This is a genomic window from Breznakibacter xylanolyticus, from assembly GCF_003254275.1.
GTDB classification, from domain to species: Bacteria; Bacteroidota; Bacteroidia; order Bacteroidales; family Marinilabiliaceae; genus Breznakibacter; species Breznakibacter xylanolyticus.
Genome location: NZ_QKZK01000008.1, coordinates 115,344 through 165,599 on the forward strand (window position 1 = coordinate 115,344; position 50,256 = coordinate 165,599).

Consider the following 50,256-nt stretch of genomic DNA (forward strand, 5'->3'; position numbering starts at 1 on the left):
CCTTTTCGGCTGTTGTGTAGTCCTTTTCGGCACCCGGGCGTTTGAGAATGAATAGGTCAAAGGCTATAAATGCAGCGCGTTCAAAGCGCAGTGCTTTGGAGCCGTCGGGCATGGTGTAGGCCAAATCGGTTCGTGTCCAATCAAGCACCGGCATAAAGTTGTAAGTCACCACGCGAATGTCGCAGGCGGCCAGGTTGCGCAGGCTCTGTTTGTAGTTGTCGATGTAGCGATTGAAATCGCCTGTCTGTGTTTTGATGTGTTCGTGTACTGGCACGCTCTCCACCACCGACCAGCGCAGACCAACAGATTCTATTTCCGCTTTGCGTTTTTGAATTTCCTCAATCGTCCATACTTCTCCGTTGGGAATATGGTGTAAGGCGGTGACAACACCTGTTGCACCTGCCTGGCGAATGTCCCAAAGCCCTACCGGATCGTTGGGCCCGTACCATCGCCATGTTTGTTCGCATAAATACATGATTCCTTTGTTTTGTAGTGTTTAATTAAAATGGTGTGTAAATGTATCAAACATTCCCTTTGGCTGCATCGGTCTGACGATTTCTTGCACGTATTTTGACCAATTCGTTGCCTTTTTCAGTTCTCTGAAAAAGTTTATGAAAGGGCATTTTTGTTGCACGCATTTTGGTCTAAAACACCTATTTTTAAGGGCACTCTGAGATGCGATTATCAACCTCTAAATATTAAAACGATGCTAAACAAAAAAGTTGAAAAGATTCTGGTCGAACAGATTGAGAAAGAAGCTTATTCATCAAACCTGTATCTGGCCATGGCTTCATGGGCCGAAAATCAGGGTTTGAAAGGTTCTTCTGACTGGCTTTATGCACAGGCCGATGAGGAGCGCATGCACATGCTTAAATTTGTGAAGTACGTGAATGAACGTGGCGGGAAAGCCGTTATTAGTGCCCTGCAGCAGCCTCCTGCTGATTTTAAATCCGTTAAAGCGCTTTTTGACGAAGTGCTTAAGCACGAACAGTACGTATCGGAAAGTATCAATAACATTGTGGCTGTTTGTTACGATGAGAAGGATTTTACCACTATGAATTGGATCCAGTGGTTTGTGACCGAGCAAATTGAAGAAGAGGCTTCGGTTCAGGAGATCATCGATAAACTCAATTTGTTGGGCGATGGTAATCTTTATCAGTTCGATCGCGACATCATGTCGTTGCGCAGTGCTCAAAACGCAGCCGCTGAATAAGTGAGCCGTTTCAGAATAATAACCAAGGGCCGTGGGGGTGATTCCACGGCCCTTGGTCGTTGATGATGGTCTGTCGGATTACAGAGTCCCTTCGTGTATCTCCTTCATGTATGCTTTGGGTGTCTTTCCAAATTCTCGCGCAAAACATTTGCTGAAATACTTGGGGTCGGAGTAGCCCACGTGGTAACTGACTTCCGAGACCGGTAGTTTTTCTTTTTGAAAGATGTATGCTGCTTTTTGCATTCGGTACGAGCGGATGTAATCGACCGGTGACATGCCTGTGAGGGCCTTTAGTTTGCGCAGTACGGTGGAGTGACCCATGTGCATACGGCTGACCAAACCGCTGACATCAAAGTTTGGATTGCCCAATTCTTCTTCCATGATGCGCGATAATTCGTCCATAAATCGACGGTCGAGGGGTGGAATGGTAATGTTGTCGGGGCATTGCAGCAAGGGTTTTCCCAATCGTTGTTGCCATTGTTGCCGTGAGCGAATCAGGGAGGCAACTTGTGCCATCACCACTTTGATGTTAAATGGTTTGGTCAGGTAACTGTCGGCTCCTTCGCTCAGTCCTTGTTCAATGTCGCTGTCGTCGCTCATGGCTGTCAGCATCAGCACCGGAATATGGCTGGTTTCGAAGGTGGTTTTGAGGTGGCGGCATATCTGGCGTCCATTCATCGACGGAAGCATCACGTCGGTGATTACCAGGTCGGGTTGGAGTTGTGTGGCTTGTGTGATGCCTTTTTTGCCGTCATCCTCCACGATAACGGTATAGTGCTGTGAGAGCATGCCTGCCAAGTAGCCCGAAAGTTCGCTGTCGTCTTCGATGAGTAGCACCAATGGTCGTTCGCGTTGCGACTCTTCTGTGGCGTTGTCGCTTGTGTCATTGGGGGATATTTCAGGTGTTGTTGGCACTGCGTGATGTGCCGACACCTCTGAAGCCTCCTTTGGGGAGGCGTTAACGGGCTTCTGGTAAGTTGCCCATAAGTGGCGAATGAGCATTGCAAATGCTGCTCCGGCTAAAAAGGAGAGGAGATGGCTGAACATGATGTTGGCGTTTGTGGCGAAGTTACCAAAATAATCTTCAATGAGGGCATTTAATAGGGGGATGCCGCTCGCCTGCATTGGAAGTTTTGCAAAAATAAAGTAGGTTTGTTGATTAAAATCATAAAGGTTTATGGCATGATTGAGTTTTCGCAGGTCTTTATCGACCAGTTGGTTATCCATCACATCGGGTGTAAGGCGCAGGGCGAGCCGGTGAAGTTTTCGCGCACGCCTTATCAGATGCAAAACGATGATGCTGTGGGCGAGTTGTTGATTAACTATTTTTTTCGCCCCTTTAAGAGTGAGGCTTTTTTTCATTTTGCTCACGACGAGGATGTGTCGCTCAACGAGGCTTATCGCCTGGCTTTGCAGTTGTTCGATGAACCTCTTTCGTTTCTGGAGGTTTCGGTCAAATTGGCCGAACGGCTTTATGAGGCATCCAATCATGCCATGATTCGGGGAGGCGAGTTTTACATGGTTCTCTTCCGAAACGTGGTGGTTGATGGTGAGGTGACCGACGGCCTGGGGATTTTTAAGTCCGAAACCAAAGAGACCTTCCTAAAGGTGTATCTCAAGGATCAGAACTTCGAGTTAGGCGCTCAGGAGGGGATCAATGTCAAACGACTCGATAAAGGGTGTATCATTTTCAATACCGAGCGGGAGCAAGGGCTCAAAGTCTGTTCCATCGATAATGTGAACAAGGGCAATGAAGCACGCTTTTGGCGCGACGATTTTCTGGGGCTCAAGCCGCGTGAGGATAACTATTACTACACCAATAATTACATGAAAATGTGCCGCGAGTTTATCGGCGAGGTTTTTAATGCCGAAAATCGCGTGCCAAAGGCCGACCAGATTGACATTCTCAATCGCTCCGTGGATTATTTTAATAAGAAGGACAACTTTTCTGAAGATGATTTTGCTCACGAAGTGATTCGACAACCCGAGGCCATTAGTGCATTTAACCAGTTTAAAGAGTTTTACGAAGCTGAGCAGGAGTGCCCTTTGCCCTCCGAATTCGATATTTCAAAAAGTGCCGTCAAGGGCGAGAAGAAGTTCTTTAAATCGATTCTTAAACTCGATAAAAATTTCCATGTCTACATTCATGGCAAAAAGAATTATATCGAGCGTGGTTTTGATAACGAGAAGGGTCTGAATTTTTACAAGCTCTTTTTTGAGCAGGAGAGTTAAAACATTTTAAAGGACATCTGTTTTGCAATTACCCGTTGATTTTATTGCCCGTATTCAGCATCAATTTCCTTCCGATGCGTCACAATTTTTAAAGGCACTTGACACTGAAGCCCCTGTTTCGGTGCGTGTCAATCCGGCCAAAGATGCCGCTGTTTTCACTGAGTCTTTATCGGTTCCGTGGTGTGAACATGGCTTGTATTTGCCTCAGCGTCCCATTTTTACGCTCGATCCATTGTTTCATGCCGGTTGTTATTATCCGCAGGAAGCATCGTCGATGTTTTTGTGGCATGTGTTGAATGCGTTGCCCGATTTGCCTGCCGATCCGGTGATGCTCGATTTGTGTGCTGCTCCGGGTGGGAAATCGACCCTCATGGCTTCGTTTTTAAATGGCAGGGGGGTCTTGGTGGCCAACGAGACTGTGCGCTTGCGTGCCAATATTTTGATGGAGAACATGATGAAGTGGGGCTATGGCAACATCTTAGTGTCTCAGTCCGCTCCTTCGGCGTTCTCGTCTGTTGAGGCGCTTTTTGATGTGGTGGTGGTGGATGCCCCTTGCAGTGGTGAAGGTCTTTTTAGAAAAGATTTGGATGCCCGAAGTGAGTGGTCACCCGAAAATGCGGCCATGTGCGCTACACGGCAGCAAAACATCCTGCAACATATTTGGGATGCCCTCAAACCCGGTGGTTATTTGGTTTATTCGACCTGTACCTTTAATCCTGCCGAGAATCAGGACAATATGAACTGGTTGCTGAAGCAATACGATGCCAGTCCGGTGTCCATCGCAGTTGACGACAGCTGGGGCGTTTCACCGATCCCGGTGGGTGATGGGCAAGGGTGGGCCTTTTACCCGCACCAGGCACGTGGCGAAGGTTTTTTCATTGCCGTGTTGCAGAAGGAAGGCAATATGCACGGAGCTGTGAAAAACAAACGTTCTGAAAAGATGGTCAAGGCAAAAGTGCCTCAAGGGATTCTCAAAGGACAGGATCAATATTTTATGTCGACCATCAACCAAACCATTTATGCGCTTACGCATGTGCCCCTGATGGTTTACAGTCGTTTGGCATCACAAGTGCGGTTCATTCATCAGGGAATTGGCTTGGGACAATTGGTGCGCAACGATTTGGTGCCACATGAGTCGTTGGCTTTGTCGTTGGATGTTGTCGATGACTATTCCCCAATTCATGAACTTTCAGTTGATGAAGCGCTGCATTTCTTGCGTGGTGGCACGCAGCTGTCTGTTTCTGATGTGACCGGATGGTGCCGGGTTGCTTATTACGGTGTTCCGTTGGGGTGGGTCAAGGCCGTTGGAAACAGGGTCAATAATTACTATCCCAAAGAGTGGCGAATCCGCATGGGCGGCTGACTTGCATTGGATTTTTTAATGAGACATCATGACTGAAATGTAAAAAAATGAAAAGTCTCGATTCTCTTGCTTGATTTTAATGAGTCTCACGACTTAATACATTCAACCCCCCACCCAATAATCCATCACTTCCGGATCGATGATTCAGCAGTTTGAAATTACCCTGCCTGCTTTCCCAAGGGGCTATCACTTGGTGACAAGTCAAATCACTTCGCAATTACCCCCCTTGCCCGATGTGGGGTTGGTCAATATTTTCATTCAACATACTTCGGCGGCGCTCACCATTAATGAAAATGCCGATCCGTCGGTTCGTCACGATTTTGAAACCATTCTCAACAACCTGGTGCCCGAAAATCGTCGTGAGTACACGCATACCTTCGAAGGGAACGATGATATGCCGGCGCACGTCAAAGCTTCGCTCATTGGCCCCGATATTACCATTCCCATTACCCGAGGTCGTCTGAATTTGGGTACCTGGCAGGGCATTTATCTTTGTGAATTCCGAAATCATGGCGGTGCCCGGCGGCTTGTGGTGACGGTGTATGCGTGAGAAGTGGTGGTGGTGGATGTTGATGATATAATAATCTTTCCCGGTGAGCATTAAAAAGCCCGCCGTCTTTTTTTCAAAAGGCGGCGGGCTTTTGAGTAAAAGGCGGCGGGCTTTTGAGTAAATCACCGCGGTGAAATAAAAATCGACCGCGGTGATTTGCCTTTTATTCCGGCATCGTTTTTTTAATGCATGTTGAAGAGATCAGTTTTTTGAGCAGATGTTTGTTATGAAATCATCTTTTTCGGCTCACCTCTGCGGCCACTTCTGCCCACTGTTCATAAAGTGGTGCTGTGCCATTGAGAACCCTGTCGGCACCTTCTTCCAATAAACGCGAATCGGGCAGAATACCCGTGTTGACAGCAATGGTGGCGATGCCTGCTGCCTTGGCTGAACGAACCCCCAGGGGGGCATTTTCAATCACGATAGCTTCATGGGCATCAATTCCTGCGCGTTCCAGCGCCATCAGGTAGGGCTGTGGATCCGGTTTCTCGCGTGTGACATCGTTACCGGTAATCATCTCTGAAGCATCAATCCCAAAATCATTCTTCACGCGGTTGAGCAGCGACGGTTGTTTCGATCCGGTGACGATCAATGTTCGGATCCCTGCTTCGCGTAGCTGAGCCATCAGGGGTTGAATGCCGGGCAACGGAGCTGGTGCCGGGCTTTGCGTCATCAGTTGTGTTTTGAGTGTCTGCACGGCATGAACCTCTTCGGGGGTGGCTTCGCGTTTTAGGTGGGTGCGATAGGTGAGTTCGATGGTGCCTTTGCTGGTGCGCCCTTCGTTTTCGTAAGCGGATGCCTCGGGGTAGTCGATGCCCACGGTGGCAAATGCTTTTTTCCAAGTGCTGGCATGGTTGGGCATCGAGTCGTACAAAACTCCGTCCATGTCAAAGAATACAGCTTTTAATGTCATTGCGCTTGTCGTTTCCGGTTGAATGGCAAAGTTATCCTTTTTAGCCGCTTGCCGTTTGATGGGCATGGCTTTCTTTTTTACCTTTGCAGTTCAAATTTTTTGAGGTCATAACACCACTTTTTTATGCAAATATCCATCGAACCGGCCATCCGGGTCAAACTACCCCATCTTTTGTTGTCCGGTTTTGCCTGCCGGGTCAATGTGGCTCCTTCTTCATCTGAGTTGAAGTCCGAAATTGACCGGCAGCTGTCGCTTCTGGCCGAAACGCATACACCCGAATCTATTCGCGAAATGGCGCCAGTGAAAGCCACCAAGGATACTTATCGCGCTTTGGGCAAGGATCCCAATCGTTACCGCCCGTCGGCCGAAGCTTTGCTGCGCCGTGTGGCCAATGGCCGGGCGCTTTATGATATTTGCAATGTGGTTGATATTTTAAACCTTATATCGGCCACTACCGGTTTTTCTATTGGTGGATACGATGTTGATAATATCATGGGTGCCATTACTCTGGGGGTGGGTGAGCCGGAAGAGCCTTACGTGGGCATTGGCCGTGGCGATCTCAATATCGAGTCGTTGCCCGTGTTTCGCGACAGCTTGAGTGCCTTTGGATCCCCCACCAGTGATTCGGTGCGCACCATGGTCTCTCCCCGAACCACCCGTTTCTTAATGGTTTTTGTGGCCTTTGAGGCTTCCGGCGACTTGGAGCAGGCTGTTGTGCGTGCCCGTCAACTCTTGATGCAGTATGCGGGGGCTGATGATTTTGAGTGTTTTACTGTTTCTTCTTCGTCACCTGTTAATGAATAAATCGATGGTTCAGATATGTGCCTTGGCATCGGGTAGCAATGGTAACTGTTATTATGTGGGCAACGAGCACGATGCCGTGCTTGTGGATGTAGGTGTTAGTCGACGGCAGGTGCTCGACCGTATGAAGAAGGTGGGGCTCTCGGAGCAGAAAATCCGTGCCATATTTATCACTCATGAACATTCTGACCATTCGCGTGGCGTAAAACTTCTGAGTCAGAAACTCAAGGTTCCTGTTTTTATGAGTCCCGGCACTTTTAATCGGTGTTATGACGCCAATCGTCCTGATGTCTACACGCCGTTTTCTCCCGGGCAAGAGGTGGGCGTGGCTTCGTTGCGCATCCATACTTTCCTCAAGTATCACGATGCTGCTGAGCCTTGCAGCTTTGTGGTGCAATCCGCTCAGGTGTGTGTGGGGGTGATGACCGATATTGGTGAACCCTGCGACAATGTGAAGCAACACGTGGCCATGTGCGATGCCATTTTTCTTGAATCAAACTATGATGAACGGATGCTTTGGGATGGTAATTACCCGCTGTTTCTTAAAAATAGGGTTTCCTCACGTCACGGTCATTTGTCTAATGCGCAGGCACTCGAATTGGTTGACACCCATGCCGGTCCTCGTTTGAAAATGGTGTATTTGTCGCATCTCTCCGAGGAAAACAATCATCCAACCCTGGCCATGAAATGTTTTGAACCGTTGCAGGAGCGCTATCGCATTGAGTTAACCAATCGTTATGCCCCTTCTTCGGTGGCTGTTTTAAATGCTTGACGACATCGATATTTCCAATACAATCTTTCATCGCTTTTTTAATTGATGCGACTGTGTTGTGATGGGGAGGAGGAATACAAAAAAAGCGTTTCATAAAAATGAAACGCATTTTTTGTATCGAATTGTTGTGTTATGATCTCGGGTGATACTGAACAATGGTATTTTTCAGGTATTCCTTATCGAGATGGGTATAAATTTCGGTGGTGATGATTGACTCATGACCCAGCATTTCTTGTACGGCACGCAAGTTGGCACCGCCATCAATCAGGTGAGTGGCAAATGAGTGGCGGAATGTGTGCGGGCTGATGTTTTTAGTCAGACCTACTTTCGCAACCAAGGTCTTGATAATGGTAAATATCATCACGCGTGAGAGTTTCTTTCCGCGACGGTTCAAGAATAAGATGTCTTCATCGGCCGGATCAATTTTTAATGTACGGCGATAGTCGCTCAAATACAGGTTGATTTCTTTGATGGCTTTGGTGCTGATGGGAACCAGACGTTCTTTGCTGCCTTTGCCTTCAATTTTTACAAAACCTGATTCGAAAAAGAGGTTTGAGATCTTCAGGTCGATGAGTTCTGATACGCGTAAACCACAGCTGTAGAGTGTCTCCAGGATGGCTTTGTTGCGTTGACCTTCCGATTTTTTAACGTCGATGGTGTTGATGATCGAGTCGATTTCTTCTACCGTCAATACTTCCGGAAGCTTGCGACCCACGCGTGGGGCTTCCAGCAATGCGGTGGGGTCTTTTTCTACTTTCTCTTCAATCAGAAGATATTTGTAGAACGATTTGATGCCGCTGATGATGCGAGCTTGTGTGCGAGGGCTGATTCCTCTGTCGGTAATCTCCTGCATCATGGTTTTCAGGTTGGCCAATACCACCTGATCAGGACCAATGTTCATGCCCTTCTCGCGCAGGTAAACAACCAGCTTCTGCAAATCTGTTACGTAGGCGTGGATCGAATTGTCCGACAGCCCTTTCTCTACCTTGAGGTAGGTTCTAAAGCCTTCAATTTCTTTTTCCCAAGTCATTTTGATATTATTTAAGTATTTAATTCCCGCTTACAAAGTTAAGTAAAAATAACTATTAAACTGTATTCGCTGCAAGGGATTTTTTTAAATTTTTTTATGATAACGCTTTTCTTTTGGTTTTTTTTGGTTTTTTTTTTACGTGAAACTCTCTATTTTTGCACCACGCAATAAAAGATGCGCCGGTTATGAAAATAGTGATTCTCAATGGCCCAAATTTGAATTTGTTGGGCGTGCGCGAAAGATCCATTTATGGTGATCAGTCTTTCTCCAATTATTTGATACAGCTACAAGATCAGTTTCCGCAGGTTGAATTCTCTTATTTTCAGTCGAATATCGAAGGTGAGCTGATTAATCAGATTCATGAAGTCGGTTTTTCGGCCGATGGCATTGTTTTTAATGCAGGCGCATACACTCATACTTCTTTGGCTTTGGCCGATGCCATTGCTGCTGTGAAAACTCCTGTGGTTGAAGTACACATTTCCAATGTATTTAAGCGCGAGGCCGTACGTCATCATTCATTTATCGCCCCTGTTTGTTGTGGATCTATTTCCGGTTTCGGCATGGAGTCATATCGGTTGGCGGTTCTGGCGTTGTTGAAAATGTCTGAAAAATAATATATTTCTGAAATTCTATCGTAAAACACTTAATTAATTGTCAATGAAAAAATTCACGAAGATAGTTGCGACTATTTCGGATCAACGTTGTGACGTTGAATTTATCAGAGAGCTTTACAAAGCCGGGATCAATGTGGTGCGTCTGAACACAGCTCACATGGATCGAGAAGGGATGATGCGTGTGGTGAATAACACCCGTGCTGTGTCTGAGAAAATTGCCATTCTCGTGGATACTAAAGGTCCTGAAATTCGGACTACCGTTTGTGACGCCAAATTGGAATTCAGTACCGGCGACATTCTGCAAATGAAAGGTGATATCAACACCAAATCTACCAAAGAGTGTATTTGCGTATCGTATGCCGATTTCGTGAAAGACCTCAATGTAGGTAACATGATTTTGATCGACGATGGTGAAGTTGAATTCAAAGTGATTGAGAAAAAAGCAGATCACCTGATTTGCGAAGCTCAAAACAATGGTACCGTTGGTAGCCGTAAGAGTGTGAACCTTCCCGGTGTGAGTGTGAGCTTGCCTTCAATCTCTAAAAAAGACGTTGATTGTATCGAATTCGCTATCGAAAACGATATTGACTTTATTGCTCACTCTTTTGTTCGTCACAAAGCTGACGTTAAAGAGGTTCAGGATATTTTGGATGCCAAAGGTTGTCCTGCAAAAATCATCGCAAAAATCGAAAATCAGGAAGGTGTTAACAACATCGACGAAATTCTGGATGTGGTTTATGGTGTAATGGTGGCTCGCGGTGACTTGGGTATTGAAGTGCCTCAGGAGCGCATTCCTTTGATTCAGCGTCAGCTTATTCGTAAGTGCGTTGAGCGTAAAAAGCCCGTTATTGTGGCTACTCAGATGTTGCACACCATGATTAAGAATCCTCGTCCGACTCGTGCCGAGGTGACCGATATCGCCAATGCCATCTATTATCGTACCGATGCCATCATGTTGAGTGGTGAAACGGCTTATGGTGATTATCCTGTTGAAGCAGTGAAAACCATGTCACGTATTGCTCGTGAAGTGGAGCCTGCTAAAGACAACCGTAACGATATTCCTGTACCTTTTGTGAAAGAGGTGACTGCTTATTTGGCTGAAACGGCTGTGAAAGCTGGTGTGGAATTGCCCATTAAAGCCATCATTACTGATAGCTTTACCGGTAAAACGGCTCGTTTCATTGCTGCTTTCCGTGGTCGTATCCCTGTGTATGCGCTTTGCTATTCTAAACGTGTGGGTCGCGAATTGAACCTCTCTTATGGTGTGTTCCCCCGTTTGACTGAAGAAGGTACTTCAAAGGCTGACCGTTTGAAGAAAACTGTAGAGAAATTGCAGAAGAAAGAAATTCTTCACGAAGACGATATGGTGGTTTACATCGGTGGAAGCTTCGGAATTGGTGGTGGAACCACATTCATGGAAATTATTCCCGTGGAAGGTTTGCTTAAGAAAATTGAAAGCTATCGCGATTAATTCGCCTTAGTTATCTGAATATAAGGGTGAGTCGGTTGTCGGCTCACCTTTTTTATGCAATCCAATGATCCTTGTGGGTTGGGGGTTCAGGTGTGAAATGATTGGTGCATGTAAAAAAAAAGGTCATCACAACAAAGTTGTAACGACCTTTTAAAAATTATCAGCGGTCCGGACGGGACTCGAACCCGCGACCCCATGCGTGACAGGCATGTATTCTAACCAACTGAACTACCGAACCTGATATTTTTCGATGTTGTTTTTATTGCATCAAGCGGTCCGGACGGGACTCGAACCCGCGACCCCCTGCGTGACAGGCAGGTATTCTAACCAACTGAACTACCGAACCTTGATGTTTCAAGGTTGAAACGTGATGCAATAAAATGTTTTTTTGCGGTCCGGACGGGACTCGAACCCGCGACCCCATGCGTGACAGGCATGTATTCTAACCAACTGAACTACCGAACCAGTTTACTGATCTTTTCGACCGCAAAGCTTTTCCTTAAAAGCGATGCAAAGATAATGCTTCTTTTTTTTCTTGCAATAGCAAAGGCGCATTTTTATTGCCTTTTTTGCGGATGTGATTGGTTGTGAGTTCTGTTTATTTTACCGGGTATCGCATTTGGGGGCGATACCCGGTATTGTTGCCGTATTATGATGGATTGTTGTTGCGGAAGATGAGCTGATCATGTTCCTCGTCTACCATAGTGGCCTGGTCGCGGGCGAGTGTGTCGGCCAGCAGCTGCTTCGACAGATCGTTAAGCACGTATTTCTGCATGGCTCGCTTGATTGGGCGAGCGCCAAACAGCGGGTCGAATCCGGCTGCCGCAATCCATTGAACCGCCCGTGGGGTGATTTCGATACGAATGCCGTTGCCCCGGAGCATCTTTTGGATGCCGGCGAACTGTAGTTGTACAATCATGCGTATCTCATCCTCGTGGAGGGGGGTGAACATGATTACTTCGTCAATCCGGTTCAGAAACTCCGGTCGGATGGTCTGTTTGAGCAGTTCAAACACTTCTTTGCGTGTTTTTTCGGCCACAGCATCCAGCGTGGCTGAGGTCACGTTTTCATAGTTTTGTTGTATCAGTTGCGACCCACTGTTGGAGGTCATGATGATGATGGTGTTTTTAAAATCCACTGTCCGTCCTTTGTTGTCGGTCAACCGTCCGTCGTCAAGCACCTGAAGCAGGATGTTGAAAACGTCAGGGTGTGCTTTCTCTATTTCATCGAGCAGCACGACCGAGTATGGTTTGCGACGCACTGCTTCTGTGAGTTGTCCTCCTTCGTCGTAACCCACATAACCGGGAGGTGCCCCAATGAGTCGTGATACTGAGTGGCGTTCCTGGTATTCCGACATGTCGATGCGGGTGAGGTGGTTTTCGTCGTCAAAGAGAAACTCAGCCAACGCCTTGGCCAATTCTGTTTTACCCACGCCGGTGGTTCCCAGGAAGATGAACGATCCAATGGGGCGTTTGGCGTCCTGCAATCCGGCTCGTGAGCGACGCACGGCATCGGAGATGGCGCGGATGGCTTCTTCCTGACCCACCACGCGCTTGTGCAGTTCGTCTTCGAGTGTCAGTAGTTTTTGTTTCTCGCTCTTCATCATCTTCGATACCGGGATGCCCGTCCATCGGCTCACCACTTCAGCGACATCTTCTGAGTCGACCTCTTCTTTAATCATCGGGTTGTCCGACTGCTGTTGTTGCAGCTGTTGCTTGCAATTGTCGATGGCACGTTCGGCTTCCTGGATGCGTCCGTAGCGTATCTCAGCTACTTTTTCGTAGTTCCCCTCTCGTTCGGCGCGTTCGGCTTCAAATTTGAGTGTTTCAATTTCCGATTTATGTTTCTGAATTTTGTCGATGAGGGTCTTTTCCGATTCCCAGCGAGCCCGCAGTTCAGAGCGTTGATCCTTCAGTTCGGCAATTTGTTGTCCCAGCAAGGTGAGTTTGGGTTGGTCGCCTTCCCGTTTGATGGCCTCCTTCTCAATTTCCAGCTGTTTGATGCGGCGTTCAATTTCGTCCAGCTCTTCGGGTACGGAGTTCATCTCGAGCCGTAACTTCGAGGCGGCCTCGTCGATCAGGTCAATGGCCTTGTCGGGCAAAAAGCGATCGCTGATGTAGCGTTGCGATAGTTCTACGGCCGCAATGATGGCTTCGTCCTTAATACGTACTTTGTGGTGGCTCTCGTAGCGATCTTTCAGTCCCCTCAGAATGGAAATGGTGCTGAGTGTGTCGGGTTCGTCCACCATCACAATTTGAAATCGGCGCTCGAGCGCTTTGTCCTTTTCAAAATATTTTTGGTACTCGTTGAGTGTGGTCGCCCCAATGGCGCGTAACTCGCCCCGTGCCAATGCGGGTTTTAGGATGTTGGCTGCATCCATGGCGCCTTCACTTTTGCCGGCACCCACCAGTGTGTGAATTTCGTCAATAAATAGAACGACTTCGCCTTCGGCGGCAATCACTTCGTTGACAACGGCTTTGAGACGCTCTTCAAATTCGCCTTTGTATTTGGCTCCGGCAATGAGCGCCCCCATATCCAGTGAAAAAATCTGTTTCGATTTGAGGTTTTCAGGAACGTCGCCCTTGACAATGCGGTGTGCCAATCCTTCGGCGATGGCTGTTTTTCCCACGCCCGGTTCGCCAATGAGGATGGGGTTGTTTTTGGTTCGACGGGAGAGGATTTGAAGGATGCGTCGAATTTCGTCGTCTCGCCCGATAACGGGGTCGAGTTTGCCCGACTGAGCCCGCTCGTTGAGGTTTACCGCATAGCGGCTCAGTGAGTTATAGCTGTCTTCGGCCGATGGTGAGGTGGCCTTATTGCCTTTGCGCAGTTCGGCGATGGCCTGGGTCAGTTCTTTCTCTCCCAAACCGGCGTCTTTGAGCAGGTTGCTCACCTGGTCTTTGACCTGCAGGAACGCACCCAAAAGGTATTCGATGCTGACGTACTGATCGCCTGCTTTTTGCGAGAGTTGTACGGCTTTTTGCAAGAGGTCATTGACTGTGCGCGATAAGTAATTTTCGCCACCGCTCACTTTTGGGTACGATGCGATGATGCCCTCGAGAGCCGGCTTAATGTCGCGAATGGACAACTTGCGAAACAGGAAGTTCATCACGTTGTCGTCGGCTTCGAGCATGCCTTTGAGCAGATGGCCGGCTTCGATGGCTTGTTGTTGATTTCCTTGGGCAATTTCAAAGGCTTTTTGAATGGCCTCCTGCGATTTGATGGTGAAATTATTCAGGTTCATATTTTAAAGTTTCAGTTATCTGCGTTAGTCCACTGATAATTGTTCGTTGTTCTCTGTTTTTTGTATTGGTTATCTTCAATTTGCTTGCCATTGATTGAATGATGACAATTTGACTTATTGGTTCTGTGAATGATGTCATTCTGGCGTTTTTTTATCTGTATTGGCTTAATGGCGGGCATATCACACAAGCCCATTGTCGGCAGCGAAGTCACTTTTTATTTTGTATGGCCTATTTTTTTTGTAAATTTAACCAATCATCTAAAGCACAATATTTATGAAAAAAATGGCGATGTTTTTGGGAATCACCATGATGCTGGCCTTTTTCCCGGTGTCGTTGAGTTCTCAGCAGGATGAATTGACCGCGCGATGCGCCGGTTGTTTTATGTCGCCTTATATCACCACCGGCCAGGCAATGAAGGCGTTTCTAACGGGCGATGAAGTGGCCGAATTTCACACCTCGCTTTACGCAGGTAATATCTATCGAATTGCGGCTTGTAGTCAAGAGGCGGGGAACATTATTTTTTCGGTCTATGATAAAAATCGTCGATTGCTCTTCGATAGTAAAAAAACGGTCAATGCCGAATATTGGGATTTTAAAGTCGAAGGGTCACTTGAGTGTATCATTGAAGCACGATTGAACGAGCAAAAGCTCCACTCCGGGGTAGTGTTGGTGATGATTGGGTTTAAAAGTCTGCTCAATTAATAAGCTTATTCATGATAATCATCTTATAATCCCTTACAAATATGAGTGAGGGAATTTTGAGGGCGTTGATGCAGCTGTTTGCTGTGGTGGTGTTTTCGTCGGGAGAATTGCTTTCGCGCCGTGCGATTGTCAAAGCGTTTTTGATGCGTCACCTCAATTCGCATCAAACGGATGAATATCTCGAACTCTTTGATGAGTTCTATCGTCAACACGAATCTCGTTTGAGTGACCGGGGGCGTTTCCATCGTCGTGTGTCGGTCAGTTCTGTCAAGACCTTGCGCATTGCCATGGCCATCAACGAGGAGTTGACTTATTTCCAAAAGATTATTCTCGTTATTCAGTTAATTGAGTTTCTCAATTCGGGCAGTGGTATTTCGGAGTTGGAGCATGGTTTTGTGCTCAACGTGTCGCAAACCCTCAATATTCGTGATGACGAGTTTCGATTGCTCTATGATTTTATCGTTTTGCCCCTCGAAAAGACGCCTCTTTGTGATCAGTTGCTCATTATTTCCGAAAACGAACAACGGGCTGCTCAGGGGCGATTTCTCATGTGGGACGACATTGAAGCTGAGGTGCATGTCTTGTATCTGGAGTCTCTGCCGTTATTGTTGATGCGTTGCAGTCGTGACGCCAACCTGACCCTCAACGGGCAGTTGGTGTCGGCCGACACGGTGCATGTGCTTCATCCGGGGAGTTCTATTCGCAGCCGTCGTTCCGACCCATTGTTTTATAGTGACATCATTAGCTGCTTTTTGTCGTGTGTCTCCGAGCAGCCGTTTACTTTCGAGGTTGATGATCTTAGTTATATTTTTCGGAAGGGGAATGTGGGGTTGCATCCCATGTCTTTTGCTACACGGTCGGGGCGTTTGGTGGGGGTTATTGGCGACAGTGGTGCCGGTAAAACCACCCTGATAAACCTGTTGTGCGGTATTTATAAGCCTTCCGGAGGATCGGTGTCTATCAATGGGATCGATATGCATCGCCACCCCGATAAGGTGAAGGGGTTGGTGGGACTTGTCTCGCAGGACGATTTGCTCATGGAGGATTTGACCGTTTACCAAAACCTCTATTATAATGCCCGTCTTTGTTTTGGTGATTGGAGTGAAGATCAGATACAAGACCGGGTGGTGACCTTATTGCGTTCGTTAGGACTCTATGAGGTGCGACAGATGAAGGTGGGAAGTCCGTTGTTCAAGAATATCAGTGGAGGGCAGCGTAAGCGCCTGAACATTGCGTTGGAGTTGATACGAGAGCCGGCCATTCTTTTCCTCGATGAGCCCACTTCGGGGCTCTCGTCGCGCGACTCGGAGAACGTCATTGACCTGCTTAAGGAACTCACCATTAAGGGAAAGCTCATTTTTGTGGTTATTCATCAGCCATCCTCTACTGTTTTTAAGCTTTTCGATCAGTTGCTTGTGCTCGATACCGGGGGATATCTGATATATAACGGTGAGCCGGTTGAGAGCATCACCTATTTTAAGGCCGGCGTTAATCACGCGGGACGTGATGCCAACGAATGTCCTGCTTGTGGGAATGTGAATGCCGAACAGATTCTGAACATTGTCAACACGCACGTGGTGGACGAGTATGGAAACCTCACTTCACGTCGACGCATCAACCCGGTTGAGTGGTATGAACGGCATCAATACACGCAGAGTTTGGCCGGCCGTGCTGTTCAGGTGGAGAAAGCAGAGTTGCCTGCGGTCAACTTCAAGGTACCCGGGCGCTTGCGGCAATTTTTTGTTTTTACCTCTCGCGATCTCTTGTCGAAGTTGCGTAACCCTTCTTATTGGTTCATCAACTTGTTACAGGCTCCCGTGCTGGCTGTTCTCCTGGCTTCATTGTTGCGTTATTACAATGTGGACGAAGCTTTTAATCGAGGGTATGTGTTTGCCGACAATCCCAATTTGGTGGTGTATTTGGTGATTGCTGTGATTATTTCGCTTTTTGCAGGTCTTACGCTCAGTGCCGAAGAGATTATTAGTGATCGTAAAATTCTTAATCGGGAATCTTTTCTGCAGTTAAGTTGGTTGAGTTACCTTTTTTCTAAGGTCGTGATTATTGGCACCATCTCAGCCATTCAAACGGCTCTGTTTGTTTGGATTGGCAATGGCATCATGCAAGTGCATCAGATGTTTTTTCCTTATTGGCTGGTGTTGTTCAGTGCTGCTGTGTTTGCCAATTTGTTGGGGTTGATCATTTCCGATTCGCTCTCCAAGACTGTCAATATTTACATCATTATACCTTTCCTGATCATTCCTCAGTTGATTCTGAGTGGCGTGTTTGTGGGGTACGATCGTTTCAATCCTCATTATGCATCGCCCGACGACATCCCCTGGTACGGTGAATTGGTGACGGCTCGTTGGGCTTTTGAGGCGTTGGCAGTGCATCAGTATAGTGCCAATGCTTACCAAAAGCCGTTTTTTGAACTAGAGCAACAGAAAAGCCGCGCCATGTACATGAAGGATTACTGGTCGCCGGCCATGTTTGCCAAAATTGAAGCTGCCAAAATTGCACATGGACAAGGTGATGATGCCAAGGTTCATCAGTTGCTCCATGTTTTTGCTTCCGAATTTGATCGACAGGCCGTCTTGGGGCATGAGCCCATGATGGTTCGATTGATGAAACCCCGGTACAACGATTCGATCGATCATTTTTTGCGTTCGACCATCGACACGTTACGGATTTATTATCGACAACAATACAATGATGCGGATCGCCAATTGGATTTGATGAGAAATCAGCAGATTGAAACCATGGGACGCGAGGAGTACTTGCTGTTGCGTGACCGTTGTTATAACGATGCCCTTGATCGTTTTATGCGCAATACCAATCAGATGCTGGCCGACAAAATTATTGAGTATCATGGTCGTTTCATTCAAAAGGTCGACCCTGTTTATCGCAAAAGTTCGCATCCCTATCTGTTGGCTCACTTTCTGGCATCGAGTAAAAACTTTGGCCGTTATCAAATTCCTACCTTATGGGCCAATGTGATGGTGATTTGGGCTTTCAACATCATTTTATTCGTCTTTCTTTATTTCCGATTGGTGTCGCGTTTGATGGAGATCTGGGCATTGTTGAAGCATCGCACCTGGAAAAAATTCGAGGAAGGGGACGAAGGCGGGGATGGCGGTTGATGGTGTCATTCCAAATTTGGCATAGCCCAAAAACCCCGATGTAATAAACGCATCACTTATCGACAATTTTTTATTAATTATCGAACAACCCAACGAAATGATTGCTTGTTGAGCCACAGAAATGCGTGTTTTACAACGGGGTTGTATGAGGTGGGGCAAGAGAGCGGTTTACTCTTCCATTTCAATCATTTTAAAAGGAATGTTAATGATTGATTGATAATCTTCCCCTGCTTCAAACATGTCTTCATCATCTTCTTCGTAATACCAGTTCACTTCCACCGGATTGCCTTTTTTATGAATCAGCTCCAGTTTTTTAAAGATGTCTAGAATGCATTTAGAAGAACTGGTGTTGAAATATTCCAACTGTATGTTCACGTTGGTTTCTTTCGTCGGACTACCGCTGTATTTTTCCAGCCAGTCGATCAAGGGCTTGTAAAATTCCACTGAGTTCTCGGGAATCGAGCGCCCTTTGATCTCTACCAGGCCTTTGTCGGAGTCAAAGCGAACAAATGGTGTTTTGGGAGTTCCTTCTCTAATAATTGTTTCCATACGGTCGATATGGTGTTTTAACTTATATAAATATCCAGTGAGTAAAAATAGTAATCCTCGTTGATTTGATGAAAAAAATAGTCCAGTTTATTTCCTGTTTTTTTCACAATGTCGAGCAATCCCATGCCACCGCCTCCTTTTTCCGAAAATTCGTTGTTGTTGAGAATGTCGCGATACAGCACTTTCACCTCGTAATCCGAGAGGGAATTGATTTGTTCGATACGGTCTTTGAGGAATCGTACTTTGTGACGGGTCACAAAGTTGCCAGTACTCACCCGAAAAAAGGGGCCATCTTTGCTCACCAGAAACACCGCAAAGTGAGTTCCGCTGGCTTGGGTTGACATCTCCTCGGGTACCCGGTCGACATGGTGATAGAGGTTTTGCATGGCTTCGATGGCCACCTGATACACCTTTTTTCGCAGGGGAAGCTTGATGGTGTCGTCGTTGAGCTGTGCCTCCAGCGTTTGCATACTCTCAGCAATACTCTCAGGGGTGATATCGCCCAGGTAATCGAGCAGAATATCGCCGTATTGTTTTTTTGTATGCCATTCGTGGAGGTCGAAGTTCATGTGTGGGAGTGGGTTATGGTTTCTAAAAGGTTACATGACTATTGTTTGCAGACTGTAAGTGTGTGGAGTTTATTTGTGGGGATTGATTGGTTTAGTCCTGATATTTGAATTTATGACCTCATTTTTTCAATTTCCGACTCCGGCAAACCGGTCAGCTCTGCGATGTCTTTGGATGACAATCCCTTTTTGAGGGCTCTGAGGGCTACGTCCATTTTTTCTTCGTTTTTACCTTCGTTTTTGCCTTCATCACGGGCTGTGTCCAGTGAGTTTCTTAAATCACGGTAATATTTTAAACTGTCCTCGTACGAACGTGCCTGCTCGGGTGTGAACCTGGCAATTTCGGCTGTTTCAAATAGTTTTTCAAAAATGTTTTCTCTCAGTTTATCCGGGATTCGTTCCAATTTATTGAGATTTTTTAATACAAACAACCATTTGTCGAATCTTGTTTCCAGTTCGTCTATTGTTTTGTTGAACTTTGGCATCTCCAGATAGATAAATGTCAGTTTGTTGTAAAAAACTTTCTGGGTTTCAATGTCTGAAAGTTTTACATCATAGCGAAATTTTGAGGGTTCATTTTTATCGGCGTCGAACACAAAATCAAGAATGGCAATGGTGTACACGGCCTTCTGTTCAAAGTCCCAATCTGCTCGTTTGGCTTGCTCGCGAATGGGAAAGGTCGAATAGTAAACGGTTCTGTCTTTGAAGAAATTTTGTTTTGATTTTTGAAGTTCCACGATGAATTTCTCGCCCCGTTGATTCTCGCAATACAAATCAAAAATGGCTTTGCGGTCAATGTCGCTCTCTCCAAGTCGTTCTGATTTGAGATAGGTCAAATCGGTAATTTCGCCTTGTTCCTCTTTGAGTAACTGATTGAGGAAATCCAATAACAAATCTTTGTTAGGTTCTTCACAAAACAGTTTCTTGAAACCGTAGTCGGTAAACGGATTGATATATTTTTCAGTAAAAACAGTCATTGGATTTTGATACAAAAACTATTATTTATCCCGAACTCGCATGTGTATGCGTTGCTTGCCCGCTTTTTTACAAATATAAATAATTGTTGATAGGATTGTTTGTTTTTTGATGATGGCTGGATGACTCTTATATTCCTCCGCCATCGCTGTACAGCATCTCTTTGGGTTTGAATTGCACGATTTTTGATCCCGGCGGCACATTATTGGTCACCCACACGTTGCCCCCAATGGTAGAGCCGGCCCCCACGGTGATGCGCCCCAGGATGGTGGCTTGCGCGTAGATGATCACATCATCCTGAACAATGGGGTGACGGGGAATCCCTTTGATGGGGTTGCCGTTTTCGTCCAGTGGGAAGCTCTTGGCTCCCAGGGTGACTCCCTGAAAGAGTTTGACGTTTTTGCCGATGATGGAGGTGGCTCCAATCACCACGCCCGTACCATGGTCGATGGTGAATGATTCGCCAATTTGTGCGTTGGGGTGAATGTCGATGCCGGTTTCGGAATGCGCCATTTCGGAAATCATCCGGGGGATCAGTGGAACTCCCAGCGTGAGCAGGGCATGAGCAATGCGGTAGTTGGTGATGGCACGGATGGCCGGGTAGCAAAATATTACCTCTCCACGGCTTTGGGCGGCAGGGTCGCCCAGGAAGGCGGCCTCCACATCGGTGGATAGTTTGCGGCGCAATTCGGGCAGGCACGCAACGAAGCGGGTGGCCATGTCGAAAGCCTGGTTTCGGATTTCCATCGACGGGATGCTCTCATCGCCCGAGCATGAAAAACACAAGCCGGCGTGTATTTGGTCGACAAGCAGGTGAAACACACGTTCGGTGTTGACACCCAGGTAGTAGTGGATGCTTTCGCAACGCACTTCGGAATGTCCGAAATAACCCGGAAAAATGATTTCGCGCAGCAAGTCAACAATCTCCTTCAATTGTTGCGTTGAGGGCATGGGTTGGTTGTGTAGGTGGCGGTGACAAACCGATTGATAGGAGCTTTCATTGGCCAGTTCGTCAATGGCTTTTTTCAGTTCTTTCGGATATTTGTACGAGGTCATGTGTGATTGATAATCAGAGTGTTTGTATTTCGGTGTTCAGGGAAAGTTGAACGCCCAGTTTTTTGACTTCCTGAATGGCGTTTTCGGTTCGTTGCAGACCGCTGCCGGCAATGATAACATATTTTTGGCCGTAATGTTCCAGTTCTTTTTTATAAGCCAAAAACAGCGATTCTCTGATTTTGCCGTTCTCGCGCACATCGTCGGCTTCCCAGGGCAGATCGGGGGCGCACAACAGGTACAAATCCATGGGGCGTTGGCGGATGGCTGCATCCAGCCAGTCGGGTTGACGCTGCCACACGTGGGTGAACCACACTTTGGTAATCATCAAAAAGGTGTCGAAAAACACGGCCGGATACACCGGATGGACGGCCACATTGCAGGCATCGTATTGCGACATCTGCTTGCGGGCAATTACTTCCACATCTTCGTAGGTGTAGTGACGTGGCAGGTTGGCCACATAGTCGCGCGCATATTCGGTGATAAAGCGGCCATGGAAATATTCAGCCAATTGCTTGGTCAGGGTCGATTTGCCGACCGATTCAGGTCCGGTGATGGCGATTTTTAGCATAGAGGAGTTTTTTGTGCCTTGAGGTTTTTATGCCACTGAACCAGGCCTATGACCGATCCAATGGTGTAAACGATATACAGAAACATTGTGTAATGTAATTCTTTTAATGAGAACATTATGGCCGATATAATGTTCACCACCAGCCAGATGTGCCATTGCTGGATGACCTTTTGCGACAACAACCAGGTGGCAACCACCGATGCTGCCACGGTAAATGCATCGGTGAATGGAAAGCTGGAGTCTTTGAGCCCGATGATGGCCGGCATTTTTAATAAAATTGTCAGCAGCAACGCGTAACAGCCTACGAGAATCAGCAGAGACGTCCTGATTTGTTGTCGGTTGATGTTTGTGATGGGCAGCGCCTGTGCGGTTGGTTTGTGGTTCCAGTGAATCCAGCCATAGATGCTGATGATGATGTAATAAATCATCAACCCACTGTCGGCATAAAAGCCTGCATGAAAGAAAACCCAGGCCAGGAGAGCCGACGAAACAATGCCAAAGAACCACATGATGACTTTGGCTTTAATTTCAAAATAGAGATAAATGAGCGACAGTACAATCCCCGTCAACTCTATGGGATCGGATTGCCGGAACCATTCGATGATTGTTTGCATGGAGTGGTGCTAGGATTCTTTTAGTTGGGTGTTATAATGGATTGGTTGTTTTGTTGATTGGCTGTTTTGAGGAGACGCGATGAATCGCGTCTCTGTCATTGGCCATCACTTATTTCCTTTCAACACTTCGTTATATTTGTTTTTCTCTTCCAGTATTTTGATGGCTTCATTGTAGGTGTCCATCAAGGGGTTCATGATTTGGAAATATTCGGCACTGCTCCATAAATCCCTGGCAAAAAGAGCCTTTATTTGTGAGGTGATGAGTGACTGCGATTTTTTAAAGTCGGCATCGTCATAGTCAATGCCCTCTTTTTTTGCATACTCAATCAGCTGATTGGTGAGGTTTTGACCTACGGTGAATTCTTTATTGAACACATCAAACGTGGGATATTGCTTTTCCAAATCGTTTCGCATCACATCCAAGGTGGTGATGACAAAGTGGTTGATGATGCCTTTGTTGAATAGTTGTCGGTAATACTGCGAGAATTGCGACGTGTCGGCCGGGATGAAAATGTCGGGCATGATGCCGCCACCACCATACACCTTGCGTTTACTCAGTTGGGTGTAGTGGATGTCCATGTTTTCGGTATGAATGCTGTCGCGATGTGTCAATTCACCCCGTTTGAGGCGGGCGGCGAGTTCATCCTGATAGGCTTGACGACCCTCTTCGTAGGGTTTTTGTATGCATCGTCCGGCCGGGGTGTAGTATTTGGCCACCGTCAGTCGAATGACGGCACCGTCGGGCAGGGTGAAGGGGCGTTGTACCAGCCCTTTACCAAAACTGCGACGTCCCATGATTACGCCGCGATCCCAGTCCTGAATGGCGCCGGCCACAATTTCGCTGGCCGAGGCCGAGCCTTCGTCGATGAGCACCACCACGCGTCCTTTCTCGAAGTTTCCTTTGGCGGTGGCGTTGTTGTCGCGTCGGGGATTGTTGAGCCCCTGGGTGTAGACAATGAGTTTGCGGTTGTCGAGAAGCTCGTCGGCCATGTCGATGGCCGCGTTGAGGTATCCGCCGCTGTTGCCCCTGAGGTCAATGATGAGGCTTTCGGCTTTTTGGCTCGCCAGCTGGTTGATGGCCTTGGTAAACTCTTCGGAAGTGGTGGCCGAAAAGCGGTTTACCTTGATGTAGCCAATGGTGGGGGTGGCCATGTACACGGCATCGATGCTGTAAAGGGGGATTTTGTCGCGGGTGACCACAAACAGCAGTAACTCGCTTTGTTCGCGTCGCTGAATGGTCATGTTTACCTTGGTGCCTTTGGGGCCGCGCAACTTCTTCATTACATCGCTGTTTTTGAGACCAATGCCAGCCACCAGTGTGTCGTTGATGGAGAGGATGCGGTCGCCGGCTTTGATGCCCACTTTTTCGCAGGGTCCCCCGGATATGGGGTTGACCACCACCAGCGTATCGTTGTGGATGTTGAACTCGATGCCCACCCCTTCGAAGCTGCCCACCAGGGGTTCGTTCATGGCTGCCACTTCTTTGGCTGAGATGTAAGTGGAGTGAGGGTCGAGGGTTTTGAGCATCCCTATCACGGCTTCTTCGCCCATCTTTTCCTGATCGATGCTGTCAACATAAAACGTGTTGACTAACTGCCAGGCCATTTGTATTTTCTGAACGTTTTTATCAAATACTTGTGCCTGTGAGGTCGAAAAACCCAAGGGGAGGAGCAGAAGGGAGAGTAGGGAGAGATATTGGATTTTTTTCATGTGTCTATGTTTAAGCAAGATGCTGGTTATTAGTTGTTTTCCTTTAGCCACTAATTGAACGAATTAAACGAATTGTGGGGCATCGTCATGTTCCTGTGTGTCGGCCGTGGCAAACATGGATGTTTCAACTGATTAAAAAAAGTATTAAGACATGAGTGTTAAGACACAAGACGATGAGTGTTTTTAAACCCCGAAGGTTTTTGAAACCTTCGGGGTTTAATGACCTTCGGGTTTTAGCAAATTTAAGCCTTTTGGGCATACCAGACCCAATTATTTTGGGGCTTTTGTCCTGTGGTAGGGTAGGAAATAAAAAACTCCGGAAACAAGCATTGTTGTATCCGGAGTTAAATGTGTGTATGTCAAAGGGTCATTCCCATTCGATGGTTGCCGGTGGCTTGGAGCTGATGTCGTACACCACGCGGTTCACGCCCCGCACTTTGTTGATGATTTCGTTGGAGATGTTGGCCAGGAATTCGTAGGGGAGATGTACCCAGTCGGCCGTCATGCCATCGGTAGAGGAGACCGCACGCAGTGCCACGGCATTTTCGTAGGTGCGTTCGTCGCCCATCACGCCCACGGTTTGCACGGGCAGCAGGATCACACCCGCCTGCCACACACTGTCGTAAAGGCCGGATGTTTTGAGGCCGTTGATGAAAATGTGATCCACCTCTTGTAACAGCGCCACGCGTTCGGGAGTGATCTCACCCAGGATGCGGATGGCCAGGCCTGGCCCCGGGAATGGGTGGCGATTGAGGATGGTCTCTTCGAGGTTGAGCGAGCGACCCACGCGGCGTACCTCGTCCTTGAACAGTAGGTTGAGGGGCTCCACCACTTTCAGGTGCATTTTTTCGGGCAGACCGCCCACATTGTGGTGCGACTTAATGGTCACCGATGGGCCATTGACCGATACCGACTCGATGATGTCGGGGTATATGGTGCCTTGAGCAAGCCATTTGACGTCTTGTATCTTGTGGGCTTCCACATCGAAAACTTCGATGAAGACGCGGCCGATGGTTTTGCGTTTCTCTTCGGGATCGGTTTTGCCTTTGAGCTCGCTCAGGAAGCGATCGCGGGCATCGACTCCGATGACGTTCAGACCCATGTGCTGGTATGAATCCAGGACGCCGGTAAACTCGTCTTTGCGTAACAGGCCGTTGTCAACAAAAATACAGGTGAGGTTTTTGCCAATGGCACGGTGCAACAACAGGGCAGCCACCGAGCTGTCCACCCCCCCCGAGAGGCCAAGCACCACTTTGTCGTTGCCTAGTTTCTCCTGGAGCGACTTCACGGTGGTGTCCACAAACGAGTCGGGTGTCCAATTTTGCTCGCATCCGCAAATGTTGCACACAAAGTTTTTCAATATCTGATGCCCTTCGGTGGAGTGATACACCTCGGGGTGGAACTGCAGACCGTAAGTCTGCTCGTTGGCTACCTGAAAGGCAGCCACCTTCACCTCGTCGGTGCTGGCGGTGATTTTGTAATTGTTGGGCAGTTTCACAATGGTGTCGCCGTGCGACATCCACACCTGGCTGTGCTGAGTCACATTTTGGAGCAGCGGGCAGCTGTTGTCGGCATAACGAAGGTTGGCACGGCCATACTCGCGTGAAGCCGAGGGTGCCACTTCGCCGCCAAAGTTGTGCGACAGGTGCTGAGCGCCGTAGCAGATGCCCAGCAGGGGCAATTTGCCCTTGATGTGGGTCAGGTCGGGGGTGGGCGCCCCTTCCTCCCGGACGCTCGAGGGACTGCCCGAAAGGATCACACCTTTGATTTCCGGGGTGAGTGCCGGGACTTTGTTGAAGGGATGAATTTCGCAGTAGACATTGATTTCGCGGATTCTGCGCGCGATGAGCTGCGTGTACTGCGACCCGAAATCGAGAATGATAATTTTTTCCTGCATCAGGGTATCGTGATAAAATGTGATGTTGTTATTTGGCCGCAAATATAGCATTAAATTTCACGCTCACTGTTACATGGTTTGAATAAACCCCAAGGAATTTCAATTGCTGAAAGGGAGGGTGTTGACCATTGAGGCACTCATGTTCGTACCAACGTCGTGCCATTTTCGCCCCTTCTTCGACTCCGGGTCGAAGCGGTATCGAAGGGGAGTCGAAGAACCCTCGAAGCAGTCCCGAAGAAGGGGCGAAGCAGACCCGAAGAAGCGCATTCAATGATCCCCAGCTGGGTTCTAAATCTGTTGGGTGATTTGGTATTGTTTTGACGGTGAGTTGATTAAGTGGGGTTCTTAATGACGGTAATATTACTGTCATTTACTATTCGGAGAACGCATGATAGATTTGCAACACCTCTTGAGCGCGCAGAGGTGGTTGGCGGCTGATTGACTGCAGCAATGAGTGAGCCAACCCGGAGTGAGTTAACCACGACACAGGTCGGTGTCGGTCTGTCGCGAAAGACAGGCAGCGGGAGGTGGTCGTGATGTTTTATCTAAAAAACAGAGTTATGAATGATTTGAGAATATTTATAGTGGCGTCGTCGGGAACCCTGTTGACGCAGATGGCTCAGGGCGAGATGCCGGTGATAGGGCCTGAACTGGACGCGTGGCTAACCAAGACGCTCATCAGCGTGGTGGGTGGCATTGTGTCGACCCTGGCCTATAAGCTGCTGAGCGATTGGATGGGCAAAGGCCGATTGTTCGGAAAACGAAGAATGTTAAACAGTAAAAAAAACTAAAAACTAAATTGTTATGGGAAAATTTTATAAGGGAATCCTGGGCGGATTCTCGGGAAAGGTTGGCACCGTGATTGGGAGCCGATGGAAAGGCTTGGAGTACATGCGCTCAAAGAGCGCTCCCCGCAGGGGCGGGTTTTCGTTGAAGCAGTTGGAACAGCAGGCGCGTTTTGGCCTGGCCGTGCGATTTCTGCAACCGTTGCAGCCGGCGCTGGCCATTGGTTATCGGGCCGCGGTGCGTCATTCCACCTTTATGAATAAGGCGGTGTCCGATTTGTTGCAGTATGCCATTGAGGGCGATTACCCCGACTATCAGGTGGCGCCGGCGTTGGTGCGCATTGCTCAGGGGCCGTTGCAGGCACCTTCGGGCTGCAACGTGGCCGTGCAGGGCGGCCGTGTGGTGGTGACCTGGACGGCACCCACCGGTCAATTGCGAGGCAGCGAGCACGATGGGGTGTTGTTGGTGGCCTTAACACCGGGGGGAGTGCCATGCTTTGATTTGCTGACCGCAACGCGCGGGCAGGGCACGGCTTCGGTGGAGTTGCCCACGGCTGACCCGGGAGCGCAGGTGTACGTCTATCTGGCTTTTGCATCGCAAAGCTGTGATGATGTCAGCAACAGTGTGGTGGCCGGCGTGATCACGCTTTGATGGATTTGTATGAAAGGGGCATTCGCATTTGCGGGTGCCTCTTTTTTGAAGTGGAGGCGTTGAAAAGTGTGAGTGTATAAGCAAGTGGCAAAGTGGCAAAGCAGGAAAGTGGCAAAGTGGCAAAGCAGGAAAGTGCAGGAGTGCAAAAGTGAAGTGGCAGAGTAGCAGAGTGGCAGAGTGGCAAAGCAGGAAAGTGATAAAGAGAGAGAGTGCGAAAGAGCAAAAGTGAGAAAGGGTGGACGGTGCCTGTCATTTAAATAAATGACGAAACATGCTTCAAGTTCTTTTTTGTTGGATTCGGGAGCTAATGATGTCGATTAGCGCCTCGGCGTTGCACATTTACTACTATATAACTCTTTTGAGTTATCTGATTTTTATTTGAACAAGGGGGAGCAACGCTTCATCAAGATGATTTAATACATCAAAATAAAACTCTGTGTCCCTGTGCCTACTATATAACTCTTTTACCGAGTGGCACTGAGGCTTCTTCTCCTCACTGGTTCTCATCTTATCTCACTGCAACTCAGCGTTAGTTCTTAGTTTGTTAAGTAGCGGACGATGATTAAATGCTGAGTTATCTGCTTTCATAATTAAACGCAATCTATTAATCATACCAACTCAGTGCCTTTCTTGGCATAGCCAAGCGACTGCGTCGATTAGCGCCTCAGCGTTTATTTTGACTCCGTGTTCATTGAAAACTCTGTCATAAAAACTGACTTTTTTAAACACATTGATCCCGGGTGGTTTTGGGTTGTTGGGATGGAATTCTTACCAGATGTCATGTGATGGGGTGTTGTGGGTGTTAAATAATTATTAATTTTATCAGACTGAAAAACCTAACCTTTTATGATTCATCAGTTGGCTGAGCTTATGATGCAGGTACAGAGCCGTTATGCCCGGGTGTGGGCAGGCGGGTGTTTGCCCTTGCAACTGCCTGCTGTTGGGAATGTGAACCATCTGTTTGATGCCGTGGAGAGAGCGGTGCGCGAGCGGGTGACCGTTGGTTTGGGCAACCCGGCCGATGAGCAGATTCAGCGGGTGTGGTTTTGTCAGCTCTATGCCATGCAGCGTTGTTGTTGCATTCATCAGTGGCCGGAGCCGTTGTCGGCAAAGGAGATGATTCGGGCGTGGTGGTTGCACGACTTACTGGTTTATTCACGTTGGCTGCTGCTGTTGCATCATGCCAATCATTACACCGAGGGGTGGTTTGATGATGCCGGACGCCCTTCGTTGTCGTGCCTGACTTTACGGTGCTGTGGTGAGGATGTTTCCATCCGATGTCAATTGCCCCGGGAACTGGCGCAGCACGTGGATGCTTTGTGTGAGTTGGCATACATCAACCCCTATGAAATGGTGGTGTGCCGGTTGGCTGAGACAGCCCGGAGCACGGGGCTGCCCGCGGCCACCGCAGCCTTGATTGTGGTGGTGGCTGATTCACTGTTGTACTTTGCTCCCGAAAGTCTGCATCAGGAGCGTCAACTGACCCATTTTTTGAGTGCCTTGCATCGGCAGTTGATGCGACGCTGCTGTGATGGGGCGGCCTTGCAACCGATGCAATGGCTCACGATGGTGTTGCGGTGCCAAGGTATGCCCGCCGAAGTGTTGGATGAGGCGCTGCAGGCGTATCTGGTCGGGTGGACTACCGATGTGGATCACTGCTTGTTGGCGCAAGAGATGGATGAGTGGGAAGCCATGGATGTCTCGAGGCTGCCCGATGGTGCAGCCGGTATGATTCAGACCGTGTTGCACCGGCTTGGCAAACTGTGCCGCATGCCCCACGAGCCGGAGTTGCCGCCTGAGCTGCGCATTCAGTGGGGAGGGACGGTGAAAGAGTTTGTGAGTTTGTTTCATCCGCTTATTGTGAAGAAACGCTTGCTGTTGAAAGGCAACAACGATTTGTTGCCGTTGGTGGGGGTGTTGGGGAAAATTTTTGCCATCGACAAGTCGCGCGGCGAAGGATTGCTGGCTGTGGAGTCCCTCATCAGCTATTTTAAACGGGCCAATGCAGGGGAGGAGTGAAGGGACTCGGAGAATCCCCTCCCCGAGACCGGTGCCCTGTGACTGGTGAACGATGCCCTGCTGGTGCGTAAGATAAACGCAATACCTATTATCAGGTATGGACGCATGAGAGCCTTGCTGTTATTCTCTCTTCAAACGACTTAACGGCTGAGAAAAACAATTATATCCATCAAAATCTGTGACGTGCATTGCTGGTACAAATTCCCGAAGATTATTGGTATTCAAGTGCGCGAAATTATGCCGGACTTAGTGCTGTGCTTGATGTGGAATTGCTTTCTTTACCTTGGAAAACGGTGAGGTAGTCAGGAGATTACAGGCGCGAGGACGGCGAAGTTGCAAACTTCGCCGAGCAAAGGCAATAAGGTGCTTGATGAAAAAATCCACTATGTCCACAAAAATCCAGTTGAGGAGGGGTTGGTGTTCTATCCCGAAGATTATGTGTATAGCAGTGCACGTGATTACAGAGGGGAAAAAGATATTTTACTGGATGTGGTAGTTGTTTAAGTGGCCACACTATACAATCGTGCGGCAGCGGGAGTCAGCGAAGGGTATTTACGTTAGGCAGTTTTTTTCTAATAATGTCCTTTAATCGAAAGGATCATAATCTTATCGGTATAAACTTCATAAACAATGCGGTGTTCTTGGTTAATGCGGCGAGACCAGCAACCAGCAAGGGCATATTTTAAAGGTTCTGGCTTGCCAATGCCTTCGTAAGGCGTTTCAGAAACAGACTCGATAAGTTCACGGATTTTTTTCAGTACGGCCACGTTGTTAGTCTTTTTCCAGAAAGCCAGATCTTCGCAAGCCTGTTGGGTGAATTCTATTTCCATATATCATCGAGGCCAATCTTAAACGTCTTGCCCTCGGCGGCTTGTTTGCGGCTGTTTTCAATTTTTGCAACAAACTTCGGGTCGTAAGGTGAATCTTTTGCAACTTCGAACTTTATCTTTAGTGCTTCAAAAAACGCTTTAATGACATTCATTTCATGGTCATTAGACGGATGGGCAATCAGGATATCTTGTGTTTTCATATCTCTTATAATTAAGGATATCTTGGTTTTTATTTTTAATCAGGATGTCGAAAGGGTGTATCCCGACACCCAAAAATACGAAAAATCGATGAAATTGTCCACCCCGTTCAGCGTAGCGTCCCGCTACGTCGTTACCCAAAGGCCTTTGGCCATCCCTGCTATCTGTAGAGTGTCTATGAGGTTTTGAGCTCGGCGTCATTTGTAATGACGTCGTCTTCATGTTTGTCGTTTTTAACGACAAAAAGCAGTACACGATCGTCTGTTTTGTTTAACTTATGGTGATAATCAATCGTATGTCCACAGGTTATCAAATCTCTGCTAGCCGTAGTTTGTAACAGTTAGTAAGCTCGGCGATATTTTTAATTACCCCTCGAACAGCAGTGCCGTGGCCACCCCCTCGCAAACCGGACAATATGGTTGTTCGGTGGTGGTGTCGGCTGCCGACAATCAAAAACACGGCTTCGATGCCGTGGGCAATGGCAAAGTCAAGCCCAACAACTATTTCCTGTCGTCGAAGGCCGGCGATGCCGTGCCCTGGAAGTCGTTGCCCGTGGGGGGCAACGACTATGTGATGGTATCGGTGACCGGCGATTGTTCGCCCGACAGCCTGCGGTACCTTCGCGAATCGGATATTCCGACCCCCTCGGCTCCAAATGGCAAAAAACAACAGTTGCTGCTCACCGGCACCGCCCCGGGCGACGAAGAAGTGCTCACCATTGCCCTCTCCACCAAGCAACTGCAAAAGGATAGCACCACCCGCCAGACCCTCACCGAAGCCGGCGCCCTGGGGTTGGTGACCTATGCCCCGCAGGTGCGCAACGTGGTGATAGTGCCCGTGAACGATGCCGTGGCTCCCTCAGGCAGCAGTGCCGTGAAAACGGTGCTCGACAAAGTGTTTGCCCCCGCCCTGGTGAGCTGGAATGTGACCGTGGAGCCGGCCATCACGGTGAGCGGCATCACCGCCGACGGCTTCTCGACCACCGGTCTGGCCATCGGGAGCCGCTACACGCCCCACATGAACCAGGTGATCAAAGCCTACAAGGCCACCCGCAAGATCTCCAAAAACACCCTGGTGCTCTTTTTTGTGACGGCGCCCCACAGCGACAAGCTGGGCTACATGCCCCTGACGGGCGACTATGGCTTCATCTTCAACCTGGGCAGCAACCTCGAGCTGCTGGCTCACGAGCTCAGCCACGGCGCCTTCAACCTCAAGCACACCTTTAGCGACGATGCCTACTGGCGCCAACGCGGCCCCGCCCCCCGCTTTGCCGAGCGCACCACCCAAAACCTCATGGACTACACCAACGGCACCGAGCTGTGGAAGTACCAATGGGATTTGATACATAACCCCGAGACGGTGTGGCTGGGGGCGCTGGAGGAGGAGGAGGGGGCGGCCTTTCGTGAAGAAGGCACCAAATTCCTCTGCATCAACGATGCCAATGCGCTTGCCAAACTTGCCAAATACCAAACCCTCTACCTCCCCGACGGCAAAAAGGCCGATCTGAAAGGCAAATACAACGCCTCCGGATTCTATTTGGCCGACGACGTGACCCAATCGGCACGGGGTGCCATTTATTCGTTGCGAATCAATGGGTATGACAACGTACAACTGTTCAACGATGCCAAAGAAACAAAGGCATTCGGTTACAGGGTTACCGACAGCACCGCGGTACGCTCGGTGACGGCCGATGCACTAAAAGCCGACGACGACGCCGTTGCCTATCGCGTGTTCATCGAAAAAGGCAATGGCAACAACGGTAAAATAACCGTCAAGAACGGTAACGAAACGGTGGAAACCATCGATTTTACCGGTGACTGCAACTGCAATTATCACGAGAAGGCCGAAGAGGTCTATTTCAAGACCAATTCCATCGCGCAGGTATATGTGGACTATTTCCAAAGCAGGAGTTTAAGAATAGACCAGGCAATCGACAAGGACAACGCACTTATCGACCAACTGGTCGATGCCATTAACAGGCAAAAATCTGCGGGACTGCAAGATGAGCTGCTAGGCAACGTGTTGGCCGACAAACTAAGGAGCTACGAAAAATTCAACGATCGAAAATTCTACGTGGCCGTGGTGCCGCAAAATACGCTGTGCCTCAACCAAAAGGCTTGGAACCGGTTGGCCGATGCGGTGTTCCTCAAAGCCAACTTGCCCGACAACGCCATCCTCATCACCCTGCCTTACGTGCAGTGCGCAGGTATTGGGCGCGACAAAGGCGAGTTCTTCTTTATGCCCGGCCTCACCTTTGGGGGCAACATCCGCATTGACCTGTCGGGATTGGCAAAAAGCTACCAGAACACACAAAACTCGGCAGCCTTCATTGCCGACAATACCAGTTCGCCCATGTGGACGTTCGTAAAAGATGTGTTCGCCAACACCGACAAGCAATACATTCGCCGTTACTATTACATCACCGCCAAGGGCGAAATTATAGGGCGGAGCGAAACTGCCGCGTCTCATGTCGGATTTCCGGGAACGGTCGATTTCAGGTTGATGGTCGATACAAGGTTCTTCGAATATGCCAAGTTGCTGACCGAGTCCGAACGCTATTTGGACAGTAAAAACCTGGCGAACAACGCCCACGTCATCGCAGCCTTTAACAAAAGGCGCTTGGAACTCAACATTGCCCTGTCCAACTTTTATATGGACCATGCCGAGCCGCAAGATTCTGTGGTCGTCCATGGCATGAACGAGTACACGGGCACGTCCGATGAGACCAACTGCGCCCGGTTTGCACTTTGGTACCGCGACCGCTTCTATTCCCCGGGCACTAAGCAGGGCTCGCCCGGCGACGACTGTTTTTATGCCGGGCGCAACATGGTGGTGTACAACGAAAACATTGCGAACATCGATGCCCTTGGGCTGATGCTTTCGCCCTTTGGCTTCGATTGGGTTGCCGATGCCATCGGCTGCGTGTATGCAGGTTACTACTGCGATTTTGGCAACAGTGCCATGTACGGTTTGGGAATTGCCGTCCCGGTTGTGTCCATCGTGTACGTCAAAGGTTCGGCCAAAGCGCTGCTCAGCGGTTTACGGCGCGGGCAATGCGAATTGGTTCAGGAAGGCTCCGGATACGCCATCCGCTGGATTTCCCGACAAGCCGATGGCCTCGACGACTTGTTGAGAAGGCTTAATTCTCCCGATTTGGAAGATGCCTTTAAGGCCGATTTTAATAACTTTACCGAGGCCACAAGGAAAACGTTCCTGGAGAAACCGGAGTTGGTAGAGAGTTGGAAACTACTACTTCATACAAATATTCCTGCTACAATTAGGACGAATCCTACTTATTTAAGTGCGGTTAGCAAGCAGCTTACCAACTATGGGAATGATGTAGTTTTCCAGTTTGAAAGAGTGCTGCCAAAGATTGAGGTGGTTGATCTACCTGTTTTTTTCAAGGCCTTAGATAATCCCAATAGCATTGACCATGTAAGGTCTTTGGTCGGAGACTTTGAAAATATTCCAGGGATATCATTGACAAATTACACACCTAATGGATTACCTAAATCTGCTATTGATCCACCAGATACTTGGGCTAACCCATTGTTAGATTTACCAGCTCAAGATGCCCCTAATTTTTCAAACGCCACAGCTAAAACTCTGACTCCTGGACAAAAGATTTATCGAGTAATTGGAGAAACCCCTGCCGGAGGCTATTGGACTTATGATCTACCAACAAGTAAAGCTGATATTTTTGGAGGTACAGCAGTACGTCCAGAGTGGAATAGTGCAACTAAGTATGTTGAATATACGATTCCAGATGGAGGTTTGAAGGTTTGGGATGGGCCTGCTGCAAGTCAGCGTCTTTTGAATGGGATTGATGATGTATCACTTCCAGGAGGGGCAATTCAAATATATGTTCCAGAGCCATATAGGCAGATAGGAAACGCTTTTGATAATCTAAATCCAGTTGATTTAAACTTCAAATGATGAATAAAAGTAAGGAAAAGCAGTATGAAGACATAGTGGAACAAAGTATAGGTGTTTTTTCCGAATTAGAGACCATAGTACTATCTATTAAGAATAATTTTATAGAAGAGCAGAGGCAAGACCCAAGACTTACGATAGAAATGGTGGATAAAAGTTTAGAATTACTTTCTTCCTATTTAGCAAGGTTCAGAGGATATCAGGATAGAAGTAAATCAGAATGGTCGCTTGAAAAAGACATTGATTACGTTAGCCAAACAATTCAATCATTTTTTCGAAAATTTGACAATCCGTTTTTGGGCTCAGAAAGATGGTATCAAAGAATCGTACAGCTTCAAGATCAACTATCAGAGCAAGCAAGAGAGCTTGATAGTTTGATTGAGGAGTGATTATCTAATTTAATTCTGCGAACCGTGTCTACCCTCTGCTGGCGCGGTTCTGCGAACCGTGTCCACACCATGGCAAGCACTGCTAGCGCGGATTTGCAATCACAGGTGGTCGAAAGATCGATAATGAGCAAGGTATGGTCATTTGTCCCACTACTGGCCCCTCTGCTGGCGCGGTTCTGCGAACTCCGCTAGCTCGGATTTGCAATCACGGGTGGTCGAAAGATGTTAATGAGCAAGGTATGGCCATTTGTCTCACTATTGGCGCGGTTTTGTGAACAGAGTCCTTTTCACATCTTGCTTGACTTGTTTTGTCTGCAAGGGATCACATTAACGTTTGTCATTTTAGCGACCTCCGGTTGGTAGTTACTACTCCCAATCATCGGTAGTGGTAACTACAAGCAGTAGGTACCGACTACTACTGATGGTATGTAGTTGGGTGTAATTTTAAAAACCGATTAATATAACTTGAAATACTTACCAAAATTTGGTAACTTTGGGCAAAATCGTTTAAAATGAAAAACACTTCAATTTCACTTGGGAATTATTTTGACCAGTTTGTACATACTCAAGTATCTGCAGGTCGATATAAAAATGTAAGCGAAGTCATTCGTGCAGGACTTCGACTTTTGGAGAATGAAGAAAGTAAAGTAATTGCATTGAAAAATGCAATTCAAGAAGGTTTAAACAGTCCAAGAGTAGAGAACTTTGACTTTGACGAAAACCTAAAAAAAATAAAAGCTGAAAAAAGGAAAAATGGCTAAAGTTATATTAAGACAGGAAGCCATTGACGATTTAAATGATATTTGGAATTATACTTTCGAACAATGGTCAGAGAATCAGGCAGACAGATATTATGCATTGCTGAAATTTTCCTGCAAAGAAATTGGAGAAAACCCTGAGCTTGGTCGAGAATATCTTGGAATAAGAAAGAATTTGCTCGGACTCAAAACAGGAAAGCACATAATATTTTACCTTTTGATCTCAGCAGACGAAATTGAAATTATTAGAATATTGCACGAAAGTATGGATTTAAATAATAGATTGACAGAATAAAAAAACTACACTGCTAGCACGGATTAGCAATCACTCCGCTAGCGCGGATTTGCAATCCGTGCTATTGTAAGTGTCATGTGTTTAGTATTTTAATGGAGTTGAAGGTAGTCCTTTAATCGGAGTTTACCTCCGTTCGTAGCTTCCCGCTACGTCGTTTCCTGTCGGCCTCTGGCCATCAAAAACACGGCTTCGATGCCGTGGGCAATGGCAAAATCAAGCCCAACAACTATTTCCTGTCGTTGAAGGCCGGCGATGCCGTGCCCTTCTCCCCATCGGCTCCCCCAGCTATTCGTAGAGTGTCTATGAGGTTTTGTGCTTGGCGTCATTTGTAATGACGTCGTCTTCAAGATTGTCGTTTTCAACGACAAAAAACAGTACACGATCGTCCGTTTTGTTTAACTTGTGGTAAAAATCAAGAGTATGTCCACCGGTTATCAAATCAAAGAGCAAGGCGAACTTTATTATCTGACTTTTCTTCTGTTAGTAATTTGTTTTTAAAGGTCAGAAGGAACTCGCCAATAATCACACTTGCGTTAGTCGAAGCGTTCAATATGGCTCGTTTCAAGTGGTTCATTGGGTCGATTTGTTTTCCCGTTCGGTTTACCGCGACATCGTGATCGACAGTTTCAGATATGCCATCGAGCACAAAGGTTTTCAGTTGTTTGCCTACGTGGTGATGAGCAATCACGTGCATTTGGTGGCGCAAAGCAGTAGTGGCAATTTGAGCGGCACCATCCGCGACATCAAAAAGTACACCAGTAAACGCATCATCGACACCATTCAAACTGTTCCAGAGAGTCGGCGCGATTGGATGTTATCCGTCTTTTCGCATGCTGCCGCACAGCACAAACGCAATACCGATTACCAGGTGTGGACGCACGAAAACCATGCCGTCATTCTCTATTCAAACGACTTTACAGCCGAAAAGATCGACTACATCCATCATAACCCGGTGCGTGCGTTGCTGGTGCAAAATCTCCGCTAGCGCGGATTTGCTATTCGGCTTACTCTGCTGGCGCGGTTCTGCGAACCGTGTCCACACCATTGCAAGCTCTCCACCAGCTGGGAAATAAACATCTGCATTCATATCCACAAATCAAAATAGCAGTAAACATCATCAAAATAAGTTGAAGAAATATCATCCGCTAATAAAAGTTACCAATCAGGGTAACTTTGACTATCTTTGTCAAGTATGAGAATCATAAAAGAGTCAACATTAACCGATCATTGCAAGCAAAGCAAGTACCAACAGGCCGAAGAGTCAGTAAAGGCTTGGATTTACGAGGTTAGGTTCTCAACATGGAGCAATGCAAATGAACTGAAAGCAAAATACGGCAATGCAAGCATTATAAGCTCAAAAAGAGTCGTTTTCAATATAAAAGGCAATGATTTCCGCTTGATTGTTGACATAGAATACAAGTTGAAAATAGTCTTTGTTGTTTGGTTCGGAACTCATAACGAATACGACAAGATAGACGCAAAAACAGTAAGTTATGAAAACTAAAATATTAAAGACGGAACAAGAATATAACGACGCATGTGAACGCATTTATACATTGATTAATAGCAATGAAAATGCCATAGAATCCGACAGTCCAGAAGGAGAAGAGATGGAACTGTTATCATTGCTTGTTGAAAAATACGAGCAAGAACATTATTCGGTAGAAGCACCCAATCCAATTGAAGCCATTAAGTTTAGAATGGATCAGATGAACCTGAAACAATCAGATGTCGCACCCTTGTTTGGGGGAGAAACCAGAGTATCGGAAGTTTTACATGGAAAAAGACCATTGACATTAAAAATGATCATCCTATTAAATAGATACTTAGGAATCCCATTGGAATCATTAGTTTCCGGAAATAAAGAAGTGAAACTGGAACCGGAAAAACGGGAGAAGCTTTTAAGAATAGAGTCTATTAAGGAATATTTTTCAGGTTCAAGGGCAGCAATGATTTGATCCTCTGCTTGTGCGGTTCTGCGAACCTTGCCCATAGTATGGCTGTGCTAGCGCGGATTTGCAATCCGTGCTACATTAACTGTCAAATATTCAAATTTATAAGAATATCATCCCACTGCTGGCGCGATCCAGTGAACCGTGTCCACACCATGGTAAGCCAGTGCTTTCTATTTGAGCTTATTTGCATCCGTGCTACAATAAAAGCCATGCTTCTAGTGTTTTAAAGCAATTGCAGCCACCCTGTTTCGTTTGTCTTACCACTAAATGGCTTATCTTAGACCAACAAAACCTTGCCGATGAGCCGCAAATATAAATTCCACAATCCGGAATGCAAAAACATATTGGTTGACAGTCTGGCTTACTGCCAATAACAGAAGGGGCTTGAGATATTTGCCTGGTGCATCATGCCCAATCATGTGCATTTGATGGTAAGAGCAATAGAAGGGCATTTGTTGCAAGACATTTTGCGCGATTTCAAAACGTTTACCACCAGCAAAGTCATCCTGAAGGCCATGGCCGAAAACCAACGAGAGAGCCGTAAAGAATGGCTCTTAAAACAGTTCTCCACACCTGACGGTAACCGTTTTTGGCGCGCAGACAATAACCCGATAGAACTGTGGAGCAATGCAGCGATAGACCAAAAACTGAATTACATCCACCAGAATCCGGTAGAAGAAGGCTTGGTTTTTCGTGCGGAGGATTATGTTTATAGTAGTGCCAATGATTATGTCGGTGGGCATGGGTTGTTGGGTATATGGGTGATATAGTGGGTGTTGTGGTGGCACGGATTGCAAATCCGCGCCAGCGTAGGGGGGCATGAGCTGTTGGGTATGTGTGTGATATAGTGGGTGTTGTGGTAGCATGGATTGCAAATCCGCGCCAGCGTAGGGATAGACCAAAAACTGAATTACATCCACCAGAATCCGGTAGAAGAAGGCTTGGTTTTTCGTGCGGAGGATTATGTTTATAGTAGTGCCAATGATTATGTCGGTGGGCATGGGTTGTTGGGTATATGGGTGATATAGTGGGTGTTGTGGTGGCACGGATTGCAAATCCGCGCCAGCGAGGAGCTCGGCGTCATTTGCAATGACGTCGTCTTCAAGTTTGTCGTTTTCAACGTCAATAAACAGTGCACGATAGGGCGTTTTGATTCACTTGTTGTGAAAATCAATAGTATGTCCACCGGTTATCAAATCAAAGAGCATGGCGAAATGTACCATCTCATGTTTCTTCTGCCCGTAATTTGTTTTTATAAGTCAGAGGGAACTCGCCAATATTCATTCTCGCGTTGGTCGAAGCGTTCAATAAGGCTCGTTTCAAGTGGTCAAGTGGGTTGATTTGTTTACCCGTCCGGTTTACCGCGACATCGTGATCGACAGTATCAGATATGCCATCGAGCACAAAGGTTGTCAGTTGTTTGCCTACGTGGTAATGAGCAACCACGTGCATTTGGTGGCGCAAAGCAGTAACGGCGATTTGAGCTGCACCATCCGCGACATCAAAAAGTACACCAGTAAACGCATCATTGAAACCATTCAATCCATTCCCGAGGGGCGTCGTGATTGGATGATGTCCGTGTTCTCACATGCCGCATCACAACATCAACGCAATACCGATTGTCAGGTATGGACGCGCATGAAAGCCATGCTGTTATTCTGTATTCAAACGCCTTTACGGCTGAAAAGATCGATGACATCCATCAAAATCCGATCCGTGCGTTGCAGGTGAAAAAATCCCGAAGATTATTTGTATTCAAGTGCGCGAAATTATGCAGGATTGAGCGCCATGCTTGAGGTGGAATTGCTTTCTTTACCATGGAAAACGGTTTGGTAGTCGCAGACTACAGTCGTGAAGACGGCGAAGTCGGAGACATTCGCCGAGCAAAAGATAAACTTCGGTTAGCAGAGGGTTCAATGTAAGAGTCGAAGATAATTTCATCTGGTTAAGTAGGATGAAATGAAGGGATTGAGCCTTTAATTTCGTAACTTTGTACCATGTTAGTACGCATTAAATCGAAATGGCATGTTAGTAATTAGTAGTAGACAATTTAGGCAAAATCAAAGGCTGTACTTTGAACGAGCAGATAAAGGTGAGCAAATTATTGTTCAGCGAGGAGCCAAAAGATCTTATGCCTTAACACCCATAAATGAAGATGATGTTTATTTTAGTGCTGAGATGGTGAATAAAATTAAACACAGTGCAGAGCAGGCTGAAAAAGGCGAGGTAAAAAGAATTACAAGTTCTGAAGATATAAATGATTTACTTGGAATATGAGCTATGTTTTGGAGTTTACCAAAGTCGCTTTAGGTGAAATCGAAAAACACAAAAAGGCTGGAGATAAGGCTGTTCTTAAAAAGATCGCTAAACTGCTAAACGAAATCAAAGAAAACCCTATTGAGGGAACTGGAAGATTGGAGCTGATGAAATATGGCCTTGCTGGAAAATATTCGCGCAGAATAAATGATAAGCACCGACTCGTTTACTCAATTGATGAGGATGCCCTTACAGTTCATGTTCTAAGTCTTTGGGGACATTATGGTGATAAGTAATACAACTATTTCCCTGTTGCCGCGCGATTCTTTGCTTTGCAAAGCTCCCAGTGGCGCGCATTTCCAATTTGTGCTGGTGTAAATGACATGTATTTAATATTTTTAAGTTAGTCAAAGACAGTCCTTTAATCGAAGTTTGTCAATGCAGCTCAGTGTATGCCTCCGACATTGCCGTCATCAAGTTAGTCGTTATCCACAATCAGCTGCCCTGTGCAGCTTTCGCTATCCGACCATCAAAAAACTCGGTTTCGATGCCGTGGGCAATGGCAAGGTAGGCATTTTGTTAATCCGTCTTGTTTTGCAAACAACAGAGTGTTGGTCATTGAGAGTTGCTTCAAAACATTCAGAGATTTATGCGTCGTTTGATCCCTATTTGGGGGCAACAAATATCAGGCACGAACTTTCAATACTCCCCATTTCATCCTCCTGCTTTTTTGGCTTTGTAACCTGCTTTGATCAGCATGTCGAGCACCTTGTCGCGGAAATCGCCCTGAATGAGGATTTCGCCATCTTTGGCAGTGCCACCCACCCCGCATTTGCTTTTGAGTTGTTTGCCCAATTCTTTCAGATCATCATCGGCGCCCACAAATCCGGTGATTAGTGTGACCATTTTGCCGCCCCGTTGTTTTTTGTCGAGCATCACGCGTAGGTCTTGTCGCGATGGGGAGGGCGTTGTGGCGTTGTCCTCGTTGTTATCGGTATATTGAAAATTGGGGTTGGTTGAATATACCACCCCTTCGGGGCGTTGATTTTTCTTGCTCATGAGTTTTTTTTGCAAAAATAAGCGATTTTGAAGCAAGTCAAACGTGATTCGGCTGGTCACCGTTGCGTTTTTGTTTCGCATCTAGGGCTTGGTTTGGTCATTGTTGGGAATCTTGGTGCGGGTGTTGTCTGGCTTAGTGTACATTCAGTGTCGACCTTAATGCGGCTGATTGTGTTTGTGTATCTTCTGTTTTGTAGAAGTGCTTTTGTTCATTTTTTCATTCTCTTAAGGTTGTTATTTAGATTCGATACAAATATAAAACCCTTGCCCTGAAACCCATTCATTACAAATCCAATTTTATATTTTTGGGGCGTTTTAACAGGGGTGTGTTATGGTGCATTTCTGTCATAAACAGACTGTTGCAAGCATAGGTGAATTAATATGGATTTATCATCATGATGTGTGCATTTGTTTTAAATTGATTGTATTTTTATTGTTTTTGTGATAATTGAAAAACTTTGACGATCCCGAGTGAGGACGCCGAAAGCCATTAAATAAAAACCAGCATTGAATGAACAAGATTGTTGCGAAGGAATTTTTTTCCGAAAACGTGGTTCGTCTCGAGATTGAAGCCCCACGTATTGCCAAAGCACGTCGCGCAGGCCATTTTGTGATTGTAAAAAACGGGGTGGATGGGGAAAGAATCCCTCTGACCATTGCCGGGTCTGACCCAAAGAAAGGGACCATCGACCTGGTGGTGCAACGCGTGGGCGTTTCCTCGCGCAAGCTCACCGAGCTTAACGTGGGCGATGAAATTACCGACCTGGTAGGGCCTCTTGGAAAGGCCACCCATGTTGAGAAGGTTGGCACTGTGCTGGCTTGCGGCGGGGGTGTGGGCGTGGCTCCATTGCTTCCCATTATTGAAGCTTTTAAACTGGCCGGTAACCGCGTAATTACTGTGTTGGCTGCTCGTAACAAAGATTTAATCATCCTCGAGGAGCAAGTGCGCAAGTATTCCGACGAAGTGGTGGTGATGACCGATGATGGATCTTATGGCAATAAAGGATTGGTGACCGAAGGTATGGAGATGATCATCAACCGCGAAAAGGTGGATCTCTCGGTGGTGATTGGCCCGGCCATCATGATGAAGTTTGCATCCATGACCACTAAAAAGCACAATATCCCAACCATGGCCAGTCTCAACACCATTATGGTGGATGGTACCGGCATGTGTGGTGCTTGCCGTGTCACTGTGGGCGGTAAGGTGAAGTTTGTGTGCGTGGATGGTCCCGAGTTTGATGCTCATCAGGTGGACTTCGACGAGATGCTGCTCCGCCTGAGCGGATACAAGGGCATCGAAAAAGAAGCTGAACTCAACTATTTGTCTAAAAATTGTAACGCGAAATAAATTATGGCTGTTAGTCCAGAATTCCTTAAAGCCGAACGCGAACAACCTTGGCGCGTGGAGCTGCGGTCGAAAATGAAAAACAAAGAGCGCACCGCCCTCACCCGTGTGCACATGAACGAAGTGGATGCCCGCGAGCGCATTCTTTCAAACATTGAGGTGAACCAGGGGCTCAATCAGGTTCAGGCCATGGCCGAGGCACAGCGCTGTCTCGACTGCCCCAATCCAACCTGTATTACCGGTTGTCCCGTTGAAATCAATATTCCCAAATTCATCAAGCACATCGAGTGTGGGAACTTTGCCGATGCGGCCAAAACACTCAAAGAAACCAGTACATTGCCTGCCGTGTGCGGTCGGGTGTGTCCCCAGGAAAAACAGTGCGAGTCGCAGTGTTTTTATACTCAAAAAATGAATGCCGAACCCGTTGCCATTGGTTACCTGGAGCGTTTTGCCGCCGACTGGGAACAGAACAGCGGTCAGATGGCCATCCCCGAGCAGGCGCCGGCCAACGGCATTAAAGTGGGTGCCATTGGCTCAGGTCCTGCCGGCCTCACCTTTGCCGGTGAAATGGCTAAAAAAGGCTATGATGTGACTGTGTTTGAAGCTTTACACGAAATTGGGGGCGTGCTTAAATACGGGATTCCCGAATTCCGTTTACCCAACCGCATTGTGGATGTCGAAATTGACGTGCTCAAAAAAATGGGGGTGAAGTTCGAGACTAACTTTGTGGTGGGTAAAACGGCCAATGTCGAAGATCTGCAGGAAGAGGGCTACAAGGCTTTCTTTGCCGGCAGTGGTGCCGGATTGCCCCGTTTTATGGAGATTCCGGGCGAAAACTATATTGGCATTCTTAGTTCCAACGAGTACCTCACCCGCGTCAATCTTATGAATGCGGCTAACCCGACTACCGATACCCCTATTATTAGTGGCAAGCGAGTGGCGGTGATTGGTGGTGGCAACACGGCCATGGACTCGGTGCGTACCGCCAAGCGATTGGGTGCCGAACGAGCCATGATTATTTATCGTCGCGGTATGGACGAGATGCCGGCTCGGGTTGAAGAAATTAAGCATGCTCAGGAAGAAGGAATCGAATTCCTCACCCTCACCAATCCGGTTGAATATCTGGCCGACAGTCAGGGACGGGTGTCGCAGGTGCGGGTGCAAAAAATGGGATTGGGTGAACCCGATGCCAGCGGACGTCGTCGTCCCGAAGTCATTGAAGGCTCGGAGTACCTCATTGATGTGGACACCGTGGTGGTGAGTGTGGGTGTGTCGCCGAACCCGATTGTGCCCGATTCGTTGCCCGACTTGAAGATGACGCGTTGGCACACCATTGAGGTGAACGATGACAATTTGCAGTCGTCAATTCCCTTCCTCTTTGCCGGTGGCGACATCGTGCGCGGAGGGGCCACCGTGATTTTGGCCATGGGCGATGGACGCAAAGCCGCTGCAGCCATGGACGAATATCTTCAGAAAAATCAGTAATCGGGATGTCTCATTATTATTTTTAACCGGATTCCGGCATCGGGAGGAGTTGCTTTGGCACAGCCGGCTCGGTTTCGGATCCACTTTTTAACAAACGACATTATGCAAAACCTCAATACAACTTTTATCGGGATTCCCATCAGCTCGCCCATCGTGGTGGGGAGCTGCGGTTTGTCATCGACCGTCGAAGGAATCGAGAAGCTGGCCAAGGCCGGTGCCGGTGCCATTGTGCTCAAATCGGTATTTGAAGAAGAGATTTTGATGGAGTACGAGAAGAATGTCCTCCCTAACGTGGGCCCCATGGGCAACGACCTGGAGTTTTTTGATTATTACGACTATCAAATTAAAACCGAGGTGCTCAATAAGTATGTTCAGTTGATTAAAGAGGCTCGTGAAAAGGTATCGGTGCCTCTGATTGCCAGTATCAACTGTCGTAGCACCAGTGAGTGGATGGCTTATGCCGTGAAGCTCGAGGAGGCCGGCATCAGTGGTTTGGAGCTTAACTTGTTTCGTCTTCCTTTTCACACCTCGCAAACGTCCGAGCAGCTCGAAGATGAGTACATCACCATCATCAACAAGATTCGGGAGAAGGTGCGGGTGCCATTGGCGGTGAAAATTAGCCCCAATTTTACCAATCTGGTGAACTTTGCCCGCCGTTTGTCGGCCACCGGCATTCAGGCGTTGGTGATGTTTAACCGTTATTTCAACATCGATTTCGACATCAAAAATGAGCAGGTGATTTCGGGCGGAGCTTATTCCAATGCTGCCGAATACATGCTGCCTTTGCGCTGGACTTCCATCCTGAGCAATCGTTTGGAGTGTGAAGTGGTGGCTTCAACGGGCATTCATACCGGCGAAGCAGCCATCAAGATGTTGCTGGCCGGTGCCCGTTCGGTGCAGGTGGTGAGTGCCATTTATAAAAACGGGCCGACACACATCCGCGCCATGTTGCACGACATCGACAGCTGGATGAAGGAGAAGGGCTACGAGAGCATCGACGATTTTAGGGGGAATCTGAGCCAGACCATGGCCGATAATCCCGAGATATTTGAGCGCGTTCAGTTCATGAAATATTTCAGTGACCACAAGGCGTAACCATTCTGTGTGGTACCCTTGGGGCAGAAAAGCAACGCAATTTGAAAAAAGTATTTGGCAGGTGCGAATTAATTCCTACTTTTGCGCCGCATTTATAAACATTTAATTTAAGTGATATGTTAAATCAGTATGAAACCGTTTTCATTTTAACTCCCGTTTTATCTGATGTTCAGATGAAGGAGACGGTTGAGAAGTTTAAGACTTTGATCACTGAGAACGGAGGCGAGGTTATCAATGAAGAGAACTGGGGCCTTCGCAAATTGGCTTATCCCATTCAGAAAAAGTCAACAGGGTTCTATCAGTTGTTCGAGTTTAAAGCACAACCCGATTTTGTTGAAAAATTAGAGGTGAACTTCCGTCGCGACGAGCGAGTGATTCGCTTTTTAACTTTCAAAATGGATAAGTATTCTATCCAGTACAGTGAAAAAAGACGCAGTGTAACCAAAAAAGAAAATTAAGCCATGGCACAAAATCAAAGTGAAATCAGATATCTGACTCCTCCCTCGGTAGAAATCAAAAAGAAAAAATACTGCCGTTTCAAGAAAAACAAGATCAAGTTCATCGACTATAAAGATCCCGATTTCTTGAAGAAATTTTTGAACGAGCAGGGAAAAATTCTTCCTCGCCGTCTCACCGGTACTTCTTTGAAATATCAAAGAAAAGTGGCTCAAGCTGTTAAGCGTGCTCGTCACCTGGCGTTGTTGCCCTATGTAACCGATTTGATGAAATAAATAATTTGGAGGAATTAACATGCAATTGATATTAAAAGAAGATGTAATCAACCTGGGGTCGAAGAACGACGTGGTTAGCGTAAAACCCGGTTACGGTCGTAACTTCCTCATCCCTCGCGGATATGCTGTATTGGCCACTGAGTCGGCCATGAAAGTGCATCAGGAAAATATGCGTCAGCGCGCTCACAAAGAAGAGAAAATCAAGGCCGATGCCATTGAGTTTGCTAAAAAACTTGAAGGCAAAACCATTACCATTGGTGCTAAAACCAGCTCAAGTGGTAAGATTTTCGGTTCGGTTAACACCATTCAAATCGCTGAGGCTCTTGAGAAAGACGGTATCAACGTAGAGCGTAAAAACATCAGCATCAAAGCCGATGTGAAAGAAGTGGGGACTTACACCGCTACCGTTAAATTGCACCGTGAGGTGAAAGTGGAAATTACGTTTAACGTGGTTGCCGAATAATTTTTTTAGTTTTTCATTTTAGGATACGTTTTCAAACAAACATAAAAAAGCCATCCGTCGGGGATGGCTTTTTTTTTTACCCATCAGCCATTTCTCTATTTTTGCATGTCTGTTTTTTGTGCATTGTTCGTCACCCTAATTATATCCTTCCAGTTGCCATGGCTAAGATTGTTGTTACCTTGATGTTGCTGACCTTGGTGGGTGTTTGGACCTGGGCTCAGCCTCAGGAAATTCTGTTCCGTCACATCAAAACCGAAAATGGGCTCACCAACGATATGATTCATTGTGTGGTTCAGGATACTCACGGGTATGTTTGGATTGGAACCGACGAAGGATTGAATCGTTATGACGGTTACGAGTGTGATCAATTTAAGCACAATCGTTTTGATGAAATGAGTTTGATTGACAATGCCATTGTGTGTCTATACACCGATTCGAAACATCGCTTGTGGGTGGGGACGCTCAACGGGTTGTGTCGGTTTAATTCGGAGCAAGAAAATTTTGATCGTTTTGTGCCAGAAAAAACAGATGTATTTATAAATACAGCCAATCGGGTGACCGGTATTCGGGAGAACATTGATGGGAATCTTTATGTCACCACCGAAATAGGCAAACTTTATTTGCTTGCGGACAACGAATTGCGTGAGGTGCGTGATTTTAGTCAATATGGCAATATTAAGGATTTTGAGATTGATGGAAGTGGCGTTTTCTGGATTGGAGCACGTCACGGCTTGGTGCGGTATAATCCTACGACCAATGAGGTGAAGCACATCAGTTGCTATCGAGCACAGGGGCAAGAGGTGCCTTTGTCAATGACCCGCACCCTTTTTGACGATGGGGTGAGGATTTGGGTGGGTACCGACAGTGGTCAAACGGTTTATTTTAATAAAAAAGATCTGACCTCTAGTTGCTTGGTGCTTCCTAATATTTACATCACCTCCGTGAATGATATTTTTATGGATGCGGAGGGGACGCTTCATGTGGCCACTAATGGCGGGTTGTATAAATTGGATCGTGCCTTGAATGTGACCGAATATTATTATTTCAGGCAGGATCACCGCCATGGCATCAGTAATAGTACCGTCAATAGCATTTATCAGGATCGACAGGATAATTATTGGTATGGCACACAACAGGGGTTGAATCTGGCCATGAATGCCAAGGGGTTCCGCAATTACAATAACTTTAGCAACCGTGTGAAGCTCGATATTACCAATGTGCAGTCACTGGCTGTGGATGCTGCGGGTAATTATTGGTTGGGGTCTTATCACAGCTGCATCAATGTGGTGAACATGGACAAAGCTACCAAGCAGTTGTTTATGCCCCGTCCCGGTGTGGTTGGTTCTCTGGGACAGTCATCGGTGATTTGTTTGTTCGAAGACCGACAAAAAAATATGTGGGTGGGCAGCTATGCCGACCCTCTGCAGCGATATGACCCCAAGACGGGACGATTTGTTAATTATCATTTTACAGTGCCTCAAAGTCGTAATCCGAAGGCTCTTGATGTTCGTTCGATGGTGGAAGATGCCAAGGGTAATTTGTGGATGATCAGCCATGGTACCGGGTTGATTAAATTCAATTCGGAGACAGGACAGTACAAAGGTTTTTGTCGCGATCCGCAGAATCCTCAACGCACGTTGGCTGATGATTATGGAACACAAATCATTAATGATCACGACAGTTTGTTGTGGATTGCCACTCCTTCGGGGCTCTCGAAGTTTGATTTGGCCACCGAAACATTTCACAATTATTATCATCAAAGCAGTGATTCAACCAGTTTGAGTAACAATCAGGTCACTTCGGTGTTTTGTGATTCGCTGGGAAATATTTGGGTCGGTACTTCTTTTGGCCTGAATCTGATGGATCGCAAGCGCAATTGTTTCTATCATTTTTTTGAAGACAACGGTTTGCCCAGTAACCAAATTAAGAGTTTTTTGGAGGAGAAGCCCGGCACCATCTGGATGGGCACCGGATATGGGTTGAGCCGATTGACTTATCAGCGTCAAATGGGGCAGGAACCTGTTGTGACCTTTCGGAATTACAATCGTGCTGACCATCTTCAGGACATCTTCTTTTGGAGCAATGCTGCTGTCAAGCATCCCAATGGAGACATGGCATTTGGGACAGAGAGTGGGTTGCTGGTGTTTCGTCCTGATCGGATTCATGATAATCCTAATCCACCATCGGTATATATTACCGAGTTGCAGTTGTTCAATCAGCCTGTGAAAATCGGGGATTCTGATTCGTTGTTACATTCGCATATTTCTCAAATCAATGAGATTCGCTTGCGTCATGATCAAAACATCATCACGTTAAAGTTTGTGGCCATCAATCATATTGCACCCGAAAACAATCGGTACGCTTATCGCCTTGAGAATTTTTCAGACCAATGGACCGAGACCTCCGAGAAACGGGAGGTGACTTATACCAACTTGCCGCCCGGGACTTACCGGTTTCAGGTAAAGGCTTCTAACAACGATGGTGTTTGGAATCATCAGGGCGCCAGTCTTACCATTGTGGTACTGCCCCCCTGGTGGCAGACGTGGTGGTTTCGAGTGTTGTTGTATTCGGTGATTGTGGTGTTTGCGGCTTCGCTTTATTTGTTGCGTGAAATGTTGTTTCGTCATCAGCAGCGCAAGTTAACGCAATTGGTAGGCGAACGCACCCGTCAGTTGGAGGAAAACACCCTGTCGTTGGAGGAGAAGCAGCATGAAATAAATGCACAGAACGATGAGTTGCGCCTTCAGCGCGATGAACTGGGGCGTGCCAATGAAGTACTTCAGCAGCAGCAGGAGCAGATTCTGATACAACACAAGGAATTGGTGCAGCATCGCTTTCATTTGGAACAACTGGTGGCCGAGCGCACGGCCGAGTTGGTGGCCGCCAAGGAGAAAGCAGAGGAGGCCGACCGGCTTAAGTCGTCGTTTTTGGCCAATTTTTCGCACGAGATACGCACTCCGCTAAACGCCCTGCTGGGCTTTTCGGCCTTGATGAGTGAGCCCGATCTCAATTCGGAGGAACGCGAGCAATTTGGTTCCATCATTCATCACAATAGCAACACGTTGCTCGAATTGATTAATGACATTTTGGATATATCGAAAATGGAAGCCGGTCAAATGCAGTTGGTGATGCAGCCTGTGCAAATCAATGCCATTGTCAATAATCTGATTGGGACTTTTGAGCTGTTGCTTAAACGCCCCGAAGTAGGGTTGGGCAAGTCGGTGAAGCTGCGACTTAACATCCCCGATTCTCTGATGCATGCCATCATTGTGGCTGACCGATTGCGGCTTGAACAGGTGTTGTCGAATTTGATTAGTAATGCGCTCAAATTTACAGCCCAAGGCACAGTGGAGATAGGCTGTGAGCGACTGTCGCATCAAGGGGTGATTCGGTTTTACGTCAAAGATACCGGCATTGGCATCAAAGACGAGAATTTGGAGTTGATATTCGGTCGTTTCCGCAAGGTCGAGGATGATGCTTCGCAGCTGTTCAGGGGCAATGGGTTGGGGCTGGCCATCTCGTCACACCTGGTGCAACTCATGGGCGGGACTATGACGGTAGAGTCGAAAGTGGGAGTGGGCTCGGTGTTTTATTTTACTCTGCCCGATCGTGGCGGGGTGAATTGATGCGGTTTGTAATCTCTAAGATATTGATTTGATTCACGAAAAAGCCCCGTCTGGATGTTCCTGGCGGGGCTTTTTCGTGATGTGACGTCATTGTTGTTATGTATCCACCCCAGCAACCCCATCTATTTATATCAAGTCCCTGTTGATAAATTGCGGCAGTAGTTCTTTGAAATTCTTGACAGGTGTTGCCTGAATGTTATCCATGACAAATTTGAGCCACCGCAGAGGGTCGATGTCGTGTTTTTTGCAGGTTCCGAAAAAGCTGTAGAACATGGCAATGTTTTCGGCGGCATCATGAGAGCCGGCAAAGAGGTAGTTTTTCCGCCCCAAGGCCAGTGGGCGGATGGAGTTTTCGATCAGATTGCTGTCAATTTCCAGCATTCCGTTGGTGAGGTAGTTTTGCA

49 protein-coding genes and 3 tRNA genes (1 of these 52 cut by a window edge) are annotated in these 50,256 nt (G+C 47.2%); 31 read left to right on the forward strand and 21 right to left on the reverse strand.

Annotated features, from left to right (window positions below; genetic code table 11):
- Positions 1 to 475, reverse strand: the start of a protein-coding gene (gene uxuA / locus LX69_RS06545) for a mannonate dehydratase (RefSeq protein WP_111445031.1). Its footprint begins 707 nt before the window's first position; 475 of the gene's 1,182 nt are visible here — the first part of the coding sequence; the start codon lies at positions 473 to 475; the stop codon falls past the left edge of the window.
- A gap of 231 nt (positions 476 to 706) precedes the next feature.
- Between uxuA and LX69_RS06550 the strand changes: the two genes are divergently transcribed.
- Complete coding sequence (locus LX69_RS06550) at positions 707 to 1,213, forward strand: ferritin (RefSeq protein ID WP_111445032.1); 507 nt, start codon at positions 707 to 709, stop codon at positions 1,211 to 1,213.
- 78 nt (positions 1,214 to 1,291) lie between these two features.
- On the opposite strand, the gene LX69_RS06555 is transcribed toward LX69_RS06550, so the two are convergent.
- Positions 1,292 to 2,440, reverse strand: coding sequence for a response regulator transcription factor (locus tag LX69_RS06555; RefSeq protein ID WP_111445033.1), 1,149 nt, complete (start codon positions 2,438 to 2,440; stop codon positions 1,292 to 1,294).
- On the opposite strand from LX69_RS06555, the gene LX69_RS06560 reads away from it, so the two are divergent.
- The 3 genes from LX69_RS06560 to LX69_RS06570 all read left to right on the forward strand — a co-directional run bounded on the left by LX69_RS06560 (position 2,396) and on the right by LX69_RS06570 (position 5,358).
- On the forward strand, positions 2,396 to 3,445 hold the full coding sequence (locus LX69_RS06560) for a nucleoid-associated protein (protein ID WP_111445034.1): 1,050 nt from the start codon (positions 2,396 to 2,398) through the stop codon (positions 3,443 to 3,445). The genes LX69_RS06555 and LX69_RS06560 overlap by 45 nt on opposite strands.
- A gap of 22 nt (positions 3,446 to 3,467) precedes the next feature.
- Positions 3,468 to 4,808, forward strand: coding sequence for a methyltransferase RsmF C-terminal domain-like protein (locus LX69_RS06565; protein WP_111445035.1), 1,341 nt, complete (start codon positions 3,468 to 3,470; stop codon positions 4,806 to 4,808).
- Between the two features lie 139 nt (positions 4,809 to 4,947).
- Positions 4,948 to 5,358, forward strand: a complete 411-nt coding sequence (locus LX69_RS06570; protein ID WP_111445036.1) for a secondary thiamine-phosphate synthase enzyme YjbQ — start codon at positions 4,948 to 4,950, stop codon at positions 5,356 to 5,358.
- A 232-nt stretch (positions 5,359 to 5,590) separates the two neighbouring features.
- Here LX69_RS06570 and LX69_RS06575 read toward each other — a convergent pair whose 3' ends face one another.
- Positions 5,591 to 6,337, reverse strand: a complete 747-nt coding sequence (locus LX69_RS06575; protein WP_245934951.1) for an HAD family hydrolase — start codon at positions 6,335 to 6,337, stop codon at positions 5,591 to 5,593.
- Positions 6,338 to 6,394: 57 nt separating this feature from the next.
- On the opposite strand from LX69_RS06575, the gene LX69_RS06580 reads away from it, so the two are divergent.
- Complete coding sequence (locus LX69_RS06580; RefSeq protein WP_111445037.1) at positions 6,395 to 7,075, forward strand: B3/B4 domain-containing protein; 681 nt, start codon at positions 6,395 to 6,397, stop codon at positions 7,073 to 7,075.
- Between the two features lie 4 nt (positions 7,076 to 7,079).
- Positions 7,080 to 7,844 carry an MBL fold metallo-hydrolase gene (locus tag LX69_RS06585; RefSeq protein WP_111445038.1) on the forward strand — a complete coding sequence of 255 codons (765 nt, stop codon included), beginning with the start codon at positions 7,080 to 7,082 and terminating at the stop codon, positions 7,842 to 7,844.
- A gap of 130 nt (positions 7,845 to 7,974) precedes the next feature.
- On the opposite strand, the gene xerD is transcribed toward LX69_RS06585, so the two are convergent.
- On the reverse strand, positions 7,975 to 8,874 hold the full coding sequence (xerD, locus tag LX69_RS06590) for a site-specific tyrosine recombinase XerD (protein WP_111445039.1): 900 nt from the start codon (positions 8,872 to 8,874) through the stop codon (positions 7,975 to 7,977).
- A gap of 185 nt (positions 8,875 to 9,059) precedes the next feature.
- Here xerD and aroQ point away from each other — a divergent pair, with 185 nt between their 5' ends.
- Both aroQ and pyk read left to right on the forward strand, forming a co-directional pair.
- Positions 9,060 to 9,488 carry a type II 3-dehydroquinate dehydratase gene (gene aroQ / locus LX69_RS06595; RefSeq protein WP_111445040.1) on the forward strand — a complete coding sequence of 143 codons (429 nt, stop codon included), beginning with the start codon at positions 9,060 to 9,062 and terminating at the stop codon, positions 9,486 to 9,488.
- Between the two features lie 43 nt (positions 9,489 to 9,531).
- Positions 9,532 to 10,959: a pyruvate kinase gene (gene pyk / locus LX69_RS06600; RefSeq protein ID WP_111445041.1), complete on the forward strand. Its 1,428-nt coding sequence runs from the start codon at positions 9,532 to 9,534 to the stop codon at positions 10,957 to 10,959.
- Positions 10,960 to 11,123: 164 nt separating this feature from the next.
- Here the strand turns inward: pyk and LX69_RS06605 are convergent.
- The 4 genes from LX69_RS06605 to clpB all read right to left on the reverse strand — a co-directional run bounded on the left by LX69_RS06605 (position 11,124) and on the right by clpB (position 14,203).
- Positions 11,124 to 11,197, reverse strand: a tRNA-Asp gene (locus LX69_RS06605).
- Between the two features lie 34 nt (positions 11,198 to 11,231).
- A tRNA-Asp gene (locus LX69_RS06610) sits at positions 11,232 to 11,305 on the reverse strand.
- Between the two features lie 45 nt (positions 11,306 to 11,350).
- Positions 11,351 to 11,424: transfer RNA gene (locus LX69_RS06615), tRNA-Asp, on the reverse strand.
- Between the two features lie 184 nt (positions 11,425 to 11,608).
- Complete coding sequence (clpB, locus tag LX69_RS06620; RefSeq protein ID WP_111445042.1) at positions 11,609 to 14,203, reverse strand: ATP-dependent chaperone ClpB; 2,595 nt, start codon at positions 14,201 to 14,203, stop codon at positions 11,609 to 11,611.
- 274 nt (positions 14,204 to 14,477) lie between these two features.
- On the opposite strand from clpB, the gene LX69_RS06630 reads away from it, so the two are divergent.
- Both LX69_RS06630 and LX69_RS06635 read left to right on the forward strand, forming a co-directional pair.
- Positions 14,478 to 14,906 carry a hypothetical protein gene (locus tag LX69_RS06630; RefSeq protein ID WP_146260659.1) on the forward strand — a complete coding sequence of 143 codons (429 nt, stop codon included), beginning with the start codon at positions 14,478 to 14,480 and terminating at the stop codon, positions 14,904 to 14,906.
- Positions 14,907 to 14,947: 41 nt separating this feature from the next.
- Positions 14,948 to 18,043, forward strand: a complete 3,096-nt coding sequence (locus tag LX69_RS06635) for an ABC transporter ATP-binding protein/permease (protein WP_111445045.1) — start codon at positions 14,948 to 14,950, stop codon at positions 18,041 to 18,043.
- 168 nt (positions 18,044 to 18,211) lie between these two features.
- On the opposite strand, the gene LX69_RS06640 is transcribed toward LX69_RS06635, so the two are convergent.
- From LX69_RS06640 to guaA, 8 genes are all read right to left on the reverse strand, one after another.
- The gene (locus LX69_RS06640; RefSeq protein WP_111445046.1) at positions 18,212 to 18,592 is read right to left on the reverse strand and encodes a DUF1987 domain-containing protein; all 381 of its coding nucleotides are present in this window, start codon (positions 18,590 to 18,592) and stop codon (positions 18,212 to 18,214) included.
- A gap of 17 nt (positions 18,593 to 18,609) precedes the next feature.
- Positions 18,610 to 19,161: a SiaB family protein kinase gene (locus LX69_RS06645; protein WP_111445047.1), complete on the reverse strand. Its 552-nt coding sequence runs from the start codon at positions 19,159 to 19,161 to the stop codon at positions 18,610 to 18,612.
- A 110-nt stretch (positions 19,162 to 19,271) separates the two neighbouring features.
- Entirely contained in the window at positions 19,272 to 20,135 is an 864-nt protein-coding gene (locus LX69_RS06650; RefSeq protein ID WP_111445048.1) for an Rpn family recombination-promoting nuclease/putative transposase, read from the reverse strand.
- 127 nt (positions 20,136 to 20,262) lie between these two features.
- The gene (gene epsC / locus LX69_RS06655) at positions 20,263 to 21,189 is read right to left on the reverse strand and encodes a serine O-acetyltransferase EpsC (protein WP_111445049.1); all 927 of its coding nucleotides are present in this window, start codon (positions 21,187 to 21,189) and stop codon (positions 20,263 to 20,265) included.
- 13 nt (positions 21,190 to 21,202) lie between these two features.
- Positions 21,203 to 21,757, reverse strand: coding sequence for an AAA family ATPase (locus LX69_RS06660; protein WP_111445050.1), 555 nt, complete (start codon positions 21,755 to 21,757; stop codon positions 21,203 to 21,205).
- The gene (gene pnuC, locus LX69_RS06665; protein ID WP_111445051.1) at positions 21,751 to 22,371 is read right to left on the reverse strand and encodes a nicotinamide riboside transporter PnuC; all 621 of its coding nucleotides are present in this window, start codon (positions 22,369 to 22,371) and stop codon (positions 21,751 to 21,753) included. The genes LX69_RS06660 and pnuC overlap by 7 nt, the downstream gene beginning before the upstream one ends.
- Positions 22,372 to 22,476: 105 nt before the next feature.
- Complete coding sequence (locus tag LX69_RS06670; RefSeq protein ID WP_111445052.1) at positions 22,477 to 24,081, reverse strand: S41 family peptidase; 1,605 nt, start codon at positions 24,079 to 24,081, stop codon at positions 22,477 to 22,479.
- A 367-nt stretch (positions 24,082 to 24,448) separates the two neighbouring features.
- Positions 24,449 to 25,978, reverse strand: coding sequence for a glutamine-hydrolyzing GMP synthase (guaA, locus tag LX69_RS06675; protein ID WP_111445078.1), 1,530 nt, complete (start codon positions 25,976 to 25,978; stop codon positions 24,449 to 24,451).
- A 560-nt stretch (positions 25,979 to 26,538) separates the two neighbouring features.
- On the opposite strand from guaA, the gene LX69_RS06680 reads away from it, so the two are divergent.
- From LX69_RS06680 to LX69_RS06690, 3 genes are all read left to right on the forward strand, one after another.
- Positions 26,539 to 26,769 (forward strand): hypothetical protein, encoded by a 231-nt coding sequence (locus LX69_RS06680; RefSeq protein ID WP_111445053.1) that lies wholly within the window; start codon positions 26,539 to 26,541, stop codon positions 26,767 to 26,769.
- A 13-nt stretch (positions 26,770 to 26,782) separates the two neighbouring features.
- Positions 26,783 to 27,415, forward strand: coding sequence for a DUF6266 family protein (locus LX69_RS06685; RefSeq protein ID WP_111445054.1), 633 nt, complete (start codon positions 26,783 to 26,785; stop codon positions 27,413 to 27,415).
- Positions 27,416 to 28,261: 846 nt separating this feature from the next.
- A complete protein-coding gene (locus LX69_RS06690) occupies positions 28,262 to 29,434 on the forward strand; it encodes a hypothetical protein (protein ID WP_111445055.1) in 1,173 nt (390 codons plus the stop codon).
- Positions 29,435 to 30,006: 572 nt separating this feature from the next.
- On the opposite strand, the gene LX69_RS06695 is transcribed toward LX69_RS06690, so the two are convergent.
- Together LX69_RS06695 and LX69_RS06700 are read right to left on the reverse strand one after the other, a co-directional pair.
- Entirely contained in the window at positions 30,007 to 30,264 is a 258-nt protein-coding gene (locus LX69_RS06695) for a Txe/YoeB family addiction module toxin (RefSeq protein WP_111445056.1), read from the reverse strand.
- Entirely contained in the window at positions 30,255 to 30,464 is a 210-nt protein-coding gene (locus LX69_RS06700) for a DUF2683 family protein (RefSeq protein ID WP_111445057.1), read from the reverse strand. Before LX69_RS06700 ends, LX69_RS06695 begins: the two co-directional genes overlap by 10 nt.
- A gap of 385 nt (positions 30,465 to 30,849) precedes the next feature.
- Between LX69_RS06700 and LX69_RS06705 the strand changes: the two genes are divergently transcribed.
- The 4 genes from LX69_RS06705 (at position 30,850) to LX69_RS06720 (ending at position 35,837) form a co-directional block, all read left to right on the forward strand.
- Positions 30,850 to 34,398 (forward strand): hypothetical protein, encoded by a 3,549-nt coding sequence (locus LX69_RS06705; RefSeq protein WP_111445058.1) that lies wholly within the window; start codon positions 30,850 to 30,852, stop codon positions 34,396 to 34,398.
- Positions 34,398 to 34,784, forward strand: a complete 387-nt coding sequence (locus LX69_RS06710) for a hypothetical protein (protein ID WP_111445059.1) — start codon at positions 34,398 to 34,400, stop codon at positions 34,782 to 34,784. The genes LX69_RS06705 and LX69_RS06710 overlap by 1 nt, the downstream gene beginning before the upstream one ends.
- Positions 34,785 to 35,296: 512 nt before the next feature.
- Positions 35,297 to 35,545 carry a type II toxin-antitoxin system ParD family antitoxin gene (locus LX69_RS06715; RefSeq protein ID WP_111445060.1) on the forward strand — a complete coding sequence of 83 codons (249 nt, stop codon included), beginning with the start codon at positions 35,297 to 35,299 and terminating at the stop codon, positions 35,543 to 35,545.
- Positions 35,538 to 35,837, forward strand: coding sequence for a type II toxin-antitoxin system RelE/ParE family toxin (locus tag LX69_RS06720; protein ID WP_111445061.1), 300 nt, complete (start codon positions 35,538 to 35,540; stop codon positions 35,835 to 35,837). Before LX69_RS06715 ends, LX69_RS06720 begins: the two co-directional genes overlap by 8 nt.
- Positions 35,838 to 35,983: 146 nt before the next feature.
- Here the strand turns inward: LX69_RS06720 and LX69_RS17525 are convergent, their stop codons facing one another.
- Positions 35,984 to 36,184, reverse strand: a complete 201-nt coding sequence (locus LX69_RS17525; RefSeq protein ID WP_146260660.1) for a hypothetical protein — start codon at positions 36,182 to 36,184, stop codon at positions 35,984 to 35,986.
- 218 nt (positions 36,185 to 36,402) lie between these two features.
- Between LX69_RS17525 and LX69_RS06725 the strand changes: the two genes are divergently transcribed.
- The 7 genes from LX69_RS06725 to LX69_RS06755 all read left to right on the forward strand — a co-directional run bounded on the left by LX69_RS06725 (position 36,403) and on the right by LX69_RS06755 (position 40,344).
- Positions 36,403 to 36,822 (forward strand): REP-associated tyrosine transposase, encoded by a 420-nt coding sequence (locus tag LX69_RS06725; protein ID WP_245934952.1) that lies wholly within the window; start codon positions 36,403 to 36,405, stop codon positions 36,820 to 36,822.
- Between the two features lie 207 nt (positions 36,823 to 37,029).
- Entirely contained in the window at positions 37,030 to 37,341 is a 312-nt protein-coding gene (locus LX69_RS06730; RefSeq protein ID WP_111445062.1) for a type II toxin-antitoxin system HigB family toxin, read from the forward strand.
- Positions 37,331 to 37,795, forward strand: a complete 465-nt coding sequence (locus LX69_RS06735) for a helix-turn-helix domain-containing protein (protein WP_185741702.1) — start codon at positions 37,331 to 37,333, stop codon at positions 37,793 to 37,795. Before LX69_RS06730 ends, LX69_RS06735 begins: the two co-directional genes overlap by 11 nt.
- 386 nt (positions 37,796 to 38,181) lie before the next feature.
- On the forward strand, positions 38,182 to 38,562 hold the full coding sequence (locus LX69_RS06740; RefSeq protein ID WP_262509755.1) for a transposase: 381 nt from the start codon (positions 38,182 to 38,184) through the stop codon (positions 38,560 to 38,562).
- 553 nt (positions 38,563 to 39,115) lie between these two features.
- On the forward strand, positions 39,116 to 39,523 hold the full coding sequence (locus tag LX69_RS06745; protein WP_245934954.1) for a transposase: 408 nt from the start codon (positions 39,116 to 39,118) through the stop codon (positions 39,521 to 39,523).
- 294 nt (positions 39,524 to 39,817) lie between these two features.
- Positions 39,818 to 40,069 carry a prevent-host-death protein gene (locus LX69_RS06750; RefSeq protein ID WP_111445063.1) on the forward strand — a complete coding sequence of 84 codons (252 nt, stop codon included), beginning with the start codon at positions 39,818 to 39,820 and terminating at the stop codon, positions 40,067 to 40,069.
- Positions 40,066 to 40,344, forward strand: a complete 279-nt coding sequence (locus LX69_RS06755; RefSeq protein WP_111445064.1) for a Txe/YoeB family addiction module toxin — start codon at positions 40,066 to 40,068, stop codon at positions 40,342 to 40,344. The genes LX69_RS06750 and LX69_RS06755 overlap by 4 nt, the downstream gene beginning before the upstream one ends.
- 418 nt (positions 40,345 to 40,762) lie before the next feature.
- Here the strand turns inward: LX69_RS06755 and LX69_RS06760 are convergent, their stop codons facing one another.
- A complete protein-coding gene (locus tag LX69_RS06760; protein ID WP_111445079.1) occupies positions 40,763 to 41,107 on the reverse strand; it encodes a translation initiation factor in 345 nt (114 codons plus the stop codon).
- A gap of 511 nt (positions 41,108 to 41,618) precedes the next feature.
- Here LX69_RS06760 and LX69_RS06765 point away from each other — a divergent pair.
- The 7 genes from LX69_RS06765 (at position 41,619) to LX69_RS06795 (ending at position 49,852) form a co-directional block, all read left to right on the forward strand.
- Positions 41,619 to 42,455: a sulfide/dihydroorotate dehydrogenase-like FAD/NAD-binding protein gene (locus LX69_RS06765; RefSeq protein WP_111445065.1), complete on the forward strand. Its 837-nt coding sequence runs from the start codon at positions 41,619 to 41,621 to the stop codon at positions 42,453 to 42,455.
- 3 nt (positions 42,456 to 42,458) lie between these two features.
- The gene (gene gltA, locus LX69_RS06770; RefSeq protein WP_111445066.1) at positions 42,459 to 43,937 is read left to right on the forward strand and encodes an NADPH-dependent glutamate synthase; all 1,479 of its coding nucleotides are present in this window, start codon (positions 42,459 to 42,461) and stop codon (positions 43,935 to 43,937) included.
- Between the two features lie 102 nt (positions 43,938 to 44,039).
- Positions 44,040 to 45,032: a dihydroorotate dehydrogenase-like protein gene (locus LX69_RS06775; protein ID WP_111445067.1), complete on the forward strand. Its 993-nt coding sequence runs from the start codon at positions 44,040 to 44,042 to the stop codon at positions 45,030 to 45,032.
- A 116-nt stretch (positions 45,033 to 45,148) separates the two neighbouring features.
- On the forward strand, positions 45,149 to 45,490 hold the full coding sequence (gene rpsF / locus LX69_RS06780) for a 30S ribosomal protein S6 (protein WP_111445068.1): 342 nt from the start codon (positions 45,149 to 45,151) through the stop codon (positions 45,488 to 45,490).
- 3 nt (positions 45,491 to 45,493) lie between these two features.
- The gene (gene rpsR, locus LX69_RS06785) at positions 45,494 to 45,763 is read left to right on the forward strand and encodes a 30S ribosomal protein S18 (RefSeq protein WP_111445069.1); all 270 of its coding nucleotides are present in this window, start codon (positions 45,494 to 45,496) and stop codon (positions 45,761 to 45,763) included.
- A gap of 19 nt (positions 45,764 to 45,782) precedes the next feature.
- Positions 45,783 to 46,226 carry a 50S ribosomal protein L9 gene (gene rplI / locus LX69_RS06790; RefSeq protein ID WP_111445070.1) on the forward strand — a complete coding sequence of 148 codons (444 nt, stop codon included), beginning with the start codon at positions 45,783 to 45,785 and terminating at the stop codon, positions 46,224 to 46,226.
- 158 nt (positions 46,227 to 46,384) lie between these two features.
- Complete coding sequence (locus LX69_RS06795) at positions 46,385 to 49,852, forward strand: hybrid sensor histidine kinase/response regulator (RefSeq protein WP_111445071.1); 3,468 nt, start codon at positions 46,385 to 46,387, stop codon at positions 49,850 to 49,852.
- 126 nt (positions 49,853 to 49,978) lie between these two features.
- On the opposite strand, the gene LX69_RS06800 is transcribed toward LX69_RS06795, so the two are convergent.
- Positions 49,979 to 50,256, reverse strand: a 278-nt coding sequence (locus tag LX69_RS06800; RefSeq protein WP_146260661.1) for an IS66 family transposase, incomplete at its 5' end; no start/stop codon positions are given.

Excerpts from the sequence above, each read along its gene's own strand:
- LX69_RS06560 (WP_111445034.1), top strand. The coding sequence starts at position 2,396 with ATGATTGAGTTTTCGCAGGTCTTTATCGACCAGTTGGTTATCCATCAC.
- LX69_RS06775 (WP_111445067.1), top strand. The coding sequence starts at position 44,040 with ATGCAAAACCTCAATACAACTTTTATCGGGATTCCCATCAGCTCGCCC.
- LX69_RS06685 (WP_111445054.1), top strand. The coding sequence starts at position 26,783 with ATGGGAAAATTTTATAAGGGAATCCTGGGCGGATTCTCGGGAAAGGTT.
- LX69_RS06720 (WP_111445061.1), top strand. The coding sequence starts at position 35,538 with ATGGCTAAAGTTATATTAAGACAGGAAGCCATTGACGATTTAAATGAT.
- rpsR (WP_111445069.1), top strand. The coding sequence starts at position 45,494 with ATGGCACAAAATCAAAGTGAAATCAGATATCTGACTCCTCCCTCGGTA.
- LX69_RS06730 (WP_111445062.1), top strand. The coding sequence starts at position 37,030 with ATGAGAATCATAAAAGAGTCAACATTAACCGATCATTGCAAGCAAAGC.
- LX69_RS06585 (WP_111445038.1), top strand. The coding sequence starts at position 7,080 with ATGGTTCAGATATGTGCCTTGGCATCGGGTAGCAATGGTAACTGTTAT.
- rpsF (WP_111445068.1), top strand. The coding sequence starts at position 45,149 with ATGTTAAATCAGTATGAAACCGTTTTCATTTTAACTCCCGTTTTATCT.
- LX69_RS06710 (WP_111445059.1), top strand. The coding sequence starts at position 34,398 with ATGAATAAAAGTAAGGAAAAGCAGTATGAAGACATAGTGGAACAAAGT.
- LX69_RS06580 (WP_111445037.1), top strand. The coding sequence starts at position 6,395 with ATGCAAATATCCATCGAACCGGCCATCCGGGTCAAACTACCCCATCTT.
- LX69_RS06575 (WP_245934951.1), bottom strand. The coding sequence starts at position 6,337 with ATGCCCATCAAACGGCAAGCGGCTAAAAAGGATAACTTTGCCATTCAA.
- LX69_RS06660 (WP_111445050.1), bottom strand. The coding sequence starts at position 21,757 with ATGCTAAAAATCGCCATCACCGGACCTGAATCGGTCGGCAAATCGACC.
- LX69_RS06630 (WP_146260659.1), top strand. The coding sequence starts at position 14,478 with ATGAAAAAAATGGCGATGTTTTTGGGAATCACCATGATGCTGGCCTTT.
- LX69_RS06680 (WP_111445053.1), top strand. The coding sequence starts at position 26,539 with ATGAATGATTTGAGAATATTTATAGTGGCGTCGTCGGGAACCCTGTTG.
- pyk (WP_111445041.1), top strand. The coding sequence starts at position 9,532 with ATGAAAAAATTCACGAAGATAGTTGCGACTATTTCGGATCAACGTTGT.
- LX69_RS06735 (WP_185741702.1), top strand. The coding sequence starts at position 37,331 with ATGAAAACTAAAATATTAAAGACGGAACAAGAATATAACGACGCATGT.
- pnuC (WP_111445051.1), bottom strand. The coding sequence starts at position 22,371 with ATGCAAACAATCATCGAATGGTTCCGGCAATCCGATCCCATAGAGTTG.
- LX69_RS06550 (WP_111445032.1), top strand. The coding sequence starts at position 707 with ATGCTAAACAAAAAAGTTGAAAAGATTCTGGTCGAACAGATTGAGAAA.
- LX69_RS06750 (WP_111445063.1), top strand. The coding sequence starts at position 39,818 with ATGTTAGTAATTAGTAGTAGACAATTTAGGCAAAATCAAAGGCTGTAC.
- LX69_RS06700 (WP_111445057.1), bottom strand. The coding sequence starts at position 30,464 with ATGAAAACACAAGATATCCTGATTGCCCATCCGTCTAATGACCATGAA.
- LX69_RS06760 (WP_111445079.1), bottom strand. The coding sequence starts at position 41,107 with ATGAGCAAGAAAAATCAACGCCCCGAAGGGGTGGTATATTCAACCAAC.
- LX69_RS06555 (WP_111445033.1), bottom strand. The coding sequence starts at position 2,440 with ATGGATAACCAACTGGTCGATAAAGACCTGCGAAAACTCAATCATGCC.
- rplI (WP_111445070.1), top strand. The coding sequence starts at position 45,783 with ATGCAATTGATATTAAAAGAAGATGTAATCAACCTGGGGTCGAAGAAC.
- LX69_RS06650 (WP_111445048.1), bottom strand. The coding sequence starts at position 20,135 with ATGACTGTTTTTACTGAAAAATATATCAATCCGTTTACCGACTACGGT.
- aroQ (WP_111445040.1), top strand. The coding sequence starts at position 9,060 with ATGAAAATAGTGATTCTCAATGGCCCAAATTTGAATTTGTTGGGCGTG.
- LX69_RS06570 (WP_111445036.1), top strand. The coding sequence starts at position 4,948 with ATGATTCAGCAGTTTGAAATTACCCTGCCTGCTTTCCCAAGGGGCTAT.
- LX69_RS06670 (WP_111445052.1), bottom strand. The coding sequence starts at position 24,081 with ATGAAAAAAATCCAATATCTCTCCCTACTCTCCCTTCTGCTCCTCCCC.
- LX69_RS06715 (WP_111445060.1), top strand. The coding sequence starts at position 35,297 with ATGAAAAACACTTCAATTTCACTTGGGAATTATTTTGACCAGTTTGTA.
- LX69_RS06765 (WP_111445065.1), top strand. The coding sequence starts at position 41,619 with ATGAACAAGATTGTTGCGAAGGAATTTTTTTCCGAAAACGTGGTTCGT.
- xerD (WP_111445039.1), bottom strand. The coding sequence starts at position 8,874 with ATGACTTGGGAAAAAGAAATTGAAGGCTTTAGAACCTACCTCAAGGTA.
- LX69_RS06640 (WP_111445046.1), bottom strand. The coding sequence starts at position 18,592 with ATGGAAACAATTATTAGAGAAGGAACTCCCAAAACACCATTTGTTCGC.
- guaA (WP_111445078.1), bottom strand. The coding sequence starts at position 25,978 with ATGCAGGAAAAAATTATCATTCTCGATTTCGGGTCGCAGTACACGCAG.
- clpB (WP_111445042.1), bottom strand. The coding sequence starts at position 14,203 with ATGAACCTGAATAATTTCACCATCAAATCGCAGGAGGCCATTCAAAAA.
- gltA (WP_111445066.1), top strand. The coding sequence starts at position 42,459 with ATGGCTGTTAGTCCAGAATTCCTTAAAGCCGAACGCGAACAACCTTGG.
- LX69_RS06755 (WP_111445064.1), top strand. The coding sequence starts at position 40,066 with ATGAGCTATGTTTTGGAGTTTACCAAAGTCGCTTTAGGTGAAATCGAA.
- LX69_RS06645 (WP_111445047.1), bottom strand. The coding sequence starts at position 19,161 with ATGAACTTCGACCTCCACGAATGGCATACAAAAAAACAATACGGCGAT.
- LX69_RS06635 (WP_111445045.1), top strand. The coding sequence starts at position 14,948 with ATGAGTGAGGGAATTTTGAGGGCGTTGATGCAGCTGTTTGCTGTGGTG.
- epsC (WP_111445049.1), bottom strand. The coding sequence starts at position 21,189 with ATGACCTCGTACAAATATCCGAAAGAACTGAAAAAAGCCATTGACGAA.
- LX69_RS06690 (WP_111445055.1), top strand. The coding sequence starts at position 28,262 with ATGATTCATCAGTTGGCTGAGCTTATGATGCAGGTACAGAGCCGTTAT.
- LX69_RS06795 (WP_111445071.1), top strand. The coding sequence starts at position 46,385 with ATGGCTAAGATTGTTGTTACCTTGATGTTGCTGACCTTGGTGGGTGTT.
- LX69_RS06695 (WP_111445056.1), bottom strand. The coding sequence starts at position 30,264 with ATGGAAATAGAATTCACCCAACAGGCTTGCGAAGATCTGGCTTTCTGG.